Annotated in this window: 50 protein-coding genes and 1 pseudogene (2 of these 51 cut by a window edge); 38 read left to right on the top strand and 13 right to left on the bottom strand. The window is 65.1% G+C overall.

All coding sequences use genetic code 11. The features are described from left to right. From NNX37_RS08205 to NNX37_RS08250, 10 genes are all read left to right on the top strand, one after another. Positions 1-98 carry the 3' portion of a PH-like domain-containing protein gene (locus NNX37_RS08205; protein ID WP_255791907.1) on the top strand. It extends 418 nt beyond the left edge of the window, so the window shows 98 of its 516 coding nt (coding positions 419-516); the start codon falls outside the window, past its left edge; it ends in the stop codon at positions 96-98. 38 nt (positions 99-136) lie between these two features. Further along, the gene (carA, locus tag NNX37_RS08210) at positions 137-1273 is read left to right on the top strand and encodes a glutamine-hydrolyzing carbamoyl-phosphate synthase small subunit (protein WP_255792811.1); all 1137 of its coding nucleotides are present in this window, start codon (positions 137-139) and stop codon (positions 1271-1273) included. Continuing rightward, entirely contained in the window at positions 1273-4569 is a 3297-nt protein-coding gene (gene carB, locus NNX37_RS08215) for a carbamoyl-phosphate synthase large subunit (RefSeq protein ID WP_255791909.1), read from the top strand. Before carA ends, carB begins: the two co-directional genes overlap by 1 nt. Further along, a complete protein-coding gene (gene pyrF / locus NNX37_RS08220; protein ID WP_255791911.1) occupies positions 4562-5428 on the top strand; it encodes an orotidine-5'-phosphate decarboxylase in 867 nt (288 codons plus the stop codon). Before carB ends, pyrF begins: the two co-directional genes overlap by 8 nt. A gap of 127 nt (positions 5429-5555) precedes the next feature. Then, positions 5556-5873 carry an integration host factor, actinobacterial type gene (gene mihF, locus NNX37_RS08225; RefSeq protein ID WP_255791913.1) on the top strand — a complete coding sequence of 106 codons (318 nt, stop codon included), beginning with the start codon at positions 5556-5558 and terminating at the stop codon, positions 5871-5873. Positions 5874-5884: 11 nt separating this feature from the next. Next, positions 5885-6469 carry a guanylate kinase gene (gene gmk, locus NNX37_RS08230; RefSeq protein WP_255791915.1) on the top strand — a complete coding sequence of 195 codons (585 nt, stop codon included), beginning with the start codon at positions 5885-5887 and terminating at the stop codon, positions 6467-6469. Between the two features lie 26 nt (positions 6470-6495). Continuing rightward, the gene (gene rpoZ / locus NNX37_RS08235; protein WP_227921386.1) at positions 6496-6759 is read left to right on the top strand and encodes a DNA-directed RNA polymerase subunit omega; all 264 of its coding nucleotides are present in this window, start codon (positions 6496-6498) and stop codon (positions 6757-6759) included. 26 nt (positions 6760-6785) lie between these two features. Beyond that, positions 6786-8033: a bifunctional phosphopantothenoylcysteine decarboxylase/phosphopantothenate--cysteine ligase CoaBC gene (gene coaBC, locus NNX37_RS08240; RefSeq protein WP_255791917.1), complete on the top strand. Its 1248-nt coding sequence runs from the start codon at positions 6786-6788 to the stop codon at positions 8031-8033. Positions 8034-8088: 55 nt separating this feature from the next. Beyond that, complete coding sequence (gene metK, locus NNX37_RS08245) at positions 8089-9312, top strand: methionine adenosyltransferase (protein ID WP_255791919.1); 1224 nt, start codon at positions 8089-8091, stop codon at positions 9310-9312. A gap of 9 nt (positions 9313-9321) precedes the next feature. Beyond that, the gene (locus tag NNX37_RS08250) at positions 9322-11625 is read left to right on the top strand and encodes a primosomal protein N' (RefSeq protein WP_255791921.1); all 2304 of its coding nucleotides are present in this window, start codon (positions 9322-9324) and stop codon (positions 11623-11625) included. A gap of 29 nt (positions 11626-11654) precedes the next feature. Here the strand turns inward: NNX37_RS08250 and NNX37_RS08255 are convergent, their stop codons facing one another. The 4 genes from NNX37_RS08255 to NNX37_RS08270 all read right to left on the bottom strand — a co-directional run bounded on the left by NNX37_RS08255 (position 11655) and on the right by NNX37_RS08270 (position 14932). Beyond that, the gene (locus NNX37_RS08255; protein ID WP_255791922.1) at positions 11655-11804 is read right to left on the bottom strand and encodes a hypothetical protein; all 150 of its coding nucleotides are present in this window, start codon (positions 11802-11804) and stop codon (positions 11655-11657) included. Positions 11805-12073: 269 nt separating this feature from the next. Next, the gene (locus tag NNX37_RS08260; RefSeq protein ID WP_255791923.1) at positions 12074-12541 is read right to left on the bottom strand and encodes an Hsp20/alpha crystallin family protein; all 468 of its coding nucleotides are present in this window, start codon (positions 12539-12541) and stop codon (positions 12074-12076) included. 97 nt (positions 12542-12638) lie between these two features. Then, positions 12639-13373: an MBL fold metallo-hydrolase gene (locus tag NNX37_RS08265; protein ID WP_255791924.1), complete on the bottom strand. Its 735-nt coding sequence runs from the start codon at positions 13371-13373 to the stop codon at positions 12639-12641. 110 nt (positions 13374-13483) lie between these two features. Continuing rightward, positions 13484-14932 carry an HNH endonuclease gene (locus NNX37_RS08270; protein WP_255791925.1) on the bottom strand — a complete coding sequence of 483 codons (1449 nt, stop codon included), beginning with the start codon at positions 14930-14932 and terminating at the stop codon, positions 13484-13486. Positions 14933-15391: 459 nt separating this feature from the next. Between NNX37_RS08270 and NNX37_RS08275 the strand changes: the two genes are divergently transcribed. Then, the gene (locus NNX37_RS08275; RefSeq protein WP_255791927.1) at positions 15392-15826 is read left to right on the top strand and encodes a MarR family winged helix-turn-helix transcriptional regulator; all 435 of its coding nucleotides are present in this window, start codon (positions 15392-15394) and stop codon (positions 15824-15826) included. A gap of 103 nt (positions 15827-15929) precedes the next feature. Further along, the gene (locus tag NNX37_RS08280) at positions 15930-16937 is read left to right on the top strand and encodes an NADP-dependent oxidoreductase (protein WP_255791928.1); all 1008 of its coding nucleotides are present in this window, start codon (positions 15930-15932) and stop codon (positions 16935-16937) included. Positions 16938-16957: 20 nt separating this feature from the next. On the opposite strand, the gene NNX37_RS08285 is transcribed toward NNX37_RS08280, so the two are convergent. The 3 genes from NNX37_RS08285 to NNX37_RS08295 are packed head-to-tail and all read right to left on the bottom strand — an operon-like array spanning position 16958 to position 19815. After that, a complete protein-coding gene (locus NNX37_RS08285) occupies positions 16958-18046 on the bottom strand; it encodes a glycosyltransferase family 4 protein (protein ID WP_255792812.1) in 1089 nt (362 codons plus the stop codon). Positions 18047-18048: 2 nt separating this feature from the next. Continuing rightward, positions 18049-18978 (bottom strand): alpha/beta fold hydrolase, encoded by a 930-nt coding sequence (locus tag NNX37_RS08290; protein ID WP_255791929.1) that lies wholly within the window; start codon positions 18976-18978, stop codon positions 18049-18051. Continuing rightward, the gene (locus NNX37_RS08295) at positions 18979-19815 is read right to left on the bottom strand and encodes an aldo/keto reductase (RefSeq protein WP_255791931.1); all 837 of its coding nucleotides are present in this window, start codon (positions 19813-19815) and stop codon (positions 18979-18981) included. Between the two features lie 197 nt (positions 19816-20012). Between NNX37_RS08295 and NNX37_RS08300 the strand changes: the two genes are divergently transcribed. The 5 genes from NNX37_RS08300 (at position 20013) to NNX37_RS08320 (ending at position 25782) form a co-directional block, all read left to right on the top strand. Continuing rightward, positions 20013-20756, top strand: coding sequence for an MIP/aquaporin family protein (locus NNX37_RS08300; RefSeq protein ID WP_255791933.1), 744 nt, complete (start codon positions 20013-20015; stop codon positions 20754-20756). Positions 20757-20817: 61 nt separating this feature from the next. Then, entirely contained in the window at positions 20818-22341 is a 1524-nt protein-coding gene (glpK, locus tag NNX37_RS08305) for a glycerol kinase GlpK (protein WP_255791935.1), read from the top strand. Positions 22342-22496: 155 nt separating this feature from the next. Next, positions 22497-23849, top strand: coding sequence for a flavin-containing monooxygenase (locus NNX37_RS08310; RefSeq protein WP_255791937.1), 1353 nt, complete (start codon positions 22497-22499; stop codon positions 23847-23849). Beyond that, on the top strand, positions 23849-24814 hold the full coding sequence (locus tag NNX37_RS08315) for a bile acid:sodium symporter family protein (RefSeq protein ID WP_255791938.1): 966 nt from the start codon (positions 23849-23851) through the stop codon (positions 24812-24814). The genes NNX37_RS08310 and NNX37_RS08315 overlap by 1 nt, the downstream gene beginning before the upstream one ends. Then, positions 24811-25782, top strand: a complete 972-nt coding sequence (locus NNX37_RS08320) for an SDR family oxidoreductase (protein WP_255791939.1) — start codon at positions 24811-24813, stop codon at positions 25780-25782. The genes NNX37_RS08315 and NNX37_RS08320 overlap by 4 nt, the downstream gene beginning before the upstream one ends. On the opposite strand, the gene NNX37_RS08325 is transcribed toward NNX37_RS08320, so the two are convergent. Beyond that, a complete protein-coding gene (locus NNX37_RS08325) occupies positions 25773-26795 on the bottom strand; it encodes a sigma-70 family RNA polymerase sigma factor (RefSeq protein WP_255791940.1) in 1023 nt (340 codons plus the stop codon). The two genes, NNX37_RS08320 and NNX37_RS08325, sit on opposite strands and share 10 nt — an antisense overlap. 347 nt (positions 26796-27142) lie before the next feature. Here NNX37_RS08325 and leuS point away from each other — a divergent pair, with 347 nt between their 5' ends. The 4 genes from leuS (at position 27143) to NNX37_RS08345 (ending at position 33567) form a co-directional block, all read left to right on the top strand. After that, the gene (gene leuS / locus NNX37_RS08330) at positions 27143-29644 is read left to right on the top strand and encodes a leucine--tRNA ligase (RefSeq protein ID WP_407079948.1); all 2502 of its coding nucleotides are present in this window, start codon (positions 27143-27145) and stop codon (positions 29642-29644) included. An 11-nt stretch (positions 29645-29655) separates the two neighbouring features. Further along, positions 29656-30762, top strand: a complete 1107-nt coding sequence (locus tag NNX37_RS08335; RefSeq protein ID WP_255791942.1) for a DegV family protein — start codon at positions 29656-29658, stop codon at positions 30760-30762. Positions 30763-31864: 1102 nt separating this feature from the next. Then, a complete protein-coding gene (locus tag NNX37_RS08340; protein ID WP_255791943.1) occupies positions 31865-32506 on the top strand; it encodes an HAD family hydrolase in 642 nt (213 codons plus the stop codon). A 32-nt stretch (positions 32507-32538) separates the two neighbouring features. Continuing rightward, on the top strand, positions 32539-33567 hold the full coding sequence (locus tag NNX37_RS08345; RefSeq protein ID WP_255791945.1) for an NAD(P)-dependent oxidoreductase: 1029 nt from the start codon (positions 32539-32541) through the stop codon (positions 33565-33567). 18 nt (positions 33568-33585) lie between these two features. On the opposite strand, the gene NNX37_RS08350 is transcribed toward NNX37_RS08345, so the two are convergent. Continuing rightward, positions 33586-34578 carry a sugar-binding transcriptional regulator gene (locus NNX37_RS08350; RefSeq protein ID WP_255791946.1) on the bottom strand — a complete coding sequence of 331 codons (993 nt, stop codon included), beginning with the start codon at positions 34576-34578 and terminating at the stop codon, positions 33586-33588. 460 nt (positions 34579-35038) lie between these two features. Here NNX37_RS08350 and NNX37_RS08355 point away from each other — a divergent pair, with 460 nt between their 5' ends. From NNX37_RS08355 to holA, 12 genes and pseudogenes are all read left to right on the top strand, one after another. Continuing rightward, entirely contained in the window at positions 35039-35983 is a 945-nt protein-coding gene (locus tag NNX37_RS08355) for a sugar ABC transporter substrate-binding protein (protein ID WP_255791947.1), read from the top strand. Between the two features lie 44 nt (positions 35984-36027). Then, positions 36028-37047, top strand: a complete 1020-nt coding sequence (locus tag NNX37_RS08360) for an ABC transporter permease (RefSeq protein ID WP_255791948.1) — start codon at positions 36028-36030, stop codon at positions 37045-37047. Further along, a complete protein-coding gene (locus tag NNX37_RS08365; protein WP_255791949.1) occupies positions 37047-38033 on the top strand; it encodes a sugar phosphate isomerase/epimerase family protein in 987 nt (328 codons plus the stop codon). Before NNX37_RS08360 ends, NNX37_RS08365 begins: the two co-directional genes overlap by 1 nt. Next, positions 38009-38974, top strand: coding sequence for a PfkB family carbohydrate kinase (locus tag NNX37_RS08370; protein ID WP_255791950.1), 966 nt, complete (start codon positions 38009-38011; stop codon positions 38972-38974). Before NNX37_RS08365 ends, NNX37_RS08370 begins: the two co-directional genes overlap by 25 nt. Continuing rightward, positions 38967-39719, top strand: coding sequence for an ATP-binding cassette domain-containing protein (locus NNX37_RS08375; RefSeq protein ID WP_255791951.1), 753 nt, complete (start codon positions 38967-38969; stop codon positions 39717-39719). The genes NNX37_RS08370 and NNX37_RS08375 overlap by 8 nt, the downstream gene beginning before the upstream one ends. Positions 39720-40159: 440 nt before the next feature. Beyond that, positions 40160-40984: a helix-hairpin-helix domain-containing protein gene (locus NNX37_RS08380; RefSeq protein WP_255791952.1), complete on the top strand. Its 825-nt coding sequence runs from the start codon at positions 40160-40162 to the stop codon at positions 40982-40984. A 936-nt stretch (positions 40985-41920) separates the two neighbouring features. Next, positions 41921-43216: a GmrSD restriction endonuclease domain-containing protein gene (locus NNX37_RS08385; RefSeq protein ID WP_255791954.1), complete on the top strand. Its 1296-nt coding sequence runs from the start codon at positions 41921-41923 to the stop codon at positions 43214-43216. Between the two features lie 232 nt (positions 43217-43448). Next, positions 43449-43715 (top strand): annotated as a pseudogene (locus NNX37_RS08390) (hypothetical protein); the annotation flags it as partial. 26 nt (positions 43716-43741) lie between these two features. After that, the gene (locus NNX37_RS16515) at positions 43742-43882 is read left to right on the top strand and encodes a hypothetical protein (protein WP_255792851.1); all 141 of its coding nucleotides are present in this window, start codon (positions 43742-43744) and stop codon (positions 43880-43882) included. Between the two features lie 10 nt (positions 43883-43892). Then, a complete protein-coding gene (locus tag NNX37_RS08400) occupies positions 43893-46685 on the top strand; it encodes a ComEC/Rec2 family competence protein (protein WP_255791955.1) in 2793 nt (930 codons plus the stop codon). A gap of 861 nt (positions 46686-47546) precedes the next feature. After that, a complete protein-coding gene (locus NNX37_RS08405; RefSeq protein WP_255791956.1) occupies positions 47547-47966 on the top strand; it encodes a hypothetical protein in 420 nt (139 codons plus the stop codon). 179 nt (positions 47967-48145) lie between these two features. Then, positions 48146-49171, top strand: coding sequence for a DNA polymerase III subunit delta (holA, locus tag NNX37_RS08410; RefSeq protein ID WP_255791957.1), 1026 nt, complete (start codon positions 48146-48148; stop codon positions 49169-49171). Positions 49172-49328: 157 nt separating this feature from the next. On the opposite strand, the gene rpsT is transcribed toward holA, so the two are convergent. Together rpsT and NNX37_RS08420 are read right to left on the bottom strand one after the other, a co-directional pair. Further along, entirely contained in the window at positions 49329-49589 is a 261-nt protein-coding gene (gene rpsT, locus NNX37_RS08415) for a 30S ribosomal protein S20 (protein WP_146361896.1), read from the bottom strand. 174 nt (positions 49590-49763) lie between these two features. Next, a complete protein-coding gene (locus tag NNX37_RS08420) occupies positions 49764-50435 on the bottom strand; it encodes a type II toxin-antitoxin system PemK/MazF family toxin (RefSeq protein ID WP_255791959.1) in 672 nt (223 codons plus the stop codon). A gap of 176 nt (positions 50436-50611) precedes the next feature. On the opposite strand from NNX37_RS08420, the gene lepA reads away from it, so the two are divergent. Then, on the top strand, positions 50612-52465 hold the full coding sequence (lepA, locus tag NNX37_RS08425; protein WP_255791960.1) for a translation elongation factor 4: 1854 nt from the start codon (positions 50612-50614) through the stop codon (positions 52463-52465). Beyond that, the gene (gene hemW, locus NNX37_RS08430) at positions 52462-53694 is read left to right on the top strand and encodes a radical SAM family heme chaperone HemW (protein ID WP_255791961.1); all 1233 of its coding nucleotides are present in this window, start codon (positions 52462-52464) and stop codon (positions 53692-53694) included. The genes lepA and hemW overlap by 4 nt, the downstream gene beginning before the upstream one ends. A gap of 61 nt (positions 53695-53755) precedes the next feature. Here the strand turns inward: hemW and NNX37_RS08435 are convergent, their stop codons facing one another. Together NNX37_RS08435 and NNX37_RS08440 are read right to left on the bottom strand one after the other, a co-directional pair. After that, a complete protein-coding gene (locus NNX37_RS08435; RefSeq protein WP_255791963.1) occupies positions 53756-54184 on the bottom strand; it encodes a DUF4870 domain-containing protein in 429 nt (142 codons plus the stop codon). Positions 54185-54301: 117 nt separating this feature from the next. After that, positions 54302-55150, bottom strand: a complete 849-nt coding sequence (locus NNX37_RS08440; protein ID WP_255791965.1) for a DUF3097 domain-containing protein — start codon at positions 55148-55150, stop codon at positions 54302-54304. A 160-nt stretch (positions 55151-55310) separates the two neighbouring features. Here NNX37_RS08440 and hrcA point away from each other — a divergent pair, with 160 nt between their 5' ends. From hrcA to NNX37_RS08455, 3 genes are all read left to right on the top strand, one after another. After that, complete coding sequence (gene hrcA, locus NNX37_RS08445; RefSeq protein ID WP_255791967.1) at positions 55311-56324, top strand: heat-inducible transcriptional repressor HrcA; 1014 nt, start codon at positions 55311-55313, stop codon at positions 56322-56324. 105 nt (positions 56325-56429) lie between these two features. Next, positions 56430-57569, top strand: a complete 1140-nt coding sequence (gene dnaJ / locus NNX37_RS08450; protein ID WP_255791970.1) for a molecular chaperone DnaJ — start codon at positions 56430-56432, stop codon at positions 57567-57569. A gap of 1 nt (position 57570) precedes the next feature. Next, positions 57571-57671: the 5' end (the start) of a 16S rRNA (uracil(1498)-N(3))-methyltransferase gene (locus NNX37_RS08455; protein WP_255791972.1), read on the top strand. It continues 667 nt past the right edge of the window; only the first 101 of its 768 coding nucleotides appear in the window; its start codon is at positions 57571-57573; the stop codon falls past the right edge of the window.

Below are 57671 nucleotides of genomic sequence, written 5' to 3' on the forward strand. Positions count from 1 at the left end.
GTTTCCGCACCCGCTCCGCGGACGAGAAGACACCCCTTGTCCGCGCCATTACCGAACTTCTGCCGGAATCGGCCACCCCTAGCGAGGAACAACTGTGACAGTGCACGAGACCATCAACCCCACGCCCGCCGTCCTCATGCTGGAGGACGGGCGCACCTTCCGCGGACGTGCGTACGGGGCGCAGGGCACCGCGCTGGGCGAAGCGGTGTTTGCCACCGGCATGACCGGCTACCAGGAGACCATCACCGACCCCTCCTATGCCCGCCAGCTCGTGGTCCAGACGGCCCCGCACATCGGCAACACCGGGGTCAACGGCGACGACGCCGAGTCCCGCCGCATCTGGGTGGCCGGGTACATTGTGCGCGACGCCGCCCGCCGCCCCTCCAGCTGGCGCTCCGAGCGGACCCTGGACGAGCAGCTGGCCGAGCAGGGCGTCGTCGGCATCTCCGGCGTCGACACCCGCGCCGTGACCCGGCACCTGCGGGAACGCGGCGCCATGAAGGCCGGGATCTTCTCCGGTTCCGACGCCGAACGCCCCGACGCGGAGCTCCTCGCCGAGGTCCGTGCCCAGCAGGGGATGGAGGGCGCCCGGCTGGCTGAAGAGGTCAGCGTGGACGAAATGTACCTGATCGATCCGGCGGACCACGGCTGGGCCGGCGACCCGCTGTTCACCGTTGCCGCCATCGACCTGGGCATCAAATCGATGACGCCGGTGCGCCTGGCCGAGCGCGGTATCCGCACCTACGTGCTGCCCGCCGCCGCCACCTTCGAGGACGTCAAGGCCCTGAACGCCGACGGCGTGTTTATGTCCAACGGCCCCGGCGACCCGGCCACCGCCGACGTCCAGGTGGACCTGCTGCGCGAGGTACTGGATGCCCGCCTGCCGTTCTTCGGGATCTGCTTCGGCAACCAGATCCTCGGCCGCGCGCTGGGGTTCGGCACCTACAAGCTGCGCTACGGCCACCGCGGCATCAACCAGCCCGTTATGGACCGGCGCACCGGGAAGGTGGAAATCACCAGCCAGAACCACGGGTTCGCCGTCGACGCCCCGCTGGACGGGCCCGTCACCGCCCCGGAGGACCGCTACGGGCGGGTGGAAGTCAGCCACGTGTCCCTGAACGACGACGTCGTGGAGGGCCTCGCCTGCCTCGACCTCCCCGCCTTCTCCGTCCAGTACCACCCCGAGGCTGCCGCGGGACCGCACGACTCCGCCTACCTCTTCGACCGCTTCGTGGACCTGATGGCCGCCAGCAAGAGCAAGGAAAGCATCTAATGCCCCGCAGAACCGACCTCAAGTCCGTCCTGGTCATCGGCTCCGGCCCGATCGTCATCGGCCAGGCCGCGGAATTCGACTATTCCGGCACGCAGGCCCTGCGGGTGCTCAAGGAGGAGGGCCTGCGCGTCATCCTCGTGAACTCCAACCCGGCCACCATCATGACCGACCCGGAATTCGCCGACGCCACGTACGTCGAGCCGATCACCCCCGAGGTGGTCGAAAAGATCATTGCCAAGGAACGCCCCGACGCCATCCTGCCCACCCTGGGCGGACAGACCGCTTTGAACACCGCCATCGCGCTGGATAAGAGCGGTGCGCTGGAAAAGTACAACGTGGAACTGATCGGCGCGAACATCGCCGCGATCGAACTCGGCGAGGACCGCGAAAAGTTCAAGGGCGTCGTCGAACGCTGCGGTGCCGAATCCGCGAAGTCGATCATTGTGCACAGCATGGACGAGGCCTTCGCCGCCGCCGACGTGCTGGGCTACCCGATGGTGGTCCGCCCGTCGTTCACCATGGGCGGCCTCGGCTCCGGCCTGGCCTACAACGCCGAGGACCTGCGCCGCATCGCCGGCGCCGGCATCCAGTACAGCCCCACCTCCGAGGTGCTGCTGGAGGAGAGCATCCTGGGCTGGAAGGAATACGAACTGGAGATGATGCGGGATAAGAACGACAACGTGGTTGTCGTCTGCTCCATCGAGAACTTCGACCCGGTAGGCGTACACACCGGGGACTCCATCACCGTGGCCCCGGCCATGACGCTCACCGACCGCGAATACCAGAAGCTGCGCAACATCGCGATCGCCGTTATCCGCGAGGTGGGGGTGGACACCGGCGGCTGCAACATCCAGTTCGCCATCGAACCGGACACCGGCCGCGTGGTGGTCATTGAAATGAACCCGCGCGTCTCCCGGTCCTCGGCGCTGGCGTCCAAGGCCACCGGCTTCGCCATCGCCAAGATCGCCACGAAGCTTTCCCTCGGCTACACCCTGGACGAGATTCCGAACGACATCACCAAGAAGACCCCGGCGTCGTTCGAGCCCACCCTCGACTACGTGGTGGTGAAGGTTCCGCGGTTCGCCTTCGAGAAGTTCCCGGCCGCTGATCCCACGCTGACCACCACCATGAAGTCCGTGGGCGAGGCGATGGCGATCGGCCGCAACTTCACCGAGGCCCTGCAGAAGGCGCTGCGATCCCTGGAGCAGAGGGGCGCCTCGCTGTCCTTCGATCCGGTGGATGCCGCCGACGTGCCCGGACTCATCGAGGCCTCCCGGCGTCCCACCACCGCCCGGCTGCAGCAGGTGCAGCAGGCACTGCTGGGCGGAGCCTCCATCGAGGAACTGTTCGAAGCCACGGGCATTGACCCCTGGTACCTGGACCAGCTGGTGCTGATCAACGAAACCGCCGAGCAGATCCGCCGGGCGCCGTCGGTCAACGAGGACATCCTGCGCTTGGCCAAGCGGCACGGTTTCTCCGACGAGCAGATCGGGGCACTGACCAACACGCCCGAAGCCGTGGTCCGCGGTGTCCGGCACGCCCTGAACGTACGCCCGGTCTTCAAGACCGTGGACACCTGCGCCGCCGAATTCGCCGCCTACACCCCGTACCACTACTCCTCCTACGACGAGGAGGACGAGGTGGCCGAGCACGCCAAGCCGTCCATCATCATCCTCGGCTCCGGGCCGAACCGGATCGGCCAGGGCATCGAGTTCGACTACTCCTGCGTCCACGCGACCATGGCCCTGCGCGAAGCCGGGCACGAGACCGTGATGATCAACTGCAACCCGGAAACCGTGTCCACCGACTACGACATCTCCGACCGGCTCTACTTCGAACCGTTGACCCTGGAGGATGTCCTGGAGGTCATCGCCGCGGAGCAGCGCACCGGCGGTGTCCTGGGCGTCTTCGTCCAGCTCGGCGGGCAGACGCCGCTGAAGCTGGCGCAGGCCCTGGCCGACGCCGGCGTGCCGATCCTGGGCACCTCGCCTGCTGCGATCGACCTGGCCGAACACCGCGGGGCGTTCCAGCAGGTGCTGGACGAGGGCGGCCTGACCGCTCCGAAGAACGGCACCGCCGTCTCCTTCGAGGACGCCAAGCGGGTCGCGGATGAGATCGGCTACCCCGTCCTGGTCCGCCCGTCCTATGTCCTGGGCGGCCGCGGCATGGAAATCGTCTACGACGAAGCCAACCTCTCCCGCTATATCACCAACGCCACCGAGATCACCCCGGACCATCCCGTCCTGGTGGACCGGTTCCTGGAAGATGCCATCGAGATCGACGTCGACGCGCTCTTTGACGGCACCGACCTGTACGTGGGCGGAATCATGGAGCACATCGAGGAAGCCGGCATCCATTCCGGCGACTCGGCCTGCGTGCTGCCGCCCATCACCTTCGGTACCGACGTGATCGACCGGGTCCGCGAAGCCACCCGGGTGATCGCCGCCGGCGTGGGCGTCCGCGGCCTGATCAACATCCAGTTCGCGCTGGCCTCGGACATCCTCTACGTCATTGAAGCCAACCCGCGTGCCTCCCGCACGGTGCCGTTTGTCTCCAAGGCCACCGGCGTCCAGCTGGCCAAGGCCGCGGCACTGATCGGCACCGGCAGCAGCATCGCCGAGCTGCGGGCCGCCGGGAAGCTGACTGCCGTCGGCGACGGCTCCACCCTGCCGCTGGACGCCTCCGTGGCCGTGAAGGAGGCAGTGCTGCCGTTCAGCCGGTTCCGCACGCCTGAGGGCACCGTCGTGGATTCGCTCCTCGGTCCGGAAATGCGTTCCACCGGCGAGGTCATGGGCATCGACAAGTACTTCGACACCGCGTTCGCCAAGTCCCAGGCCGCCGCGAACAGCGCCCTGCCGACCGCCGGCAAGGTGTTTGTCTCCGTGGCGAACCGGGACAAGCGCTCCATCATCATGCCGGTGAAGCGGATGACCGACCTCGGGTTCGAGATCCTCTCCACCGGCGGCACCGCCGAGGTGCTGCGCCGCAACGGCATTGCCGCCACCGTGGTGCGCAAGGTCGGCGAGGGTGCGGGACCGAACGGGGAAGGGACCGTCGTCGACCTCATCACCGCAGGTGAGATCAACCTCGTGGTCAACACGCCGTCCGGCGGCCAGGCCCGGGGCGACGGATACGAGATCCGTGCCGCGGCCACCTCCATCGGCTGCCCCGTGGTCACCACCGTCTCCGAGTTCGGCGCTGCCGTCCAGGCCATCGAAGCAATGCGGTCCTACGAATGGGACGTGACCTCCCTGCAGGAACACGCGGCCCGGCTCAAGGCCGCCACCGGTGTCTGAGCCCCGCAGAACCTTCGGTGCACGGCTGCGCGCGGCGATGGACCGCCGCGGGCAGCTGTGCGTCGGCATCGACCCGCACCCGGGCCTGCTCGCTGAGTGGGGGCTGAACGACGACGCCGCCGGGCTGGAACGGTTCTCCCGCACCGTTGTGGAAGCGGTGGGGGAGCAGGTCGCCGCCCTAAAACCGCAGGTGGCGTTGTATGAACGTCACGGATCGGCCGGCATCGCGGTCCTGGAACGCCTGCTGGCGGAGTGTGCCGACGCGGGGGTGCTCAGCATTGCCGACGCGAAGCGCGGAGACATCGGCTCCACGATGGCCGCCTACGCTGACGCCTGGCTCCGGGACGGTTCGCCGCTGGCGGCCGACGCCGTGACACTCAGTCCGTACCTCGGGTTCGGGTCCCTGCGGCCCGCCCTGGACCTTGCCGCGGAAACGGGCCGCGGCGTCTTTGTGCTCGCGCTGACCTCGAATCCGGAAGGGGCATCCGTCCAGCACACAGGCGACCCCGACAGCCGGTCCGTGGCCGCGCGCATAGTTGATGCCGCAGCAGCGGAAAACGTCCGGCCGGAGGCGGGACCGGAGCCTGACCTGGGCTCCGTGGGACTGGTGGTCGGCGCAACCGTGGGCACTGCCCTGGCGGACCTGGAGATCGACCTCGCCGCCTCGCGGGCGCCGCTCTTGGCTCCGGGACTGGGGGCACAAGGCGCAACGGCGGCGGACCTGCGCCGAACCTTCGCCGCTGCCTACCCCAACGTCCTGGCCACCTCGAGCCGCGGCATCCTGCGGGCCGGTCCCGACCTCCGGAGCCTGCGGGAAGCGGCGCTGCGGACCGGGTCGGAACTGGCATCCGCACGCTAGCCGACGAGTCTTCCGCTGCGACGCGGGTCCATTGCAATTGGGCTTCGTTTGCGGATAGGTTCGGAACTTGTTCGGAACTTACCAGCAGAGCCGCTGACAGCGGTTTGTCTTCGTCCGGGAGCGCCTCTTGAACCTCAAGCCACTGACAGAAGCCGAGCGTACCCGGGCCCGTGAAAAGGCCACTGCGGCCCGGGCGGTCCGTGCCGAGGTCAAGTCACGAATCAAGTCCGGTGACCTCAGCATCGAAGAGGTCATCCTGTCCCGTTCAGGGGAGGAAGCGGTAGGCCGGCTCAAGGTCGTGGACCTGCTGCGTGCCCTGCCTGGTGTAGGGGAGCGCCGCGCAGCTGGAATAATGGCTACGGTAGGTATTGCGCCCACCCGCCGGGTCCGGGGGCTGGGAGTGCATCAGCGCAAGGCGCTGATCGACCTGCTGGACAACCATTGAAGTAATAACGAGTGAATGAGGTCTACGTGTCGCAACCGCGGCTGACAGTTCTTGCAGGTCCAACCGCAGTTGGCAAAGGCACTGTATCCACCTATATCCGGGACAACTATCCCGAGGTCTGGCTTTCCGTCTCGGCCACCACGCGTGCGCCCCGGCCCGGTGAAGAAGACGGAGTGCATTACTTCTTCGTCAGCGCCGAGGAATTCGACGCCATGATCGAACAGGACCAGATGCTCGAGTGGGCAGTAGTCCACGGGCGCAACCGGTACGGCACCCTGCGCCGCACCGTCGAAGCAGCCATGGCCGAGGGGCGCAGCGTCCTGCTGGAGATTGATCTGCAGGGTGCCCGGCAGGTCAAGAAGTCCATGCCGGAGGCAAATTTCGTGTTCCTGGCCCCTCCTTCGTGGGACGAAATGGTCCGCCGGCTGGTCGGACGCGGAACTGAAACATCCGAAGAGCAGCAGCAACGGCTGGAAACAGCTAAACTGGAACTTGCTGCCGAGTCCGAGTTCGATCACACCGTCATTAATGATGACGTCCAGCGGGCTGCAGCTGAGCTTGTATCACTCATGGGAATCAGTCCGCGCACGCGCTGACAAACCGCGAATCCCGTTCAAGAATTTTGGAGAACCCTGTGTCTGAAGGCATCATCAACCCGCCGATCGACGACCTGCTCGAAGCAGCAGATTCCAAGTACGCGCTGGTCATCTACGGTGCCAAGCGCGCCCGCCAGATCAACGCCTACTACTCCCAGCTGCACGAGGGCCTGTTCGAGTACGTCGGCCCGCTGGTGGAAACCAAGCTGAACGAAAAGCCGCTGTCCATCGCCCTGCGCGAGATCAACGACGGCATGCTCGTAGTGCGCCCGAACGAGAACGCCGAATAAAGCCCACACGGGGGGAAGGCAGCAGCGTGCGCATAGTCCTGGGCGTCGGCGGCGGTATTGCCGCCTACAAGGCCGCGCTGCTGCTGCGGCTCTTCACGGAGGCCGGGCACAACGTCACCGTTGTCCCCACCGAATCCTCCAAGCAGTTCGTCGGGGTTGCCACCTGGGAGGCGCTCTCGGGCAACTCCGTCTCCTCCTCCGTCTTTGACGAGGTGGAGAAGGTCAACCATGTGCGGCTCGGCCACGAAGCGGATCTGATCGTGGTGGCCCCTGCCACGGCGGACCTGCTCGCCCGGGCGGCTGCCGGGTCCGCGAACGACCTGCTGACCAACACTCTGCTCATGGCCCGCGGGCCGGTGGTTTTCGCCCCCGCCATGCACACCGAGATGTGGGCGCATCCCGCCACCACCGCCAACGTTGCCACCTTGCGCAGCAGGGGCGCGGTGGTGCTGGAACCCGCGACCGGGCGGCTCACCGGCACGGACACCGGCCCCGGCCGCCTGCCGGAACCGGAGGATATCTTCACTGCTGCGCTGGCCGCCGTCGAAGCAACCCGGCCGGCAGCCGCCCCCGGCGCGCTGGCCGGCACCACGGTCACCATTACTGCCGGCGGCACCCGCGAGCCGCTGGACCCGGTACGGTTCCTCGGCAACCGCTCCTCCGGAAAGCAGGGCACGGCTCTGGCCCAGGCAGCCCTGGCGGCCGGGGCCCGGGTGCGGCTCATTGCCGCACACATGGACGTCCCCGCACCGGACGGCGTCGAACTGATCCGCGTCGAAACCGCCCTCGAACTGCGTACCGCCGTCCATCAGTCCGCAGCGGACTCCGACGTCGTTATCATGGCCGCCGCCGTGGCGGATTTCCGCCCCGCACAGGTGGTGGAGACCAAGATCAAGAAGCGCGACGACGAAGCGGACCCCGTGATCACGCTCGTCCGGAATCCGGACATCCTGCAGGAACTCGTCCACGCGCGGGACGAATCCGGAACCGGTACCCCCGCGCTCATCGTCGGCTTCGCGGCCGAAACCGGAGACGCCACCTCCGATGTGCTCGAGTACGGACGAAAGAAACTCGCCCGCAAAGGCTGCGACCTGCTGGTCCTTAACCGGGTCGGTAAATCCCTGGTCTTCGGTCAGGACGAAACCGAGGTGAGGATTCTCTCACCGGCGGATTCCGCGGAGGACGCCGTTGAAAGCGCCGCCGGCACCAAAGCCGAGGTTTCGGCACGCATTCTCGCGCGCATTACCGCCGAACTCGCTGCCCGCCGCTCCTGACGCCGCACGCGGGCCGCGTACGTTGACGGTGGGTGCGGCCCGGTAGAGTAAACCCGTGACTTCTACTTCTTCCCCCTCTAAGCCGCAGTCGAACCTGCGCCTTTTCACCTCGGAATCCGTCACTGAGGGACACCCGGACAAAATCTGCGACCAGATCAGTGACGCCATCCTCGACGGCCTGCTGAAGGTTGACCCGGAGTCCCGGGTAGCTGTCGAAACCCTGGTGACCACCGGCCTGGTGCACGTCGCCGGGGAAGTGACCACCGAGGGGTACGTTGAAATCCCGCAGCTGGTCCGTGACACCATCCTCGACATCGGCTACGACTCGTCGGCCAACGGATTCGACGGCGCCCGCTGCGGAGTGTCCGTCTCCATCGGCCAGCAGTCCCCGGAAATCGCTTCGGGCGTCTTCAACTCCCTGGAGAACCGGACCGGGAAGGTTGTGGATCCCTACGACGCCCAGGGTGCGGGGGATCAGGGCATCATGTTCGGCTACGCCAGCGACGAGACCTCGGTGCTGATGCCTACGCCTATCTGGCTGGCGCACCGTCTCTCTGAACGTCTCACCACCGTCCGCAAGGACGGCACCCTGCCGTACCTGCGCCCGGACGGCAAGACCCAGGTCACTGTCGGCTACGACGGCGACCGGCCGGTTTCCGTGGACTCCGTGGTCGTCTCCACGCAGCACGCCGCCGAGCTGGACCTTGAGCAGCTGCGCGCCGACATGGTTCAGTACGTGGTCAACCCGGTCCTGGCCGGAACCGACCTGGACATCTCCAACGTCGAGCACATCATCAACCCGGGCGGACCGTTCGTCATCGGCGGCCCCGTGGGTGATGCCGGCCTCACCGGCCGCAAGATCATCGTCGACACCTACGGCGGATTCGCCCGCCACGGCGGCGGCGCCTTCAGCGGCAAGGATCCGAGCAAGGTGGACCGTTCCGCGGCCTACGCCATGCGCTGGGTAGCCAAGAACGTCGTGGCCGCCGGCCTGGCCCGGCGCGCGGAAATCCAGATCGCCTATGCCATCGGCATGGCCCGCCCCGTGGGAATCTATGTCGAGACCTTCGGCACGGAGACGGTGGATCCGGCACGCATTGCCGATGCCATCCAGGAAGTCTTCGACCTGCGCCCGCTGGGCATCATCAACGGCCTGGACCTCAAGCGTCCCATCTACCAGCGGACTGCCGCCCACGGCCACTTCGGCCGCGAGGACGAAGGCTTCACCTGGGAGCGCAAGGACAAGGTCGAGGACCTCCGCAGCTACTTCAACCTGTAGCCGCCGGCCATGGGCGGGGACTCTTCCGGGGAGGCCGTGCAGCTGTCACTGCTGCACGGCTTCACGCCGTCGGCCAAACCGGCGGGCAAGGCCCAGCCGGCTTCCGCCCTGCCGATTGCCCGTGTGCTCCTGGACTCCCCGCTGCCGCATCTGGACCGCCCCTTCGACTACCTGGTCCCTGCCGATCTCGAGGCCGACGCCGTTGCGGGCGCCCGGGTGAAGGTCCGGTTCGGCGGGCAGGAACTTCCCGGCTTCATCACTGCGCGTGTGGCCGAAGCGGACACCGCCGCACGCCTGATGCCCCTGGGCAAGGTGATTTCCCCGCAGCCCGTCCTTTCGCCGCAGATTCTGCGCCTGGCGGAAGCGGTCGCGGCCCGTTACGCCGGCACCGTGCACGACGTCCTGCGGGTAGCGATTCCACCGCGTGCGGCCCGCGTGGACAAGGAGTTCACTCCGGAGGCGCGGTCGACGGCGGCGGCCGGGGGCGCGGCTGCCGGGGTGGACGGGGCCAGGTCCACAGACGCCGGGGCCGGCGGGGCCGGGGTGGACGGGACCGGGGCAGACCGGTCCGGGGCCGCACCCGGGGAGAGAGCCGGGGCACAATCCGGGACGACTCCCGCAGGATCGACGCCGGCTTCCGCAGGTCCGACACCGGGACCTGAAGGACCGACACCGGGGCCCGAAGGCGCCGGGGTCAATCCGCTGGCCCGATACCCGCACGGACCCCGCTTCCTGACGCATCTTGCTGCCGGGCACAGCCCGCGCGCGGTGCTGTCCTCGCTCGGCGGATACGGTCCGCAGGACTGGCCGGCCGAAATTGCCGAAGCGGTCCGGTCCACTTTGCTCTCCGGCCGCGGCGCCGTCGTCGTCGTTCCCGACAACAAGGACTTGGCCAGGCTGCAGTCGGCGCTGACCGCCCGGATCGGGGCGAAGGCCTTTGTCCGGCTGACCGCAGAAGACGGCCCTACCCCGCGTTACCGCAGCTTCCTGCAGCTGTTACACGGTGACGTCCGCGTTGCTATCGGGACGCGCTCGGCGGCGTATGCACCCGTGCAGGAACTGGGCCTGGCGGTCATCTGGGACGATGCCGATGATCTGCACGCCGAGCAGCGGGCGCCTTACCAGCATGCCCGGGACGTCTTGCTGCTGCGTGCCGAACTGGAGGACGCCGCCCTGCTTCTCGCGTCGCATTCACGAAGCACGGAGGCACAGCGGCTGGTCGCCAGCGGCTGGGCGGCCGGGATTGCCGCGGAACGTTCCACTGTCCGTGCTCATGCCCCGCGTGTGGTCAGCACCACCGACTCCTTCACGATGGAACGGGACCCGCTGGCTGCGCGTGCCCGGATTCCGCATGCAGCATGGAAAGCAGCCCAGGACGGGCTGACCCGCGGCCCGGTCCTGGTCCAGGTGGCGCGTACCGGTTTTTCGCCGGCGCTGTCCTGCCAGGACTGCCGCGAACCTGCCCGCTGCCGGAACTGCTCCGGTCCGCTCGGGCTGGCCAGCAGGAACGGGATTCCTGCCTGCCGCTGGTGCGGACGGCCGGAGCCGATGTGGCACTGCAGCAACTGTGGTGGCACGCATCTGCGCGGGTCCACTGCAGGTGCCGGCCGTACCGCCGAGGAGCTGGGACGTGCTTTCCCCTCCACCACTGTGATCTCCTCCGCCGGCGACCATGTCCGGACCGAGATCTCGGACGCACCTGCGCTGGTGGTTGCCACCCCCGGCGCTGAACCCGTAGCACCGGGCGGCTACGCCGCCGCCATCCTGCTGGACGGCAACGCGATGCTGTCACGGGAATCGCTGCGGGCAGGGGAGGACACCCTGCGCCGCTGGTTCACCGCTGCAGCGCTCGTACGGCCTGCCGCGGAAAAGGGGCTGGTGGTGGTCACGGCCGACGACTCGTCAACGGTCGGGCACCTGCTTCGGTGGGATCCGGCGTCGGCGGCGGAACGGGAACTGGAGCTGCGGCGCGAGCTGGGGCTGCCTCCTGCCGTACGGTATGCCGAACTCACCGGTTCGCGCGAGGGACTTGATGCCTTCGTGACCAGGCTTGGGCTTCCTGAGGGCGTGCGGGCTGTGGGACCGGCGCCGCTTGCGCCTCCGGTTGTCCCGCCGTCGGGAAACAGCACCCGCCGCGACGGCCCGGACGGCCAGCTGGGCGGAACGGGCGGACGCTACCGGACACTGCTGTTTTTCCCCTACGCGGCAGCTCCGGCGATTACTGCGGCGCTGCGTTCCACCAAAGCTGCTGCCTCGGCCCGCCGCACCGGTGATCCCGTCTACATCCGGGTGGACGGAACAGACGTTCTCTAGGGCAGAAGGCCTACAACAGTGCAGTAGACCTACAGCAGTTCGAGCAGGACGGCGCCGGCGCCGAGCAGGGAAAGCAGCGCCAGCTGGGCCGCCCCGCCCAGCCGGGACAGCTGCCCGAGGAGTCCACGGGGTACTCCATGGATCATCCAGTTCCGATGGTTGACTATCGGCAGCCTCATCGCTGCGTCCCCTTTCGTGGCGGCCGGGATCTGTCGGCTGCAGTTTAAAGTGCCTTGCATTCCGCCCCGGGCCGACTCGGTTTGATGGCGTACATTTCCCAGTATCCTGCGCCGCTGACAGGCAACCTGACCGGAATAGGGGTGAAGTTGGCCACGGGGAGTGGCCACCGGCGGCCGGTGCGGACTGCCGATGCGGACTGCCGGTACGAATTGCCCACACGACGAAGGGCTCCGGATCTCCGGAGCCCTTCGACGGTGGATCTGTTTATCTATGCCTGAACGGCTTCACGGGCGTCGTCTTTGCCCTCGGCTGCGGTTTCGCCCTTGATCGCCGTGCTTTCGGACGACGTCTGGACCGCGATCTTGCGGGGCTTGGCCCGCTCAATCACAGGGATGATGACACTGAGGACACCGTTCTCATACTGTGCGGAGATCTTTTCGGTGTCGATGCCCTGGCCCAGGTTCAGCTGGCGCAGGAAGGAACCGCTTTCACGTTCACGGGTCAGCCATTTGACGCCGTCCGTGTTCTGCAGCGTGCGCTGGGCGCGGATGGTGAGCAGCTGGCCATCAACGTCAATGTCGATGGAACCGGGATCGATCCCCGGGAGGTCGGCTGCGAGGATGTACTGGTCGCCCTGCCGGTAAAGGTCCATGGGCATGCCGCGCAGAGTTCCTTCGCCGCGCAGTGCCTGAGTCATACGGTCCAGTTCCTGGAACGGATCAAACTTCATAGCCATGGTGGTACCAACTCCTTTTCAAGATTCAGTTCCAAAGTTGAGTCGGTGTCACTCAACTTGCAGGAAGAGATTAGCACTCACGTGTGGCGAGTGCCAACTACTTTTTCTGGTGTGGATGTTGTTCTTTCGCCCGGCGGGCGAGCTTCTGCAAATCTCCGGGATTTCCGCGCCATGGAGCGCCGTGCCCGGGAAGCACCCAGCTGGCCTCCACCCCTGCGAGCCGGCCGAGGGAATCGAGCGCAGCAACCGGATCGTCGGTGAATGGTGCGGGTTGGATGCCCGATACCCCGGTCAGCACGTGGCGTGTGGTCAGCGCATCGCCGACGAAAACGGCGTCGGCGACGGGCACATGAACGGCGATGCTTCCCGGGGAATGGCCCGGCAGGGCGATCACCCGCGGGGAGCCCGGAAGCGCGAGGATGTCTCCATCTGCCACTTCAGCCACCTGGCTGAGGTATTTTGGGCGCCAGCCGCGTTTACGCAGCCCGTAGAGGGCGAACTGGAGCAGAGGGAAGACCCGCACGGAACCCATGGCGGTTTTAGGCTTGCTTCCGCCTCGCGCACGTTCGGCATCGAGCGAGTGCACAAAGACCGGTACGCCGACCTCCCGCCGCAGCTTTTCGGCAAAGCCGATATGGTCGCTGTCTCCGTGGGTGAGGACTGCTCCGCGCACATCGTCGAGGGAGCGGCCCATGGCCCGCAGCTCGGCGATAAATTCATCCCAGTGTCCGGGCAGTCCGGTGTCTATGACAGTTACGCCACCCTCCGTGTCCACCAGATAGGCAGCCACTATGTCATTGCCGATGCGGTGCAGATGGGGTCCGAGTCTCATCGGGGCTCCTTGCAGTTCGGGTGTCGCTGACTCCAGCGAGCCGCTTCAGTGTTCTGCGTACCGCCGTTCCTTCAGCGGCACTACGTGGACTCTTCGTCGGGGCGCAGGGATCAAGCCGCCCAGAGTAGATCCGCAAAGAGGGCTTCGGCGGGGGAGCCTTCCCTCTGTTTCGGCAGACTAGCCGCCTGAGGTTTGCCGGGTAAGGGAGGTGGGGCGGATCGATAGGTATGCCCGGTAGGCGTGGTCGTCACGACTGTCGGGGAGACAGCGGTGCCGGCTTCCCCTTCCATCCTCACTGCTGCCGCGTTCCAGCCCGGTGCTTCTTTTGCGTGATTGCAGGCTTCACACAGTCCCTGCCCGTTGGCTGCACTTGTTGGTCCGCCGCGGCTGTGCGGATGGACATGGTCCACGTGTCGTATCGGAGCTCCGCACCAGGCCATCCTGCAGGTCTGGTCCCGGACTGCGATGAAACGCGCAAGGGAACCTGGAAATAACCGCGCACGGGAATCCATTGCAATCAGCTCACCGCTGTCGGATGCGGTGTAAAGCCTCCGGATCCAGAGTTCCCCGTACCTGTCGGATCCGTCTTTGATCCGCCGTTTTGGTATGCCCCGGCTCCCGTGCCGAACCAGGTTCCGGGCCCACTGTGCCGGGACCGGTCCGTAGCCGGGGACCAAAGCCGGTTCGGAATCGCCGGCCAGCAAGGTGCGGTCAGTCATTACCAGTTGGATTTCGACTTTCATGGAACCCGGTTCGGCCTGACCGGTGACGCGTTGCACCAGGGTGTCCGCCATGATCTGACCGCGGCCGCGGGGATCGCCGGCGGCACGCAGGCGGTCCGCCTCGCGGGAAAGCGCCGCATAAACACCTACCCCGTCGGCTACGGGCAGCAGTCCACTCAGATACGTCATGGTGTCCGGCGCCGGGCGGCAGGAGACAAAGCGTTCGGAGGCGGCCTTTGCGGCGCGGTTGACCGCAGCCCGCGGGTCCAGCCGGTACGCGGCAGTCTTGGTGCGGGCAATAATCTGCCGGTCGCCGAGGGTTTCCAGAAGCGGGAGATCGCCGGTCACCTCCTCGTCCACGCGGCGCCGGTCTTCGACGGACAGGCAGGCAGTCTCGCGGACCAGCAGCATTGCCCGCCACTCACTAATTCTTCCGGCGGTCAGTGCCCGGAGCGTATACGGCATCTCCGACGTCAATGCTTTTGCGAAACCCAGCAACCGTCCGCCTTTGTTGGGGGATTCCCTCCGAGCCAATGCAACCTGCGATGCCACCCCGCGCCCCAGGTTTTCGGTCCGCTCACCGGCCCGCGCCTGCAGGCGGCGCTGCGAGGCATCGAATGCTGCAGCAATACGTGCCTGGGCAGCAGAAGCGGCAGCCTTGAGGTCTTCCAATGCCCTGAGCTGGTTGATCAGTTCCGCATCCGGATGCTCGCCTTTTGCGTCCTCCCGGCTTCCGGGAACGTCGCCGAGATACTCCACCCAGGCGTCGAATACCGCGGAGTGGACCTCCATGGGTCCTTCCCGGCGATGGTCGGCCGACGCCAAATATTCGAACATGTGTTCGATTTTATCGGCTGGAACAACCGCCCGGAAGGCCAAAACTACGCAACCTACTACCTGTTTTTACGTTCCTGCTTGTAGGGGATTGATTCAAAGGGGTGACGGAGCGTCAGGGAGTCGGAGGGAGAAGGGGAGCAAAGTGCCGCTGAAGATTGGTCGGCAGCTATTTCGGTCTGGTTGCCGCCTTCATTTTTGCCACCATCGTTCCGTCGCGAAACATCCCGCGACTCCTCGCCAGCGATCCACTAACCGCCTGGCTGGCTGCAGCCGTCGTTCTGGGCAGTGTCATCAGTCTTTACTGGGTGCTCAAGCCGCGGAAGCGCCGCCGCCGTCGCGTGGTTCACAAAACCGCCAGTGCCTAAGCCGGAAGTTCTGCATGGTCTCCTCGAATCCGCGATGGGGAGGCGAGCCGGCAAACAGGTTGTGCACAACTGAATTGTGCCCTACGGTGTATTCATGAACGAATCACTGCAGCGTCAGGTGTGCTTCTCGCTGTACTCCGCCTCGAGAGCGGCCACGGCCCTGTACCGGCCGATGCTCGATGATCTCGGCCTGACCTACCCGCAGTACCTGGTGATGTCGCTGCTCTGGGAACAGGACGGACAAACCGTCCGGGACCTGGGGGAGGCGCTGGACCTGGACTCCGGGACGCTCTCTCCGCTGCTCAAGCGGCTCGAAGTGGCGGATCTGGTGCAGCGCCGTCGTGCCGTCGAGGACGAGCGGCGTGTTCGTATTGACCTCACAGATGCCGGCCGTGCGCTCGAGCAGCAGGCGAGGAACCTTCCGGAACGGCTGGCGGAATCTGCAGGACTGGAGCCTGCCGAACTGAGACGCCTGCAGGAGACCCTCGCGAAGGTCACCGCCGCACTGCGGCAGGCCGCCGCGAAATGAACGTCAGCGAAATGAACGTCAGCGAAATGAACCGCCACATAATGAACGCCGCGAAATGAACCGCTGCGATTCGTCCCGTCACCCCAACAGTAAGGACCATTCCATGAGCAGTTACACCGGCCGCGAAATCCAGCTCGCTTCCCGCCCAGAAGGCTGGCCGACGGAGGAGAACTTCCGCCTGGTCGAGGCGGCGGTGCCCGAACTGCAGGAGGGCCAGGTCCTGGTCCGCAACCTGTACATGTCCGTGGACCCCTACATGCGCGGCAGGATGAACGACGTCAAGTCCTACGTTCCCCCGTTCAAGCTCGATGCACCGCTCGAAGGCGGCGCCGTCGGCGAAGTCGTGGAGTCCCGTTCCGAAAGCCATAAGCCCGGTGACAAGATCCTCCACGGCCTCGGCTGGCGGGACTACGCCGTTCTCGACGGAGGCCGCGCCCGGGTCATCGACACCGAACAGGCACCCGCCAGTGCCTACCTCGGCGTCCTGGGCATGACCGGCCTGACCGCATATGTGGGCCTGACCAAGGTCGCCGAATTCCGGGAAGGCGACGTCGCCTTCGTCTCCGGTGCCGCCGGTGCGGTGGGCTCGCTGGTCGGCCAGATCGCCAAGGCGCTGGGAGCCAAAAAGGTTATCGGCAGCGCCGGTTCGGCCGAAAAGGTCCAGCACCTGCTGGAGCTTGGCTTCGATGAGGCGTTCAACTACCACGACGGTCCGGTCAAGGATTCACTGAAGAAGGCTGCCGGAGCTGACGGCATCGACGTCTACTTCGACAACGTGGGCGGCGAGCACCTCGAAGCCGCCCTGTCCGTGATGAACAAGTTCGGCCGGATCGCCATGTGCGGTGCCATCTCGCAGTACAACGATGCACCGGTCGGCCCGCGGAACCTGGCCATTGCCATCGGCAAGGAAATCACGCTGCGCGGGTTCATAGTCGGCAGCTACAACCAGTACGCCGACGAGTTTGCCTCCCTGATGACCGGCTGGCTCCAGGAAAACAAGGTCCGCTACGACGAGACCTTCGTTGATGGCCTGGAGAACGCCCCGCAGGCCTTTATCGACCTGATGAAGGGCGCCAACAAGGGCAAGATGATCGTGACCCTGGGTAAGTAAGGATCAACGGCTAGTAAGGATTAACGACGGCGGCGGCCGGGGAACAGGCGGACAGCCTCCCCGGCCGCTTCCATGAGCTGGGCGGCGGAGGCACCCCAGCTGTAGTCGGCCGCGCGCTGCACGCCGGCGTCGGACGCCTTCTGCCAGCGCCCCGGCTCGCCCAGCTGCCGCACGGCGCCGGCAAACGCCGCCGGGTCATCCGGATCCACCAGCAGCGCCGCGCCGCCCGAAACCTCACGGAAGATCGGAATATCGCTGGCGACAACGGGGGTTCCTGCAGCCATCGCTTCGATCACCGGCAGCCCGTACCCTTCGGCTTTGGACAGGGTCACCAGCGCCGTGGTGCGGCGCAGGAGGGCGTCATACTCCTCATCGGTCACGCCGTTGTGGAACCGGACGTGCGCGCCGGCGGGGATCAGCGCTTCAAGCTCGGCCCGCCGCGCCTCGGAAATCCGGCTGAGCAGGTGCAGGGTGAAGTCCGGCAGATGTTCCATGCCGCGGATGATCGTTTCCACGTTCTTGTAGGGCATGAAGGAGCCCATATACAGCAGCGTCGCATCCGCGCCGGTCTCCGGATCCCGCGGTGCGGCACCGTCCTGCGGTGCATTCGCGACCATCCGGACCGGACGTTTCGTCAGCCGGTGCCGGCGCATCAGCCCGCTGGTCGTGTCGCTGATGGTGGCGACGACGTCGGCCCGGTTCAGCAGCAGCCGCTGCGGCCGGTAGGACAGGTGGTACAGCCGCCACAGTGCACGCACCGGCAACGGCAGGAACGACGGCGGCGTCGGGTTCGAGTAATAGATCAGGTCATGCAGGGTCAGGATGAGCGGATACTTCCGCCCCCAGCTGCCCATCGTCTGCATGGGGCAGAAGACGGCGTCCGCGCGCAGCCGGTTGATCCGGAACGCCACAAACAGCTCCGCCGGGGAGAGCGGACTGTTGATCTTTACCCAGGGCAGATCGGGGAGCAGGGCCAGCTGGCGCTCGTCCGAAATCAGCATAACGACGTCGGCATGCCTGCTCACGGCTTCGATCAGGCTGGCGCCGTACCGGCTGATGCCGTCATGGTGGTCGGTGCGGGTGAAGCGTGCGTCCACTGCAAGGCGCATCCTCATGGATGCCTCCGGGCCAGGAAATCCTCGATCTCCGAAGCTGCTTCGGCCGGTTTTTCGTAGTGCACCAGATGCCCGACGCCGGGCAGGATGTGCAGTTCCGCATCGGGAATCAGTTCCGCCAGCAGACGCTGCCCCCGGACCGACCCGATGTCGTCCTGTTCCGCCGCGATCAGCAGCACCGGCATGGTCAGCTGCGCGGCGACGTCGCGCACCGTGGCTGAAATGGAGGCCCGGAAGGCGTCCAGGACCACCCGGCGGTCGGCGAACGCGCTGAAGTACGCATCGTGCTGGGCATGGATCCAGCGACGCAGGCCGGGATCCTTCGTCTTGGCCATCAGCATGCTCATGCCGCGGACAATCACCGGGCTGCGCAGCAGCGCCATGCCGGGTTTCTCCGGCAGGCCGGCCGCCAGCCGGTAGTAGAGCTCGGCGGCCTTGCTGGTGATTCCCTTGGGTCCTTCAAGCGCAGGCTCGCAGATCGGGTTGACCAGCACCAGTTCACTGATCAGCTCCGGGGACTGAGCCGCCAGGTGGGAGGCAATGATGGAACCAAAGGAATGGCCGAGCAGGACGGTGTCCGGCCCCAGGCCCAGTGCGGCCAACGCCTCGCGGACAAATCCGGTGTAGGCGGGGACGTCGTGCCGGCCCGGAAGCGCGCCACCGGACCCGAAGCCGGGAAGATCCGGCACCAGGATCCGGTGGCGGGGGAGCGCTTCGACAATCCGCAGCAGTCCGTGGTGGTCGCCGCGGAAACCGTGGACCATAAAGATCGGTGGGAGGCCGGCGTCGCCGTCGGTCACCGGCGGGAAATCGCGGCAGACCTGCACGGCACCGTCCACCGTAAAGGACCGCACCGCGGCCTTGCGCGAGAACGGCTCCGGGGTGCCCGACGGCGTCAGCGGCCGGTGCGCCGCAGTCCCGGACATTCAGTTCACCTCGTCGGGATGCGAACCGGAGCGGTGCCCTCGGTCCAGCCGGTTCAAAGCGGTCCGGTGCTCGTCGGTCAACTCAAAGGAGTAGAGGTCCAGGTTGTCGGCAATCCGTTCGGGGCTGCTGGCCTTGGGGATGACGATGTTGCCCAGGTCCAGGTGCCAGCGCAGGATCACCTGCGCCGGAGTGCGGCCCAGCTCGGCGGCGATCCGCTCGACGGCCGGGTCCGCCAGTACCGCCCCGCGGCCCAGGGGGCTCCACGCGGCCGTGCGGATCCCCAGCTGCTGGTGCAGCTGCCGCAGTTCCTCCTGCGCCAGCCACGGGTGCAGCTCAATCTGGTTGACCGCCGGAACAATCCCGGTCGCGTCCAGCAGCTGCTCCAGATGGGAAGGCTGGAAGTTGGAGACGCCGATGGCGCGGACCCGGCCCTCGGCGTAGAGCTGTTCCAGCGCCCGGTAAGTGTCGATGAACTGTCCCCGCTGCGGGCAGGGCCAGTGGATCAGGTACAGATCCAGATACTCCAGGCCCAGTCGGGACAGGGACGCATCGAAGGCCCGCAGGGTTGGGTCGTAGCCCTGGTCGGTGTTCCAGACCTTGGAGGTGACGAAGATGTCGCTCCGCGCGGCGTCGTTCCTGCCGGTGAAGGACCGTACGGCCTCGCCCACACCGGCTTCGTTGCCGTACAGGGCGGCCGTGTCGATGTGCCGGTAACCCGCCTCGAGCGCGTCCAGGCACAGCCGGGCGGCGTTGTCGGCGGGAATCTTGTACGTGCCGAAGCCGACCTGGTCCATCAGGACGCCGTTATTGAGCGGAATTCGGGGTGCAGGCTGCATAGGACGACTTTACCGAGGCGCGGGCGCGGTGCCGAATCGTGCCCTGACTACCTGTTTCTCCATATGAAGATTGGCGTGGCGCCAAACAGGTCAGCTAAGGTAATGGCGCTTCTTGCAAAAGATTGATTGCATAGAAACCAACAGTCCGCCCTCCCAATCGGGTCGCGGATGGATACGAATGATCGGAGGAGTCGATGGTGACTCTGGGAGAAGTTTTCATTAGTGAGCTGGCCGGAACGGCCATCCTCATTATTCTTGGCTGCGGTGTCGTGGCCAACGTCGCCCTGGCAAAGACGAAGGGGGCCGGCGGCGGCTTCCTGATGGTCAACTGGGGGTGGGCCATCGGTGTGTTTGCCGGCGTATACGCAGCCGCTCTCTCCGGTGCGCACATCAACCCCGCCGTGACCGTGGGCCTGTGGGCCAGCGGCGCGGACGAATTCGCGCCCGGCGTTGAAGTGTCCTTCAGCGCCGCCATGGTCTACTTCGCCGGACAGATGGTCGGTGCCATCATAGGTGCGTTCGTGGCATGGCTCGCCTACAAGAAGCAGTTCGATGACGAGCCTGACGCAGCCAACATCCTGGGCGTCTTCTCCACCGGTCCTGCCATCCGGTCCTACGGCTGGAACGTTGTCACCGAGGTTGTGGGCACCTTCGTCCTGGTCTTCATCATCATCGCCTTCGCCGGTACCCCGGACGAGCTTGGCCCCCTGGCCGTGGCGCTGCTGGTGCTCGGCATCGGCGCATCCCTCGGCGGACCCACCGGCTACGCCATCAACCCTGCCCGTGACCTCGGCCCGCGCATCGTGCACGCCCTGCTGCCCATCCCGGGCAAGGGAAGCAGCGACTGGGCCTACGCCTGGGTGCCGGTTGTCGGCCCGCTGATCGGCGGTGCCCTGGGCGGACTCCTGGGCGCCCAGCTTCCCCTCCCGATTCTGGAATAAGCGCACGGCCGCCATCCGGTGCGCCACCCCCTAAAGACCCCCACCGCAAGGAGCAGAAATAATGCCTGACAATCCCAGGTACATCATCGCCATCGACCAGGGCACCACCAGCAGCCGTGCAATCGTCTTCGGCCACGACGGACACATCGTTTCCACCGGGCAGAAGGAACACGAGCAGATCTTCCCGCACGCCGGGTGGGTGGAGCACGACCCGATGGAGATCTGGACGAACGTCCGCGAGGTTGTGGGCAGCGCACTGTCCAAGGCCAACCTGACCCGGCACGACATTGCCGCGGTCGGAATTACGAACCAGCGTGAAACCGCAGTGGTCTGGGACCGCAGGACCGGCGAACCTGTCTACAACGCCATTGTCTGGCAGGACACCCGCACGCAGCCCATCGTCAACGAGCTGGCCGCAAACGGCGGTCTGGACCGCTTCAAGGACACCGTTGGCCTGCCGCTGGCGACGTACTTCTCCGGAACGAAGATCAAGTGGATCCTGGACAACGTAGAGGGGGCACGTGAACGGGCAGAGGCGGGGGACCTCATGTTCGGCAACACGGACTCCTGGATTGTCTGGAACCTGACCGGCGGGACGGACGGCGGCGTGCACATCACTGATGTCACCAACGCTTCGCGCACCCTGTTCATGAACCTTGAGACACTCACCTGGGATGAGGAGATCCTCAAGGAATTCGGCATTCCGAAGTCCATGCTTCCGGAAATCAAGTCCTCCTCCGAGGTGTACGGCATGGTTGCCGGTTCGCAGCTGCTGCGCGAAACCCCGGTGGCAGGCATCCTCGGTGACCAGCAGGCTGCCACGTTCGGCCAGGCGGCCTTCGAAAAGGGCAATGCCAAGAACACCTACGGCACCGGCTGCTTCCTGATCTTCAACACGGGCGAGGAGATTGTCCGTTCCGAGAACGGCCTCATCACCACGGTGGCCTACCAGCTGGGCGACGCCAAGCCGGTCTACGCGCTTGAAGGCTCCATCGCCGTCACCGGATCCCTGGTCCAGTGGCTCCGCGACAACCTGGGCATCATCAACAGCGCCCCGGAGATCGAAGAGCTCGCCCGCAAGGTGGACGACAACGGCGGCGTGTACATCGTGCCCGCATTCTCCGGACTCTTCGCACCGTACTGGCGTGCAGATGCGCGCGGTGCGATGGTCGGCCTGACCCGCTACGTGAACAAGAACCACATTGCCCGGGCCGCACTGGAAGCCACCGCCTTCCAGACCCGGGAAGTGCTCGATGCCGTGAACGCCGACTCCGGTGTCCCGCTGACGGAACTGCGCGTGGACGGCGGCATGGTCGCCAATGACGCCCTCATGCAGTTCCAGGCAGACATCCTCGGCGTCGACGTCGTCCGCCCCAAGGTCATCGAGACCACGGCACTGGGCGCCGCATACGCCGCAGGCCTGGCCGTCGGATTCTGGAACGACACCGACGAGCTCGAGCAGAACTGGGCTGAAGGCAAGCGCTGGGTCCCGCAGATGGAAGAAACCGAACGTGCGCGCCAGATGCGCCTCTGGAAGAAGGCCGTCACCAAGACCTTCGACTGGGTTGACGACGACGTTCAGTAATTCGATCCAAGAGCAGTAGTGGAAGGCCCCGGCAGTAAGACTGCCGGGGCCTTTCGCATCTCTTCGCGCGGAATGGCCGGTTTGACGGGCACCTCCACCCTTCGGTAGCGTTCGGGCAGCATCGACGGTGATGCAGGTCACAGAAGCAGGTGGAAGTGTCTCCCGCAGCAAACTTTGTACGATCGGAACTGCCGGTCGCCGTCATCGGCGCCGGACCCAGCGGCCTTGCCGCCATGCGGGCGTTGTCCAGGCAGGGGCTGGACTTTGTCGGCTTTGAACAGCACACGGAGGTCGGGGGACTCTGGAACATCGGGAATCCGGCCAGCACGGTCTACCAGTCGGCCCATCTCATTTCCTCGAAATCCACCACGGAATTCACCGAATTCCCCATGCCGGAGGACACCCCGGACTATCCCGGGCACCGCCATCTGCAGGCCTATTTCCGCTCCTACGCCGACCACTTCGGCCTCCGGACCTCCATCCGGTTCGGTGCGGCGGTTACCGCCGCGGTGCGGTCCGACGACGGCGTGTGGACGGTGTCCTGGGAGGATGTCGACGGAGCGCACAGCGGCAGGTTCAGTGCCGTCATCGTGGCATCCGGCACGTTGCATACCCCCGCCATTCCCACGCTGCCCGGAGAGTTCAGCGGCGAGATCCGCCATTCCGCCTCCTACAAGGACCCCCGGGAGCTGGCGGGGAAGCGGGTCCTGATCGTGGGCGCCGGCAACAGCGGCTGCGATATTGCGGTGGACGCCGTGCACCACGCCGCCGCCGTCGACATCAGCGTCCGGCGGGGCTACTACTTCATTCCCAAGTACATTTTCGGCCGGCCCACCGACACCCTGAACCAGGGCAAGCCAATGCCGCGGCCGCTGAAGCAGTTCTTCGACACCCGCCTGCTGCGGATGTTCACCGGAGATCCGCATCGCTTCGGTTTCCCGAAGCCTAACTACCGCATCTATGAGTCCCATCCGGTGGTGAACTCGCTGATCCTGCACCATCTGGGGCACGGGGACCTGCGGGTCAAGGGCGACATCGCCCGGCTGGACGGGCAGACCGTGCACTTCCGGGACGGGACCTCGGGGGACTATGACCTGATCCTGCTCGCCACGGGCTACGTGCTGGACTATCCCTTCCTGGACCCGTCGCTGCTTGGCTGGGACGGCCCGTCGCCGTCGTTGTACCTGAACATCTTCAGCCGCCAGGCGGAAAACCTGCTGGTCATCGGCATGGTGGAAGCCTCCGGCCTCGGCTGGGAAGGCCGGTTCCGGCAGGCGGAGCTGGCAGCGGCCTACCTGGCGGCCCAGCAGCAGGCACCGGCCGCAGCAGGGGAGTTCCGGCAGCTGCTGGCCGGGGAGTCCCCGGATGTGACAGGCGGCTACCGTTATCTGGGCCTGGACCGGATGAGCTACTACGTGAACAAGGACGCGTACCGTGCCGAACTGGAAGCACACCTGGACCGGCTGGCTACCGCCGGGACCGCAGCGCGTAGCGAGGTGCGTCCCTGATGCCCATTGACGACGTTGTCCTGAGCTTCACTCCCGCCTCGCTGATGCTCCTGAATGCGGTGCTGGCGTTCATCATTCTGGGTATCGCCCTCGAGGTGCGTCCGGCGGACTTCCGTGCGGTGGCGCGCAGCCCGAAGGCGGTGCTGCTGGGGATCTGCGCCCAGTACCTGGTGCTGCCCGCCGTGACGGTCGGCCTGGCACTGGTGCTTCGGGTGCCGGCATCCATTGCCCTGGGCATGATCCTCGTGGCCTGCTGTCCGCCCGGCGGCATCTCCAACGTGCTGACCCACCGGGCGCACGGCAATGTTGCCCTGTCTGCTTCCATGACCGCCGTCTCCAATCTGGTGGCGATTGCCGTGATGCCGCTGAACGTGGCCCTGTGGGCGCGGCTGAATCCCGCGACGGCAGGGTTGATGCGGAACTTCTCCCTGGACCGGTGGGACATGCTGGTCCAAGTCCTGCTGATCATCGGCGTGCCCTTCGCCGTTGGCATGCCGCTGGCCCGGCGCTTCCCTGCGGTGATCGACATTGTTCGCCCCTGGGTGCAGCGGATCGGCCTGGTGGCGTTGCTGGTGTTCATCGTGGCCGGCACCGCCAGCAACCTCGGCCCCCTGCGGGAGCATCTGGGCACGATTTTCCTGGTGGTGCTGCTGCATGACGCGGTGGCGCTGGCCGTGGGGTACTGGACCGCAGCGGCGGTGCGGCTGGACGAGCCGAGCCGGCGGGCCTTTACCTTCGAAGTAGGCGCCCGCAACACCGGACTCGGCCTGGGTCTGACGCTGACCTTCTTCGCCGGGCTGGGCGGCATGGCCATGGTTGCCGCCTGGTGGGGCATCTGGGACATCCTGGCCGGACTGCTGCTGGCTGCCTGGTGGCGGCGGCGGGATGCGCGGCGCGGTACGGCGGCCGCGGCAGGGTCGACAGGATCAGCAGGACCGGCGGGGAATCGGGGGACAGGACGATGACACGGGTCTGCGTGACCGGAGGCAACGGCTTCCTGGGCAGTGCGGTGGTCGCGGGATTAGCCGACCATCCGGAGATTTCGCATGTCCTCAGCCTCGACATCCGGGAACCCGCAGAGGAACGCCGGCTGGCGGGGGTCGAGTACGCCCTCGCGGATGTATGTTCCCCGGACGTCGCACGGCTGCTGCAGGCCCACCGGATCGACACCGTGGTCCATCTCGCCGCCATTGTGAATCCGGGGAAGAACACCACGCGGGAGCAGGAGTTCTCGGTGGACGTGGTGGGCTCGCGCAACGTACTCGCGGCCTGCATTTCCTCGGGCGTGAAGCACGTGGTCATTTCCTCCTCGGGGGCCGCCTACGGCTATCACCGGGACAACCCGGAGTGGCTCACTGAATCCGATGCGCTGCGGGGCAATGACGAGTTTGCCTACTCCCTGCACAAACGGCTGGTCGAAGAGGAGCTGGCCCGGGTCCGTGCCGAACATCCCGAACTGCAGCAGACCATCTTCCGGATCGGGACCATCCTGGGCGAGCGGGTCCGCAACCAGATCACCGCGCTTTTCGACGCGCCGCGGCTGCTGCGCGTCGCCGGCAGCGAATCCCCGTTTGTGTTCATCTGGGACGAGGATGTCGCCGGGATCATGGTGCAGGCCGTCGTCACGGGACGCAGCGGCATTTTCAACGTCGCCGGAGACGGCGCCCTGACTGTCCGGGAGATAGCGGGATTGATGGGCAAGAGGACCGTGACGGTTCCCGCGCCGGTCCTGGCAGCCGCGCTCCGGCTGGGACACCGGCTGCGGCTGACCGTCCACGGGCCGGAGCAGGTGAGGTTCCTGCGCTACCGGCCCGTGCTGGACAACACCGCGCTCAAGCAGGAGTTCGGTTTTACCCCCACGCGCACGAGCCGGGAAGCGTTCCTCGCGTTCCGTGCCGCGAGGAACGCTGCCCGGGACATACGTCAGAAGTAGGAAACGCCGTTCGTCTTGAAGGGAAGTCCCAGCCCGCCGGCTACCTCGGCGAGGACTTCCGGGCAGAAGAAGTACAGCCGGAGTTCGGCAATCAGCGGCTCTCCGTGGGCGCAGCTGAGGCGTACCACGTCCGCCACAACCTCGGGCGTGTCCGGTGAATCCTTGGGTCGCTCCCACAGGAGGATCACGTCCTCACCGTCATAGCTGTGCACGCTGGCCCGGTACAGCTCCGCTGCGTCGGGTCCGAAGGTGTGCGTCATGGATCCGGTGCGGATCTCCTCGTGCCCGGTTTCGCTGACGTTGCCGATCACCTCCGTGCGTCCGCCGGTCAGGAACAGGCTGACCATGGCGTCAATATCGTAGGAGTTGAAGGCGTCGGCCAGGCGGCGGAGCAGTTCGGGGTGCCCGGCCGGCGGCGTCGCATTGGTTCCGGAGCCCGCCGCCGAGTCGTCGTCGTCGGAAACAGATAGGCCCGCCTGTGCCGCTGCCAGCGTGCCCCGGCCGCGGTGAAGCGCGGACTTCACCGCTCCGGTGGTGGTGTCCAGCATTTCCGCGATCTCGGCCAGAGAGTAGGAGAACACATCCTTAAGGACCACGCAGACCCGCTCCCGCGGGGGCAGGACCAGCAGTACGTGCCCCAGCGCGGACTCCACCGCCAGCGATGTCAGGGGATCCGCGGCGTCGCCGTCGGGCAGGTCCGCGCCCGGTTCGCTGAAGTCCTGTACCGAAATCCGGCCGCTGCGGCGCAGGGAGTCCAACCAGGTGTTCGTGGCGATGCGGATCAGCCAGGCCTGGACATTCCGGATCGGTTCGTGCCGCTGCGAGGCCTCGGCCAGGCCCTTGACCAGGGTTTCCTGCAGCAGATCCTCGGCATCCCAGACGGTCCCGGTCAGCCGGCGGCAATAACGGTAAACGGCCGGACGTACAGGCTCGAGGGCGACGAGGAAGTTCCGCCGGGCCTGTCGAAGTTCACCGGCATGTACGTTTACCGGTTCCGGTTTCTCTGTTGTCACTGACACTCCTGGCTCCATCCCGTGAGGCCGCGCGGCGGCATTTGCGTCAACAATGGCATTTCCACCGTTGCGTTACCGGGTAGACGCACGGGAGGGGCCAAAAGATACGTCCGGCTCCAAACCGCCCGCGGCTCACCCGGACGCACTGGCCACGGCGGCGGTGTGCTGTTGTAAAGTGGAGAAATGATCGCAGTACTCCTCCTTAGCTAGCCGCGCACCGTCCGTGCGCGGCCGCCCCTTGCTTGTCGAGGGGCTTTTGTGTGTCTGGGGAGGACCCAAAATCTTAGGGCCGGATTTACCGCCGGCCCGCAGCGCGGATCGATTTTCTTTGAGGACAGAGGCGAAGCATAGTGAGCACGCAGTCACAGACTGATCAGCAGGAAGAGGCCGTCTACAGTTTCGCGGCCATCGAGCAGAAATGGCCGAAGGTCTGGGATGACCTCGGCGTTTTCACCCCTGCCGACGACGGCTCGCGCGAACGACGCTACGTACTGGACATGTTCCCGTACCCCTCCGGCGACCTGCACATGGGCCACGCCGAAGCGTTCGCGATGGGCGACGTCGTCGCCCGTTACTGGCGCCAGCGCGGGTATGACGTGCTGCACCCGATCGGCTGGGACTCGTTCGGCCTGCCCGCGGAGAACGCGGCCATCAAGAACAACGCGCACCCCAGCGACTGGACCTACCGCAACATCGAGACGCAGGCGGAGTCCTTCAAGCGCTACGCCATCAGCGTTGACTGGTCCCGCCGGATCCACACCTCGGACCCCGAGTACTACCGCTGGACCCAGTGGCTGTTCACCCGGTTCTACGAGCGCGGCCTGGCCTACCGGAAGAACTCCCCGGTCAACTGGTGCCCCAAGGACCAGACCGTGCTGGCCAACGAACAGGTAGTCAACGGTGCCTGCGAACGCTGCGGCACCCAGGTCACCAAGAAATCGCTGAACCAGTGGTACTTCAAGATCACCGAGTACGCCGACCGCCTGCTCGATGACATGGAACAGCTCAAGGGCCACTGGCCCGAGCGTGTCCTGGCCATGCAGAAGAACTGGATCGGCCGCTCCGAGGGCGCGCACGTCCGGTTCAATATCGAGGCCGACGGCGGCAAGCCCGCCGAGCAGGTCACCGTCTTCACCACCCGCCCGGACACCCTGGCCGGCGCCACCTTCTTCGTTGTCGCCGCGGACGCCCCGCTGGCACTGGACCTGGTGACGGACGAGAACCGGAACGCCCTGCTGGACTACCGCGAATCGGTGAAGGCACTCTCGGACATCGAGCGGCAGTCCACCGAACGCGTCAAGACCGGCGTCTTCACCGGCCGCTACGCCGTGAACCCGCTGAACGGTGAGAAGCTGCCCGTCTGGGCCGCCGACTACGTGCTGGCGGACTACGGCACCGGCGCCATAATGGCCGTGCCGGCGCACGACCAGCGTGACCTGGACTTCGCCAAGACCTTTGACCTGCCCGTCAAGGCGGTGCTGGACACCGGTGAAGAGGATCCCGCCGTCAGCGGCGTGGCCACCACCGGCGAAGGCACCCTGATCAACTCGGGCGCCCTGGACGGCCTGCCCAAGGCCGAAGCCATTCCCGCCGCCGTCCGGATGCTCGAGGAGCAGGGCACCGGCGAGAAGTTCGTGAACTTCCGCCTGCGTGACTGGCTGCTGTCCCGGCAGCGTTTCTGGGGCACGCCCATCCCCATCATCCACTGCGAAAACTGCGGCGAGGTTCCGGTCCCCGATGACCAGCTGCCCGTCACGCTGCCCACCGGGCTGCGCGGCGAAGCACTGGCTCCGAAGGGCACCTCCCCGCTGGCCTCCGCCGAGGAATGGGTCAATGTGGCCTGCCCGAAGTGTGACGGTCCCGCTCGGCGCGATACCGACACCATGGACACCTTCGTGGATTCGTCCTGGTACTTCATGCGCTTCGTATCCCCGCACTTCACCGACGGTCCGTTCGATCCGGAAGCGGCAAAGAACTGGATGCCGGTCGGGCAGTACGTGGGCGGCGTCGAACACGCCATCCTGCACCTGCTCTATGCACGGTTCTTCACCAAGGTGGTCCATGACATGGGCCTGCTGGAAGCCAGCGAGCCGTTCGGTTCGCTGCTGAACCAGGGCCAGGTCCTCAACGGGGGCAAGGCCATGTCCAAGTCCCTGGGCAACGGCGTCGACCTGGGCCAGCAGCTGGACAAGTACGGCGTGGACGCTGTCCGCCTGACCATGATCTTCGCGTCCCCGCCGGAAGACGACGTCGACTGGGCGGACGTCTCGCCGTCGGGCTCCGCGAAGTTCCTGGCCCGCGCCTGGCGCCTGGGACAGGACATCACCAGCGAACCGGGCGTGGATTACTCGACGGGGGACCGGAAGCTGCGTGCCCTCACGCACCGGACCGTCGCCGATGCCACTGAACTGCTGGAGAACAACAAGTTCAACGTGGTGGTCGCCAAGCTGATGGAGCTGGTCAACGCGACCCGCAAGGCCATCGACTCCGGTGCGGGTGCTGCCGATCCGGCAGTGCGCGAGGCCGCGGAAGCCGTCGCCGTCATGCTGAGCCTCTTCGCGCCCTACACGGCCGAGGACCTCTGGAACCTGCTGGGCCGCGACGCCTCGGTAGTGAACGCCGGCTGGCCCGCAGTGGACAAGACGCTGCTGGTGCAGGACACCGTCACCGCCGTTGTCCAGGTGCAGGGCAAGGTCCGTGACCGCCTGGAAGTTGCCGCCGACATCAGCGAAGAGGACCTGCGCGAAGCCGCGCTGGCGTCCGACGCCGTGCAGCGGTTCCTCGATGGACGCGGCATCCGGACGGTCATTGTCCGGGCGCCGAAGCTCGTCAACATCGTCCCGGCCTAGGCCGCGGGGACATGGACTGGCTGGAACGGCTCGCTTCGCGGGCCAAGGGACGGCAGCGGTTTCCCGCTGCCGTCCCCGGCCCGTCCGTGGGAGTGGTGACCGATTCGGCCTCCGCCCTGCCCGACGGATGGACGGAAGCGGCCCACGCGGGCGATTTCGTCCGGGTGGTTCCGATGCCCGTGATGATCGGGGACCAGATCTACGGCGAAGGATCCGCGGATCTGATTCCGGCCCTTGCCCTGGCCATGGCACAGGGCCACGAAGTGCGGACCTCCCGGCCTGCCCCGGGACAGTTCGAAGCGGCCTACCGCGAGCTTGCCGCGGCGGGCTGCACCGCCGTGGTGTCGATCCATCTCTCCGGGCAGCTGTCCGGGACCGTGGATTCGGCACGGCTGGCCGCCCGTTCGGCCGACATCCCCGTGGAGGTCATCGACAGCGCGACGGCGGCCATGGGCCTAGGATTCGCCGTGGCGGCCGCGACGGAGAGCGCCCGGGCCGGTGCCTCCGCCGCCGGGGTGGCGGCCTGCGCCCGGGTGGCAGCGGCCGAGTCCACCATCCTCTTCTATGTCCCCAGCCTGGACCAGCTGCGCCGGGGCGGGCGGATCGGTGCAGCGTCGGGCTGGCTGGGCACCCTGCTGGCCGTAAAGCCGATCCTGGTAGTACGCGACGGTAAAGTGCTTCCGCTGGAACGCGTCCGGACCGCGCCCAAGGCGCTGGCCCGGCTGGCCGAGCTCGTCCAGCAGGACATTGCTGGACGGACCGGCAAGGTCCGCGCCGCGGTGCACCATTTCGGCAACGCCACGGAAGCCGAACGGCTGGCCGGCGTCATCGGTGCTGCGGCGCCGGAGGTGGAAATTCTCATCTGCCCGCTGCCTGCCGTCCTGGCCGCACACGCGGGGCTGGGGGTGCTGGCAGTCGCCGTTGCGGGAGACGAACCGGCTCCGGACGATACCGCGGCGTCGGCCGACAGGGCTCCCGCCGCCACCGACGCAGGCGGCGCAGCGGGCGGCGGCCCAGTAGGCGGCGGCGCAGCGGGCGGCAAGGCGCCGGAAAAGCCGGTACCCGGGGACCCGGCGTTACGGGTGAAGTTCGCCGGAAGCAAAACGAAACGCGGATAACCCTCGTGCCGCGCATGGCCCCGGTGCCCGCTTTTTGCGGCGGTCCTGTCCTCAACAGTGCCGTTTCGGGCTGCGGCACGCTCCTGCCGGTCCACCGGCTCTAGGATTCTTCAGAAGCGTTCGAGAAGCGTTCGAGAAGCGTTCGAGAAGCGTTCGAGAAGCGAAAGCCTGTTTCCATACGGATCAAACAATCGTTGATGACTCGGGTACCGATGAGAATACTCGCTGGTTCGGCTATCGAATGGGTCATATTTTCCTACCCGATAAGAGGAACTGCGGGGTATCTCGGAAGGAACCATCTTATAAAGCAGGTAAACCAACGACGTGCGGCGGCACGGTTGAATTTGGGCAATGCAAAAAGGGTTTCCGTCTCTGCTCATATGGGTCTGAGCCGCGGAATTGAGTCATCCGGTGGCTTACGCAAGCTAGTTATCCTGCGTCCTAGCCTGGGAGTGGGGTAGTAGGAATGACCCTTTACTTCGGCAATAAACTAACGGGGGACATTAGGGCTCGAAAGTCGTGACGGTTCCTGTCGTCGCCGCTAACACACCATGTACTCCTTGAGTACATGGTGTGTTAGCCGGTTCTACAACAGTCGAGGGGTCACCGGTCCGTCAAACTGACTCTAGGCACGAGCCAGGGGGTAAAGCTTTCATGGAATCCACTGCCCGATCCCCGCAATTTCTGTGCTCGTACCTTTTATACGTTGCCTTTCGAGCGGATGGCAATGAAATCTGCTTGACTTGCTTTCCCGGGCAACCCCGAGAGGCAGCGTCGACTAACAGCGAGGTTCGATCTTGAGAATGGGCCCCGGAGTGAGAGGATAAACGATGACTCTGGCATGTGTCAGCGCTGTTCTTTCACCTCGGCTTTCACCATGGCGGCCGCTGGCGAGTCGGGCTCGGCGCAAGTCAGTAGTACCTGACAGGTCCGGCGATCTGCAGTCAGTGATATTCCTCGGCCCTTCCAGTCGTTCCGCTCGAGCCTCCGGAAACAGAATCGCCCAATTGAATTTCTTATTCTATGCTTGCGCTACTGGTCACTCGAGACATTCCAACAGGGACCTTGGTGAACTTGTGATCCTCAAATCCGGAAGGTGAGCATGCCCGACGACGAGACTAATCCGCTGTTCCTAACGCGGCGGCTAGTGCAGGAGGCAACGGGAGCACGGGTCATCTGGGACTTCGATGGCGTGGTAGGCCATACTGAGCCGTTGCACGAGGTCAGCTACAGAGAGCTGGCCTATAGGCGGGGATACTCCTACGAGCCAAACTTTTTCGATGCCTTGGTCGGGCATACAGAGCAGTGGATCTGGGAGAAACTTATTGCTGACGGTTTCCCGGCGTCATTGGATGAAATATCTGGGCTGCATCGGGAGCGGGGGAAGGTTGTCGCACATCTCGCTCTGGATGGCCTTCAACCATCCTGGCTGGCTGCGACCCTGATGCCGGCGCTGGCGTCCGTTGCTTCGCATCAGGTGGTCGTTTCCAATGGGGACCCCGATCTGATATCAGCTCTGCTCGATGCCTGGAACCTTGGATGCTTCGTGCAGGTGGCACGAAGGACTCCGGGTAGCGACAAGGAAGCTCTCTTCCGGGGGTTCTGCGCGCCTCCGTGCGTCGTTCTGGAAGACAGCGATTCCTACTTGGCGCTGGGCAAGGAACTGGGAGCTTTCACTGTGGGCGTGCGGCATTCACATAACCTGCGGGCTGCACTAGAGGCGGATCTCAAAACTTACCTGTAAACCACGTCAACCCGCACAGATCGAGGACCACGATGACCACCCCTCCCACAAAGCCCGTGGTGCTGCTTCGGCCAGCACCCCAAAAGCGCGACAGGATCTTCACTCCTGCAGCTTTGAACGCGCTCAACAACATGTTTACCGTCATCGATTTGGAAGATGCCGCCGATGAAAGAGCCTTCGATGAGCATCTACCGGAGGCTTTCGCGATCATTGGACAACCCGACCTCGGCGCAGAGCGGCTGTCCAGGGCGAGCCAATTGAAGGCCCTCATCAATGTGGAAGGAAACTTTTTCCCCAACGTGGACTACGCCGCCGCTTTCTCCCGAGGCATCCGAGTGCTCGGATGCGGATCTGCATACTCCCAGGCAGTGGCCGAGTACTCCCTAGGACTCGCCATCGACCTTGCCCGGGGAATCAGTCAACAGGACGGCGCGATGCGCGCGGGTTGCGAGAAGTACGTAAGTGAGTCGAACACCGGCGCGGTTCTCCTGCACCGAGCGACCGTGGGGATCCTCGGGTACGGGAACCTAGGACGAAGCCTGCACCGCCTGCTGCAGCCCTTCCACAACACCGTTCGCATTTACGATCCCTGGCTACCGAGCGCGGTTATCGAAGACACGGGTGGGATCGCTTCCACTTTGGAGGAAACCCTGTCCTCTAGCCAGTTCGTCTATGTCTTCGCGACCGCGACCGAGGACAGTACTCACCTCCTCGATGGTCCTGCCCTTGACCTGCTACCCCAGGGTGCGCGGCTGATCCTAGTAAGCCGGGCCGCGGTGGTAGATTACGATGCGCTTCTCGAGCGGCTCGCCGCGGGCCGGTTACTTGCGGCTATCGACGTATGGCCTGTGGAACCAGTGCCCGAAGACACCCCATTCAGGAGTCTCAAAAACACGATCCTTTCCCCACATCGTGCAGGCGGAATCACCCAGGCCTTTGAATCGATCGGGCAGATGGTGGTCGATGACCTCACCCTCATGGCACGAGGTCTCGCTCCGGTACGCCTGCAGGCAGCAGCACCGGAGCTGGTGGGTCGTTACCGCAACAAGCCCGTTACCTGACCCAACGAAAATGCCCGTTCAGGTGAGGCGCGGGGGCTCGAGGAGTTGGCGGGCTACCTCGGAATCCGTGATGAGGACGTTGACCCAGCCGCCACTGATCGCTCCTCGGATGGCATCAAGCTTCCGCATCCCGCCGGCTACTCCAATCCGGCGGGGTATGCGAAGCATTGCCTCGGAGTTGATGGAAACCATTCGTTCTTCGATTGCTGAGTTCATCGGTGCTCCGTCGATATCGAAGTAACGCAGACAGATCTCTCCGACCGCACCGGAATCCAAGAGCGCTTTCTCCTCGTGGGGGGTCAAGGCGTTACCGCTTGCCTGCCACAGGGGTGAAGCGGGGAACGTGCCGATCCCGACCAGCGATGTGTTGACTCGGTTCCAGGCTTCCGCGGTGCTCGCGACAGCGGGATCAGCAAGGAACGCCTGACGGATCTCGTGGTTTGCGACCAGACCAGGCGCGGCCATATAGAACGGTTTTGCGGAAGTCAGTTCCGCAAGATGTGACACCAATCGGGTTGCCTGAATCTGCGCCTGTGGGCTACCCACCCCTCCGATCATCTGAATCACTTGGCTGAGGACCTTGCGGGGCCGGGACCGCATCGCCTCCACCGTTTGCAGCAGCGTCGTGCTCCAGCTGGAGATGCCGACGACGTCGTCGACTTCGATGGTCGTTTCCAAGTAGGTCGCCGCGCAGGACCCCAAACGCATCCCCAGGGAGGCGTCGTTCACCATGTCCGCGACGACGACTTCCCGCAACCCGTATTTTTCCTCCAGAGCCTTCTCCAAGCCGACGTAGATGCCTGGCGGTTGCACCACCGAGGTGCGAACGATTCCAAGATCCGCAGCGAGCTTTAGACAGCGCGACACCCTGGCTTGGGATAGGTTCAACCGACTCGAGATGTCCGCCTGAGCCAGCCTCTCCTCGTGGTACAGAACGGCGATCTTCGTGAGTAACCGTAGCTGATCCGGGCTTGCCATCGAGAGCGATACTGGGTCGATTGGGGGTGTCATGCATGGATTCCTTCCGGAGGGCCTGCTTGTTCACTGAATATATATCCAAGCTTGATTATGCTCGGTCAGTTGGCCCTATAACGACGTTTGACGCGGTGGCCGAGTGGTGGCGAGACCACCCTATCCATCACTCCCGAGAACCTCCTTTGAATGCATATTCAGGCGTGACTAATCGTTACAGGAGATTGCCGTTCAGCCCTTTTTTCGTCCCCGCAGACTCATAGACTCCGAGCACCACATTAACTTCAGCATGGAGGTTCCGGAAGGAATTTTTCGGCTGACCAACCCGTCCCAGGGAGAGAAAATGAAGTCAACGAAGACAGCATCACCTGGACCGAAGATCGCCGGGGCCTTGTCGATCCTTGCATTCTCATTTGTCCTGTCCGGTTGCGGGGAGGCCGCTCCCACTTCATCTGGAGGGGGCTCCAGTGCAGGAGCAGCCGAAGGAACATCCTGCTCTGTGGATGGTGAGCCTTTCAGCACCGATGATGCCGAGGACAGCATCGAATACACCGAGCTGGAGAGCACCCTCGGAGCTGTGCCTGAAGCGCCCGATGGAACCCAGATCGGTTCCATCATGAAATTCCTCGGCAACCAGTACTGGGTTGCCCTGTCCGAGGGGCAAACGGCCGCCGCGGAGCAGTACGGGGTCGACGTAGAGGTTCAGGCTGCAGCGACGGAGTCGGACCAAGTCGGACAGTTGAACTCCGCGGAGACCATGCTGCAGAAGAAGTACACGATGCTCGTTTCCCCCCAGACGGACACCAACCTCTGCCCAGCCGTAGAAAAAGCAGAGCAACAGGATCTCCTCGTCGTGAACGTCAACGACGCTGTGCTGCCCGGGGCTAAGCAGTGGGTGGGGCCTAACCAGCGACAGAACGGCGTCAATGCTGCAGAATTCGTCCTCGAATCCGCGGACGAGGGCGCGCAGGTCGCAGTTATCGAAGGCCAAGCCGGCGTCTACGCCGCCAAACAGCGCACCGAAGGTTTCACTACGACTGCCGAGGAGGGTGGTCTCGAAGTGGTCGCCAGCATCCCCGGGGACTGGGACATCGCAAAGGCACGCGACGCCGCCACCACCATCATCAGTCAGTACCCAGACATTACAGCCATCTACGCCAACAACGACGGCATGGCCCTTGGAGTAGCCGAGGCCGTCAACGCTGCCGGCAAGAAGGGCGAGATCATGGTCATCGGCACAGACGGCGTCGAGGCCGCCTATGACGCCATTCGCGCCGGCGACCTCACCGCGACGGTCGATTCCTACCCTTACCTTACCGGTCAGGTGTCCGTGAATGTCGCCCTGCGCATTCTCGGCGGACAGGACGTCCCCCGCGCTGTATACACGCCTCAAGCGCTCATCACCTCCGAGAACGTCGACGATGCTCCCCCCGCGCTCGACTGACCTGCCCTCCGCAGGCCCTGCCAACCAGGAGAAAGTTCCTTAGCATGACACTCCCCATCAAAGAACCGGCGCCAGCAGTGCAGGCCAGCCGCGGCGCATCGGCCCTCACAAAGCGTGCCTCCCGGATCCCCGACTTTGCTAACAACCGCATCCTCGGCGTCATCTTCGCCCTGATCGTCACCTTCGCCGTCTTCACGGCGCTCGTGCCGTCCTTCCTGAGCATTTCCAACCTTCTAGAGATGGGCGTCCAGTCAGCCATCATTGCGATTATCGCGCTCGGCATGACTCTCGTGATCGTCACCGGCGGCATTGATCTCTCGGTCGGTTCCATCGTGGGCTTGGTCAGCGTCATCTGTGCCGCGAACCTCGACATGTGGGGCGCCTTCCCGACGATCATCGCCGGCATCATCCTCGGTGCCGTGCTCGGCTTCATCAACGGCAGCCTCTCGGCCGTGTTCTCCCTCGAGTCCTTCGTGGTTACCCTGGCAACCCTCAACGTGTATCGCGGACTGGCGTTCCTCTATACGGATGGGTTGCCAATCTTTGGCCTTGACCAAGGGTTTCGGAACATCCTCAGCGGAACGACTGGGAGCATCCCCAACCCAATCATCCTGCTCGTGGCCGTGACGGTAATCTGCTATCTAATCCTCAACCGTTCCAAGCTCGGTGTTCACCTTAAGGCCGTTGGCACCAATGCCGACGCCTCATTGAAAAGCGGCATCGCGGTTAAACGCACGAAAGTCTCCGCTTTCGTCATAGCCGGCGGACTCGCAGGCCTTGCATCGGTCCTTTTGATTAGCCGTATCGGCGCCGCCGAGCCCATCTCCGGCACCGGCTACGAGCTCACGGTCATAGCCGCCGTTGTCGTCGGTGGCACCAGTCTCATGGGCGGGCGTGCCTCAATCGTCGGAACGGTCCTCGGGGCGCTGCTCCTCGGGTCCATCCGGACCGGACTCACGCTGCTAAATGTCAACCCGTTCTTCCAGCTCCTCATCACCGGCCTTATCATCCTCCTCGCGGTCCTCGTCGACCGCGCTGCATCACGAACGAAAGCGAAGCGCTAATGTCCTCCGTCAAGTACTCCACCCGCGTGAACTCCTTCGCTCTGGGCAAAGGCAAGAAGCTGCCCACAGGCAACGAACCGATCCTGGAGCTCATCGCTCTGGCCGGTACCGTTCCAGGCCTGACCTCCCTCGAGCTGAACTACCCCGAGCATTTCAAGCACGACTCCTTGGAGGACATCAAAGAAGCAATTGAAAAGGCCGGACTGGATGTACCCGCACTCCAGCTCCGCTGGCCTTCACCGCGCTTCTCGAACGGCGCTTTCACGAACGCGGACGCCGAGATCCGCGCAGAAGCCGTCCAGATGGTCACCGAGGCCATCGATCTCTGCGCATCCTTCGGAGCCGACCACGTTTTGCTCTGGCCTGCACATGACGGCTATGAATACCCCCTACAAATGGACTATACAAAGTCCTGGGTCTGGATGGTTCAAGGCCTCCAGGCTGTTGCTGACCACAATCCGGCGATCCGAGTTTCCATAGAGTACAAACCGGCCGACCCGCGAGGGCGGACCATCCTCAACACAACCGGCGCCGTCATGAACCTAATCAGCGACACCAACCGGGCGAACGTTGGCGTGACCCTGGACTTCGGACACCTACTGATGGCACGGGAAAACCCGGCGCAGTCGGCGGCGATGTGCCTGCAGGCAGGGAAGCTCTTCGGGCTGCAGCTCAACGATTCCCATGGAGTTGCCGACGACGGGCTCATGGTGGGAAGTATCCACCTCGCCGAGACGATCGAGCTGGCGTACTACCTGATCCGCGAGGGTTACGCCGGCACATACTACTTCGATACCGACCCCGTTCGTGAGAACCCCGTAGAGGAGTGCGGCATGAATATCGTGCGCATGGGTGCCATTATCGAGATGGCACGCCTCCTCGTCAGGAACCATCCGAACCTGCCGACAGGTCGCGCCTTGGATTCCGCTCCCATTCTCTGGGAGACAGTCATGGGGGGCAAATGGAACACAACCGTATCTGTGTAGCCGGATCCATCAACGTGGATCTAGTCGCGTACCTGGGCGATGCCCAGGACACGACCAGGTACGCCGACGGGAGGGGCTTCCAAATGTCCGCGGGAGGCAAAAGCCTCAACACGGCCATGACTATCGCCGCCCTTACCCCCGTGCAGCTTCTTGGCAGAGTGGGGGAGGATGACTTCGGGGCTTTCATCGCCCGAACCGTCGCTACTGCCGGAATCGGCGTCAACTCCCTGATTTTCGATCCGGAGGCTGGGACCGGCATCGGACACGTAAGGGTAAGTGCGGCTGGGGAGTACGACACTGTCGTCATCCCGGGAGCAAATCATAACTTCGCCGCCGGGGACGTCGATCGTTTCCTCGAGAAGAACACTGCTCCGGACTATGCCGTGCTCAACCTCGAAGTTCCCCTCCCGACGGTGCGTCACGCCGCCCTGCGGTTCCGGGCTCTCGGCGCCACGGTGGTGTTGAACCTCTCACCCGTTCAGGATGGGGCGATGGAACTTCTGCCACTCGCGGATGTCGTTGTCCTGAACCGCGAGGAAGCCCAGCTCGTCCTCGGCCAAACGGGTGAGAACGATTCAGACCAACTTCTGCAAGCGCTGCGGGACGCCGGGTCCCTCGCAGCCGTGCTCACTCTGGGATCGGAAGGGGCGGCTTACATAGACGGCGTAGGCGGCACCGGACGAATCCACGGAACGCCCGCGAAAGTAGTTAATACCATCGGGGCCGGAGATACCTTTTTAGGCGCTTTTGTTGCCGGCCTCGCCTCCGGCCGTACCTTCGCTGAAGCTCTGATATACGCAGACACGGCAGGGCGGCTCGTTTGCGTTAAATCATCCTCCTACCTGGTCGGTACAGACCGCCCGGAGCTGGAGTACCTCACACGAACCTCGGGGCGTCTAACCGCTCCCGACTTGAAAGCATCGGAATCAACTCATGGCTGAGAACATGATCGAACTCATTGACGTTCAGAAGTACTTCGGCGGAGTCCACGCCCTTCGCGGAGTCTCCATACAGGTACCTACAGGACAGGTCTCCGCCATCATCGGAGACAATGGTGCAGGCAAGAGCACACTCATCAAATGCCTCTCGGGCATCCACCAACCCACCACCGGCCAAATCCTCGTCGACGGTGTCGCAGTTGACATTTCGTCTCCGCAGGCATCACGCGATCTCGGTATCGAAACGGTCTACCAGGACCTCGCGGTCATTGACACCCTCAATGTCATGCAGAACCTCTACCTCTCGCGCGAGATCCGCACCGGAATTTGGCCTTTCCGACTCCTCAGCCATAAAAAGATGAAGACCGGGGCGAAGGAAATGCTGGCCCGTATCGGCAACACAACCCTCTCCCTCACGCAGGAGCTAGGAGGCATGTCCGGCGGACAGCGCCAAGCCGTAGCTATCTGCCGGGCTGTCGCATGGGGAGCGAAGACCGTGATCTTCGACGAACCGACCGCGGCTCTCGGCCCAAACGAAAGCGCAGAGGTTCACCGACTCATCAGGCAACTCCGTGAGCAAGGCATCACAGTCATCCTCATTAGTCACAACTTCGAGGAGGTCATGGGCCTCGCGGACGTCATCTGGGTCATGCGCCAGGGACGCGCCATCGCCAGCAGAAGAGCCAGCGAGACTACAGGACGTGAACTCGTCACACTCCTCACCGGCGCAGATATCTCTGCCGCATAACCTTCAAGCGTCATGTGAGAACCCGTCTCGATCGCGGACATGGTCGAGGCGGGTTCTCCCTGTTCACTCGGAACTGAACAGGTCTACTGGCCTAATTGCTCGCGGCCCCTTACCTGCTAGGCCTTTGGCTGCTTCGGTGTGGAGTCCCGTATCGATCTTCCCAGCCAGTCGAGTTGACCGAACAGGACGCCGTCGTCGGAATTCAAGGTGGGCGGAAAGGCACCGGAAATGCCGGCACCGGGGACCCGGCGTTACGGGTGAAGTTCGCCGGCGGCAAAACAAAACGCGGATAACCCTCGTGCCGGGCATTGCCCCGGTGCCCGCTTTTTGCGGCGGTCCTGTCCTCAACAGTGCCGTTTCGGGCTGCGGCACGCTCCTGCCGGTCCACCGGCGGGTTCACCGGAAACTCTCCGCCGGGCTGGTGATCCTAAGTTCTTCCCATGGCACAGCATCGTTGGGAGACCGCCGATATTCACGACATGGACGGTCCCGGTCCCGCTGACGAGGATCCTCCCGGACTGCGGCGCCGGTGGGCGTTTTCCCTGCCCGCAGCGGTGCTGGCGGTCTGTCTCCTGCTGGGGTGCGGGGCGGCGGTCGTGCTGCTCCGGGATCGAAGTCCCGTGCCGGTGGCCAGCATCGAGTTGTCCCCTCCTGCCAGCAGTGCCCCGGCGCCCGCCGACGGCGGCGGTAGTCCGGCGGCCACCGCGGCGCCCGGCCTGCCCTCTCCGGCACCGGTTCCGTCGCCCTCCCGGTCAGCGGGCCCGGGAGGAGAGGGCCAGACAGCACTGGTGGTGCATATAGCAGGAGCCGTGCAGCGCCCAGGGATCGTCCGGCTGCTGCCGGGCAGCCGAATTATCGATGCCGTTGATGCAGCCGGTGGAACGGTGGCTGACGCGGACCTCACCGCTGTGAACCTGGCGGCCCTGGCTGAGGACGGTGCAATGGTGATCGTTCCGCGGATCGGCGAAGCGCCGCCGACAGGCGGTGCGGACGGAGCAGACCCGGGCAGCACCTCCGCTGCGAAGGGTTCCGGTGTGCAGGGTCCCGGGCCGCCGGCCGACGGCGGGGCCACGGACAGCATCAACCTGAATACCGCCGATTCCACTGAGCTGCAAACTCTGCCGAGGGTTGGGCCGGTTCTGGCCGAGCGGATCATTGCGTGGCGTACCGAGCACGGAAGCTTCAGCCGGCCGGAGGATCTGGACGCCGTCCCCGGGATCGGCGAGGCCATGATGGCGGCGTTGCTCCCGTTGGTCACGGTCTAGCGGACAGCGCGTGTCCAGCGGGTCTGAAAGCAGATGGTCACGGTATGTCACCTCTGCGGCCCCCAGCCTCATGGGGGCAAAGTCCTCCCCGCCGAATCACCAGGAGGGTCGCCGACGTCCCGAACCGCTGCCCGGCTGCCGTCCCGGATTCAGCGACGGCATCGAGGAGATACCGCGGACGGGCCGGTGAACCGGCCCGGTGCCCCCGGGCGGGCATCTGATGCTGCATGCCTTCACCCAGGAGCAATTGGATACCGTGGACGCTGATTTCTAGTCCGGTTCTAGTTGTTCAGGTACCTATTCGCCAGCACACGCCGCCAGAGTGCAGAGCCGCCAAGTTATGAGACGGACGCTCTCCTGCCAAACGACGGACGGAGCTGGCTTATTGCCTCGAGGCGGTTTAGCGTCTCTGGAATTTCAGAAGCATGAAGGGGGACTAGGCCGGCGAGCAGGAACAGGGCTGCTGTCGTCAGTCCGGCAGCCGGCTAAGCCCAACTAGGTGCGTCGATCAAAAAAACACGGAGCGAGTCCATCGCGACCGCCCAAGATCGGGTCAGAATGTTGTCCCGCCGCTTCCACACCATAACCGACATTATGTTGTGGACTAATGGCGTGGATGATCCCCAAAATATCGACCCTTTTCCATACTTCACACTGCTAGGTGCTGGGCTGGGCCTCGCGGGCCTCCTTCACGCAGCGCTGACATAATCGAGGGCAGGGCAGGGCAGGGCAGGGCAGGGCAGGGCAGGGCAGGGCAGGGCAGGGCGAGGGTCGGGCCGGGCGCACAGCCTCTCAGCAAGAAGGACTTCCTTTGAGGGCGCTATCGCATCCAGCTTGGACGAACTCCTGAGCGTGCTGTTCATGCCTGCCTCAACCGGCGATTGCCGCACTCGGCTTAACCTTTTTATGGGGAAGTAACCCATGGAAAGGAGACCTATGACCGACATCAAACCCACCCAAAAGCGGAAGCTCGGGTCGGTGACCATAGTTACCGGCTCCATTCTGGGACTCCTGGTTATAGCTGCAATGTTCCCCAGCGTCACCGCCGGTCTGGGACTGCTGGCCTTCTGCGGTTTGCTCACCGGTCTATACGTCCTCATTACCGGCCGGCGGTCCTGGGCCCGGCTCCCTGCTGGCCGGCGCGGTGGAGCCATAGCGGTGGCCGCATCGGTCGTCACGCTAATCGTGGCCAGCGCGCTGGCTCCCGCTTCTGAGCTTGACGCCCCTTCGCTGGCTTCTGATCCGGCACCGACATCCTCGCCGTCGGCCTCGACATCTCCGACGGCGGCCCCTTCGTCCGAACCCGAGCCGACTCCTGTCAATGCGTCCGAACCGGAGCTTCAGCCTGAAGCGGATGCACCGGCACCTGAACCTGAGCCGACTCCTGTTACAGCGTCCGAACCGGAGCCTCAGCCTGAAGCGGCTGCACCGGCACCTGCAGCGGTCGGCACCGCCTTGGCCCAGCTGGACACCATCCCTATCAAGGGCAGGGCACCGAAGACCGGCTACGACCGGGACCAGTTCGGGCCCGCATGGAAGGACGTTGACCGCAATGGCTGCGACCAGCGCAATGACTTGCTCCTGCGCGACCTGGAATCCATCAGCTTCAAGCCCGGTACGAATAACTGTGTTGTCACCTCCGGCACCCTGCTGGACCCGTTCACGGGATCGGTGATCAACTTCGTGCGCGGGGAAGGTACTTCCAACGCTGTCCAAATCGATCATGTGGTGGCGCTCTCCGACGCCTGGCAGAAGGGTGCCCAGCAGATGGGACAGGACCAGCGTGAAGCGTTCGCCAACGATCCGCTGAATCTACTGGCTGTGGACGGCTCCTCGAACGGAGCCAAGGGTGACGGTGACGCTGCGACGTGGTTGCCGCCGAACAAGGGTTTCCGTTGTGAGTATGTGGCCCTGCAGACTGCGGTGAAAGCCAAGTATGGGCTGTGGATGACGCAGGCTGAGTCCGATGCGATCCGGAACATCCTCACGTCCACGTGCCCTGACCAGCCGGTTCCTACCGACGGCGGTGTTATGGTCGCACCGGAACCTGCTCCGGCGGCTGAACCGCTCACCGTTGAAGCCCCTGCCCCCGCCCCGGCACCACTGGTCGATGTCTACTATCCGAACTGCGATGCAGTGAAGGCTGCTGGTGCGGCCCCAATCCGGGCCGGCGACCCGGGGTGGCAATCCAAATTCGACCGTGACGGGGACGGGGTCGGCTGCGAGAACTAATTGTGGGAACAGCGAAGACCTGGCCTACGATTCCGGCCTCCTACGGCATGCGGTCTGCTCGCCCAGGTAGGTGCGCAGGCTACAGCGCAAACAGGACGTGCGGCGGTGCTGCTTCGTTCCACCGTTTGTCTTGTCCTCAACAGCGCCGGGGCGGGCTACGGCTCGCTGTGGGTACAACCAGCTACGCGAACAACGGCGGAAACATGGCTGGCCGGGATCGTAGGTTTGCCCGATGGCACAACATCGTTTGGACAGCCCGGACGTCGACGTCCCGGATGAGTCGGAGCCGGTAGGCAGCCCTTCATCCGGGCTGAAGCGGAGGTGGGCCTTTCCCCTGCCCGCAGCGGTACTGGCGGTTTGCCTGTTCCCGGGCTGCGGGGCGGCGGTTGCTGTGCTTCGGGACCCAGATCCGGGGGCGCAGGCTAGCAGCGGTGCTTCGGACAGCGCCAACCTGAACACCACCGATTCCACCGAGCTTCAGACACTGCCGACGGTCGGGCCGGTTCTGGCCGAGCGGATGATTGCGTGGCGTACCGAGCATGGGGGTTCAGCCGGCCGGAGGATCTGGACGCCGTCCCCGGGATCGGCGAGGCCATGATGGTGGCGTTGCTCCCGTTGCTCCCGTTGCTCCCGTTGCTCCCGTTGCTCCCGTTGGTCACGGTCTAGCGGACAGCGCATGTCCAGCGGGTCCGAAAGCGCATGGTCACGGTATGTGACCTCGGCACTGAATCCGGAAACCCGGCCAGGTGGTCCGCAGGGTGCCGGTTCGGAGGGTGTCGGTCCGACGGAATCGGAAAGGGGTGCGGAAGCGGAATCCGGCACGGCCGTCGGCAGACAGCGGGCAAAGCGTCTAGGAGTCAAGCTGCGGGAGGCCTGGAACAACCGCGAAACCGCTGCAGCTGACGCGCCGCTGCCGCTCCGTGAACTGCGGCTATTGCCGGCGGCAGCAACCGTATGGGTTGCCGCCTACGCCGTGGTCCGGCTCCCGCCTCCGGCTGGCTGGGCTTTGGCCGGCACGGCAGCTGTTCTGGCGGTCCTGTTGCTGCTGACGGCCTCGCGCGGGCGGATTCGGAAGGGGTCGGTAGTCGTCGCCAGCCCGGAAACGTCCCCGGGACCGCGCGCTAGCTGGGGAAAGCGCCCCATACAGCGGGGGACCGCAGCGGCCCTTCGAGGTGCCGCCGTCCCGATGGCGGCGGCGGCATTGGTCTGCGCCGGCGCAGCGGCCAGCCTGTCTGTGCGCACGGCGGGCCCTCTCTCCGGTCTCATCGCCGAAGAGGCCGCTGTGACCGTGGAACTGCGTGCAGCATCAGATGCCCGCCCGGGGGCACCGGACCGGTTCACCGGCCGTCCGCGGTATCTCATCGATGCCGTCGCTGAATCCGGAACGGCAGCCGGGCAGCGGTTCGGGACGTCGGCGACCCTCCTGGTGATCGGCGGGGAGGACTACGCGCCCGTCAGGCTGGGGGACCGGTTTACCAGCGCCGGATCCCTGCAGCCGCTTCCTGCAGGGGACCGTAACCTGGGCCTGCTCCGGGCAGCTGCTCCACCGGAGGTCACACCTGCCGGTGGATGGTACGCCGCAACGGCAGCGCTCCGGAGCACCTTTGTCCGGGTGGCCGAAGAACACGGTGCAGCCGTAGACGGTCTGCTTCCCGGCATGGTGCTGGGCGACAGGGGAGGCCTGGACCCCGGGTTGGAGCAGGCCATGAAGGATACGGGGCTGACCCACCTGACGGCTGTTTCCGGTGCTAACTGCAGCTACCTGCTGGCCTTCATCTTCCTTTCTGCGCGGGCACTTCGGATGCCTCGGGCGCCTGCGGTGCTGCTGGCACTGGCCGGACTTGCCGCGTTTGTGCTCCTCGTCCGGCCGGATCCCAGTGTGCTGCGCGCAGCCGTCATGGGCGGGCTGGGAACCCTCGCCGTGCTCTCCGGGCGGGGACGCCTTTCCGCCGCACTGCTCTTCCTCGCGATCACGGTCCTGTTGTGTGTGGATCCGTGGCTGTGTGGAAGTTACGCGTTCATTCTGTCGGTCTGCGCGACCCTTGGCCTGGTCGTGTTGGGGCCGCATCTGGTCCGGGTGCTGTCCTATCGCCTGCCCCGCTGGCTCGCGGCAGCCCTGGCCATTCCCGTGGCTGCACAGCTGTTCTGCGGCCCGGTGCTGGTGCTCCTGCAGCCGCAGTTGCCGGTGTATTCCGTTCCGGCGAATCTGGCGGCCGCCCCCGTAGTTCCGGCAGTGACCGTGGCCGGAATGCTTGCCGTCGCGCTGATCGGGCTCGCTCCGGTACTGGCAGTGCCGCCGCTCCTTACCGCGGCTGCGGGAGCCTGGTGGGTGGCAGGGACGGCTCGATTCTTTGAATCCGTTCCGGGAGCACTGGCAGCGTGGCCGGAGGGCACCCCGGGTGTGTTGCTGATGGCAGCAGGAGCGGCGGCAGCAACTGCCGGAATCCTCTATCTCTCGCTGCGCGGCACCGGCGGCATGCCCGGTCCCGGTGGCCGGCGAAGGCAGATGAACCAGCAGTATCCGGAGTCCCCGCGGAACCCGCCGTTTCTTCCGCAGGCCTGGTTCCGGGGTTCCCGCCGCACCCGTACGGCGGCCGCTGGAGCCGCTTTGCTGGCCTTTCCGGGGGCTGCCGTCCTCACTACGCGTGCTCTGCAGGAAGATCCCGGGCAGGTTCAGGAGTGGGTGCTGGCAGCCTGCGACGTCGGGCAGGGCGACGGGTTTGCCATCCGTGCCGGCCCGGACAGCGCCGTCGTAATAGACGCCGGCGGGGAGCCGGAGCCCATGGATGCCTGCCTGGATCGGTTGGGTGTGCGGACCGTGGAACTCCTCGTGTTCACGCATGCCCATCTGGACCATTACGGCGGTGCGGCGGGAGTTCTTTCGGGCCGTTCCGTGCTGCAGATCGGCTACTCGACGGCCGGACCCGGGCTGCCGCACGAGCTGACCGCAGTGCTGGACGGTTCCGCGGCGCCCCGCACAAGACTGGCGAACGGGATGACAGGAACCTCCGGCAGCGTGCAGTGGGAAGTCCTCTGGCCGGCGGCGTCGGATGGTTCGCTGCCCGCGGCCGGGGACGAGGAGGAGAACAACGCCAGTGCCGTCCTGCTGGTGACCGTCGCCATATCGGAACCGGCGGAGGAACCGCTGCGGATACTGTTGACCGGCGATGCCGAGGAGGACACCGCGGCCCGGATCCTCGCATCCCATCCGGAGCTGCGGGCAGGCGTGGATGTACTGAAGGTTCCCCACCACGGCGCACGCAACGGCGGTGACAGTTGGATCCGGACCCTGCGGCCTTCCCTGGCCCTGATCTCGGTCGGCGCAGCTAATGACTACGGCCATCCGGCGCCGCAGATCCTGAGCAGCCTTGAGGCTGCGGGATCGGCTGTTGCCCGGACGGACCTGTACGGAACGGTGCTGCTATTCCACCAAGGCAACACCCTTGCCGTCCGGAGCCTGCCGCCCTGATCGGTTGTGCAGCCGGGCCTTGGCCTTCCACCCATGTCGCCGGACCGAAATCCCTGCTTACCCTCGCCTTTCAGGGGGGGGGGGGGCAGCGGTTTTGTCGAAGAGGTGGTTCACCCTGCCGCACTACCATCCGGAGGAAACATGCACCTGGACGTCCTGCGGGAGCGGAGAAACGCGGGAGCGAACGACGTCATGCTCAAACGGCAAAATACTGACCATTATCTCTTCTTGCTCAGATTCGGAGAAAAAGGGTTTTCCTGATGAGCCGTTGGCTCTGGCAATGCGCTCTATGTGTCGCTGATAGTTAACAAACCCGACAAAACAGGCGTATCAGTCCTCTCGCGGACCTGAGCGGTGGGCGTCTATGTAAATTGTCGGTATTTTGTCACCGTATGGATGCGATACCAGCACTGGCTAAGGCAAACGTAGAACCTGTTGAGATTTGTTCCAATTGCGGACAATCTCGCTAGGATATTTTCACTACGGGTTGCTTCACGTGGTGACACCGCTGTAGGCCACAAACAACCGGGCGTTGTTAAACATTGAGGTTGTCGAATTTCCGTAGGCGGGTGGTCAATAGACGCGGGGCACTTTGGGTAACCAAGATTCGTTTACGCAAAACAAGGACGGTAGACCTAATCATGGATCCTGGCTGCCTGATATATCACCAATCGAGGACCACTCTCTCATCGCCAGTGACAGCACAGACAACAGCAGAGCGGTTGAGGACAGCCTCCGAGAGGTAAGGGAATGATTCGAGTACGAAGCTCTGCCGCAGTTGTTGTTTTGCTGTTTAGCCTCGCCGGCTGCGCAGGCGAGGAAGTGCAGACATCTACGAGTTCAACGGAAGGGGAAACATCCGTGGCGACAGAGTTGACGTGGCAGGAGGCAAAGGCCCGGACGCAGGCTATGGAACTGGAAATCGCCCATTCCATTCCCGGAGGTAAAGTGGCCAAGGTCGATCAGCTGCCGACCGGTGTCTTGATCGATTGCAGCGATACTTTAGTGAATTGGCACGGGGCGACCACTGTGACTTTATCTGAGGGGACAGAGCCTGAGCCTCTAGTCAGGGCGTTCGAAGCGAAGTACCGGGACACGCGATTCAACATCGAAACGCGTACCGCTCCGGCGGGACATTACGAAGTCGGGTTGGCATCACCGGACACTGCAGAAATCTACCTCATCGCACCGGGATTCGAGCCTTACACGATCCGTATTGCGTCTAGTTCCGACTGCTTCACCTGGGTCGATGACGGCAAGTATAAGCGTGGGAAATTCTAAGCTCCCCTTCCGGGAGCGAGCTGGTTGGAGGTCAACACGTCCAGCGGGAAAATTGGCCGGACCGGGCGGGCGTGGCAATCTTGGAGGGGACCTGTCAGCGGTAGGGGCGGGTTCCATTCCGCCCAACCCGTCAGGCCCGTCCGCACCGGGCCGCCCGCACCACTCCAGGAGAACCAGCTGTGAATCCGGCCGTTCCATCCAAGCGCAGCTCCGGCAGCAAAACCTCCTCCCGCACTGTGTCCTGGCGCGACGTCGAGCCGGCACCGTTCATCCTGCTGGCCGGGCCCGAAGACTACCTGGCCTCCCGGGCACGGGACCGGCTGCGCAGCCTGCTGCGGGAAAAGCAGCCGGACACCGAACTCGTGCAGTTCGACGCCGCGACCTATGCTTCCGGGGAACTTATGCTGCAGTCGAGCCCCTCGTTGTTCGGTGAAGCCAAACTCATTGAAGCAGTGAACCTGGCGTCGATGAATGAGGACTTCCTCACCGAAACCCTCAGCTACCTGAAGGACCCCTCACCGGACGCCGTCCTGGTGCTGCATCACTCCGGCGGCAACCGGGGCAAGAAGCTGCTGGACACGGTGAAGGCCGCAGGCGCTCCGGTGGTGGAATGCCAGCCCTTTAAGAAGGACGCCGAGAAGCTGGACTTCGTTACCTCGGAGTTCCGCTCCGCCCGCCGCCGGATTGACCCGGCGGCGGCCCGGGCGCTGGTGAACGCCGTCGGCTCCAACCTCTCCGAACTGGCCGCCTCCTGCCAGCAGCTGATCAGCGACTCCACCGGTGAAGTCACCGAGGAGCTGGTGGAGCGGTACTACGGCGGACGCGTAGAGGCCACCGCCTTCAAGGTGGCTGATGCGGCACTGGCAGGCCGTGCCGCGCAGGCACTTTCCATGCTCCGGCACGCGCTGGACACCGGAGTGGATCCGGTCCCGCTGGTCGCCGCCCTGGCCATGAAGGTCCGGTCCGTGGCCCGGGTGGCCAATCTGCGGGGATCCTCCGCGTCCATGGCCAGGGACCTGTCCATGGCGCCGTGGCAGGTGGACCAGGCGCGGAGGGATGCCCAGCGGTTCTCTTCCGAATCCCTGATTGAAGCCGTCCAGGCCCTCGCCGAAGCGGATGCCCAGGTCAAGGGCGGCGGCCGGGACCCCGTCTATGCCGTGGAGCGTGCCGTGACAGTCATTGCCCTGGCCGCGTCGGGACGCTAGCAGCACCCGGCCTGCCCGTGCGGGCCGGGTACAGCCGCCCGCAGCTTGCCCGCGGTTCCGGCCCCGCCGCCGGAACCACCTGCGGGCTGCAGGTAAAAACAAAGCACGGCCGGTCCCGAAGGACCGGCCGTGCCTGGTAAGTCTGTAGTGCTGCTGCTTAGAGCGCGCTGACCTTCTTGGAGATGGCCGACTTGCGGTTGGCAGCGTTGTTCTTGTGGATAACGCCCTTGCTGACGGCCTTGTCCAGCTTGCGGCTGGCGGTCTTCAGCGCTTCGGCTGCTGCGTCCTTATCGCTGGCCTTGACTGCGGCATCAACCTTGCTGATGACGGTCTTCAGCTCGGACTTCACCGAGTTGTTACGCTGACGCGCCTTCTCGTTGGTGAGGATGCGCTTCTTCTGGGACTTAATATTGGCCACTTATAAACTCTCTTTGTATTGCGGACTTGGTCGGTGAGGGTATTTCAGCCCAGACATTGACTGAGCGGCGTGGGGATACCGTAATGGCGCCTGAACCAAAGTGCCCGTCGACCTGCGCGGACACACAGCAATAAATGTTAGCAGAGTTTGGGCTCCGGTAACGAAAGCGCCGGTTCAGCGCGCCGAACGCATCACGGCCAGCCGCCGGGCAACTGTCTGGAAAACGTTCTTATCCATGATCGCACCTTCCCGGCGCACGCTGCCCGGTTCCAGCTGGAGCACGCGGTCCAGCTTCACCTCGCTGGGACGCCCCTTGCTGTCCCACGGGCCGGTGCCGACGTCGAGGTACCGCGGGTCGGAACCGCTGCGGTTGTTCCGGTCCCGGCTGGTCATCATCAGCCCCAGCAGCAGGCCGCCGCTGCGCCCGATCAGCAGGACGGGACGGTCCTTGCCCTGGCCGGCGTCATCCTCGTACGGCACCCAGGCCCACACCACCTCGCCGGGGTCCGGGTCGCCGTCGGGCTGCGGAGCGTAAACCGGGGTGACGGGACCGAAGTAGTCGCCGGCGTAACCCGTCCCCGCCGGGGACGATGACGACGGCGCGGTCCGGGCGGTCGACGTCGGCGACGGCCGGGCGGCTGGAGTCCGCGGGGGAGCAGTCGGTGTGCGCGGGGGAGCGGCCGGGGTCCGGGGCGAGGGAGACGGCGTGCGGCCCGGAGCCTGCGTGCGGGGCCGGTTTCGGCGTTCGCGGCTGTCTTCGGCAGGCCCGGCAGAGGAGGACACCTGGCGCAGCAGGCTGAGAGCCGATCGGGCAAGGGAGGCAAAGGCACGGGCGTTAAAAGGCATGGCACTACGTTATGCTCCCGGCGCCCGGAACCTAAGGCGGGTCCGGTTCCTGTTGAGGCAGGCAAACGTGGGAGACTGTTAATTCGACAGAACTCCCACTAGAACCGCCAGGACTAAGGACACCCGCGCACCGCGCCGCGTCCGGCTCGTCCCGGAACAGTAAAGGAACCGCCACAGTGTCACCCATGGCCCGCTTCTCGCCGGTGCCTGCCGCGACGGATCCGGCGATCATCAGAAACTTCTGCATCATCGCCCACATCGACCACGGCAAGTCCACCCTGGCCGACCGCATGCTCCAGTCCACCGGAGTGGTTGAGCACCGGAACATGAAGGCCCAGTACCTGGACCGGATGGATATCGAGCGCGAACGCGGCATCACCATCAAGTCCCAGGCCGTGCGCATGCCGTGGGAGCTGGACGGGCAGTCCTACGCCCTGAACATGATCGACACCCCGGGCCACGTGGACTTCACTTATGAAGTCTCCCGGTCCCTGGCTGCGTGTGAAGGTGCCGTACTGCTGGTGGACGCTGCCCAGGGCATCGAGGCGCAAACCCTGGCGAACCTGTACCTGGCGATGGAAAACGATCTGACGATCATTCCGGTCCTGAACAAGATCGACCTCCCGGCAGCGCAGCCGGAGAAGTACGCCGAGGAACTAGCGAAGCTGATCGGCGGCGATCCTGCGGACGTACTGCGGGTCTCCGGCAAGACCGGTGTTGGCGTCGAAGCCCTGCTGGACCAGATTGTCCGTGAAATCCCGGCACCGCAGGGCGACCCCAACGCCCCCGCCCGGGCCATGATCTTCGACTCGGTGTATGACACCTACCGCGGCGTCGTCACCTATGTCCGCGTGATCGACGGTTCGCTGTCCCCGCGCGAACGCATCCAGATGATGTCCACCCGGGCCAGCCACGAACTCCTGGAAATCGGTGTCAGCTCCCCGGAACCCACCCCGTCCAAGGGGCTGGGCGTCGGCGAGGTGGGTTATCTCATCACCGGCGTGAAGGACGTGCGCCTGTCCAAGGTGGGCGACACCGTCACCAACCTGGCCAAGCCGGCCGAGAAGTCCCTTGAGGGCTACGCCGATCCCAAACCCATGGTGTTCTCCGGGCTGTACCCCATCGACGGCGCCGACTACCCGGTGCTGCGCGAAGCGCTGGAAAAACTGATGCTCAACGATGCCGCGCTGGTGTACGAACCCGAGACGTCCGCGGCGCTGGGCTTCGGCTTCCGAGTGGGCTTCCTGGGCCTGCTGCACCTGGAAATCACCCGTGAGCGGCTCGAGCGCGAGTACAACCTGGACCTGATCTCCACCGCACCCAACGTGGAGTACGAGGTGACGCTGGAGGACAAGAAGGTGGTCACGGTGACCAACCCCAGCGAGTACCCCGAAGGCAAGATCAAAGAGGTCCGGGAGCCGATGGTCTCGGCCACGATCCTGGCACCGAACGAATTTGTCGGCGCCATCATGGAGCTGTGCCAGTCCCGCCGCGGCGTCCTGGGCGGCATGGACTATCTCTCAGAGGACCGGGTGGAAATCCGGTACCGCCTGCCGCTGGCCGAGATCGTTTTCGACTTCTTCGACATCCTCAAGTCCAAGACCCGCGGCTACGCCTCGCTGGACTGGAAGGCCGACGGCGAACAGGTCGCCGACCTGGTCAAGGTGGACATCCTGCTCCAGGGTGAGCAGGTGGACGCCTTCAGCTCCATTACGCACAAGGACAAGGCCTACGCCTACGGCGTTATGATGACCGGCAAGCTGCGTGAGCTGATCCCGCGGCAGCAGTTCGAGGTGCCCATCCAGGCAGCCATCGGCTCCCGCATCATTGCCCGCGAATCTATCCGTGCTATCCGCAAGGACGTGCTGGCCAAGTGCTACGGCGGCGACATCAGCCGTAAGCGCAAGCTGCTGGAAAAGCAGAAGGAAGGCAAGAAGCGCATGAAGATGGTGGGCCGCGTGGAAGTTCCGCAGGAAGCCTTCGTAGCCGCGCTTTCCTCTGACGAATCCAAGGACAAATCCAAGAAGTGACACCCAGTGCACTGCCCCTCGGAGACCCGGCACCCGCCGACGGACTCCTGCCGGCACAGGCCGCAGACGGCGCAGCCGAACGGAATTTCGGGCTTTACGTCCATATCCCGTTCTGCGCGGTCCGCTGCGGCTACTGCGATTTCAACACCTACACCGCCACCGAACTCGGCGGCGGCGCCTCGCAGGACGCCTACGGCGGCACGGCTGCCCGTGAAGTCGTCTTCGCAGCCGACGCGCTGCGGCGCTCGGGCCTGCCGGAACGCCGCATGGGTACCGTCTTCTTCGGCGGCGGCACCCCCACGCTGCTCCCGGCGGAGGACCTGGCGCTGATCCTGCGCACCGCCGTCGACCAGTGGGGCCTGGCGCCCGGCGCGGAGGTCACCACCGAAGCGAATCCGGACTCGGTCACGCCGCAGTCCCTGCAGCTGCTGGCCGACGCAGGCTTCACCCGCGTTTCCTTCGGCATGCAGTCGGCAGTTCCGCACGTGCTGGCGGTGCTGGACCGCACGCACACGCCGTCGCGCGTTCCGCAGGCCGTGCAGTGGGCGCGCGACGCCGGCCTGCACGTCAGCGTGGACCTCATCTACGGGACACCCGGCGAGTCCATGGCCGACTGGAAACGCTCGCTTGAAGAAGCCCTGAGCTACGAACCGGACCACATCTCCGCGTACGCGCTCATCATCGAGGAAGGCACCAAGCTTGCCGCCCGGATGCGGCGCGGGGAGGTGCCGCCCATCGACGACGACGACCATGCCGACAAGTACGTGCTGGCCGACGAGATGATGAGCGCAGCCGGGCTGAACTGGTACGAGGTCAGCAACTGGGCGCGCACCCCGGAGGACCAGTGCCGGCACAACCTTGCCTACTGGCGCAGCGATGACTGGTGGGGCATCGGCCCCGGAGCCCATTCGCATGCGGGCGGTGTGCGCTGGTGGAACGCCAAGCATCCGACTGCCTATGCCCAGCGGATCGCGGCCGGGGAGTCGCCCGCCGTCGGACGGGAAACCCTCGACGCGGATACCCGGTACGTGGAAGACGTTATGCTGCGGACCCGGCTGGCCGAGGGCCTGGCCCTGGACCGGCTGCGCGAACCCGGACGGCTCGCTGTGGCCGGGCTGATGGCGGACGGGCTCGTTGATCCGCGGGCGGCCCTGACCGGCAAGGTTATCCTCACGCCCACCGGCCGGCTGCTGGCCGACGCCGTGGTCCGCCGGCTGCTGCCGGACTAGGTTCTGCGAAGGCGCCTCGGGGGCCGGGCCGGGAGGCCGCCGGGGTGCCTGCCCTGCGGCGCTACTGGATGCGGCGCAGGTTCAGCGGGTAGCGGTACGGCCGTCCGCGGTTGCATTCGATGCCCGCGATCACGGAGGACACGGCAACGTAGACCCAGATCATGGCATTGAGCACGGCAAAGAAGCCGCCGATCTCGGGAATGAAGGACAGTGCCCAGACCGTCAGGGCCGCAATACTGGGCGGAAGCGTGAAGTTCAGGGCTTCCTTGGATTCCTGGGCAGTGAACGGACCGCGGTCGCGGAACACCAGGTAAATGATCAGTGACGGAACAAAAGCAAGGATGCCACCGAAGTGCGCCAGCGTTGCCCACTGCCGGTCTTCTGATGCCGTCAGCGGCAGCGCGTTGGCGGGAGCCCCCTGATAGACCGGACGCTGCGCACCGCCCCGCTCTTCAGGCCGGGGCTGATGGTTCTGGCGTGTGTTGGACACGGCGTTTATTCCTTTTGGTTCATGCTGACACAGGGTCGGTCCGCTACTACGTTTCCCTCAAGCGTACTGGTTCGGACACTTCATCACGGAAAGGCCACAGGCGGTGCGGCGTATGTCTCACCCGGGAACGGTCAGGAAATCGATGACTTCCTCCACCCGTCCCAGCAGCGACGGTTCCAGATCCGCATAGCTGTTCACCTGCCCCAGGAGCTTCTTCCAACCCATGGCGACGTCGGTGTGGTCGCGGTGCGGCCAGCCCAGTCCCTGCAGGATTCCGGTTTTCCAGTCGAGGTGCCGGGGAACCACGGGCCAGGCGCTGCGTCCGATCACGGACGGCTTGATCGCCTGCCAGACATCGACGTACGGGTGCCCGACAATCAGCACGTTGCCCGGCGCGCCCGGAGAGGTCATGGCCTCGGCGGCTATCCGGGATTCCTTGGACCCCGGGACCAGATGGTCCACCAGGATCCCCAGCCGGCGGCCCGGCCCCGGCGCGAAATCCCGGACCGCTGAGTACAGATCGTCGACGCCGTGGAGGGGCTCGACGACGATTCCCTCCACCCGCAGGTCATCGCCCCACACCTTTTCCACCAGCTCGGCGTCGTGCTTGCCTTCCACCCAGATGCGGCTGGCGCGGGCGGTGCGGGCACGCTGGTTGGCTACGCGGACGGAGCCCGACGCCGTGCGGGCCGGACCCGTCTTCGGCGCGGCCGCCGCTGCGGGAACCACTTCCACCGGCTCGCCCTCGAGCAGGAAGCCGAAGCCGAGTTCGAAGGATTTCTTTTTTCCGCGCCGGTCCTCCAGCACCATCAGGTGCAGCCCGCCGGATTTCTCCACACGGACCACAGCACCCACCCAGCCCGTGGCAACGTCCTCCAGGACCAGGCCGGTTTCGGCGCCGACTTTGCGCAGGGCGGTCCGGGCCGGTGCGGTGATGTCCTGCGGACCCCAGGAAAAGCTGGACACGAAGTTGCCTCACTTACGGTTCTGATCGGGCGGAAACCGCAGCAGGCCACGGGTTCCTCAATGCTAGCAACGCTGCTGATCCGTACTAGACTTAGCACTTGAACATTGCGAGTGCTAAACGTCCGGCGCTCCGCCCGCCGATCAACAGGGAGGGAAAACCATGAGTGAGCCACGCCGACTCGAGGTCCTCCGCGCCATTGTTGAGGACTACGTCCATTCGCGCGAGCCCGTGGGGTCCAAGGCGCTCGTGGAACGCCACCATCTGGGCGTTTCCTCCGCAACCATCCGCAATGACATGGCCGCTCTGGAGGAAGAAGGGCTGATTACCGCCCCGCATACCTCCGCCGGGCGGATCCCCACGGACAAGGGCTACCGCCTGTTCGTTGACCGGATCTCCGACGTCAAGCCCCTCTCGGCCCCGGAGCGCCGTGCCATCTCCTCCCTGCTGGAGGAAGCGGATGACCTTGATGACGTGATGGACCGGACTGTCCGGCTGCTGTCCCAGCTGACCAACCAGGTAGCCGTTGTGCAGTATCCGCACCTGGGCAATGCCAAGGTCCGGCACATTGAATTTGTCCTCCTGGCGCCGGCGCAGGTGCTGGTGGTCCTGATCTCGACCACGGGCCGGGTGGAGCAGCGGGTGATGACCGTCCCGCAGCCCGTCACCGAGCCGGATCTGATGGATCTGCGCCAGCACTTCCTGTCCGTGCTGTCGGGCACGCCGCTGAGCAGCATCACCAGCCAGCTGGCCAATGCCCTGACCACTGTCCCGGTAGAGCGGCGCCGCGTGGGCAACGCCCTGGGCCACTGCCTGGAGCAGCTGGCGGGTATCAACCGCGAGGACCGCCTGGTGATGGCCGGCACAGCCAATCTGGCCCGCTCCACGGTAGACTTCCCGCTGACCATCGGTCCGGTACTTGAAGCACTCGAAGAGCAGGTGGTGATGCTGCGGCTGCTGTCCGAAATGGAACAGGATGCCCGCGGGGTTGCCGTCCGGATCGGACGGGAGAATCCGCACGGGGGATTGTCCGAAGCGTCGGTGGTGGCCACGGGGTACGGTCCCGATGCCACGGCGAAGGTCGGCATCCTCGGTCCCACCCGGATGGACTATCCCACCACCATGGCAGCAGTGCGTGCCGTGGCCAGGTACCTGTCCCGAATACTGAACAACTAGTCCGGTCCGCGCAGTTACGGGCCGCCCCTGCCGGGCAACCGGCGGGAATCCAAACTCCGCCTTCAAACGCTGAAGGCACGCAATACAGGAAAGCGATGTGCACGAGTGAGCGATCACTACCAGGTTCTGGGTGTCGGACGAGACGCCACCGGTGAAGAAATCAAGAAGGCGTACCGGAAGCTTGCCCGCAAGCTGCACCCCGACGTTAACAACGCTCCAGGTGCCTCCGATGAGTTCAAAGCCGTAACGCATGCCTACGAGGTGCTTTCCGATCCGGAAAAGCGGCGGATCTACGACACCACGGGCAACGAGAACGGCAACGACAACGGCTTCGGCGGCGGCGGTTTCGGCGCCCAGGGCTTCGGCTTCCAGGACATCTTCGACACGTTCTTCGGCGGAGCTCCGCAGGGCGGCGGACGCGGCCCGGCTTCCCGCAGCCGCCGGGGCCAGGACGCGCTGATCAACGTCCGGATCGACCTCAAGGACGCCGTCTTCGGCACCAACAAGAAGATCGACGTCGACACCGCCGTCGTCTGCCCCACCTGTGACGGTTCCTGCTGCCAGCCCGGCACCTCGCCACGCACCTGCGACATCTGCCACGGCACGGGCCAGGTCCAGCGGGCCGTCCGCTCCATCCTGGGCCAGGTCATGACTTCGGCACCCTGCGGAACCTGCAACGGCTTCGGCACCGTGATCCCCGATCCTTGCCACGAGTGCTCCGGCGAAGGCCGTGTCCGCAACCGCCGCACCCTGACCATCAAGGTTCCGGCCGGCGTCGCGACCGGTACCCGGATCCAGCTCGGCGGGCAGGGCGAAGCCGGCCTGGCAGGCGGACCCGCCGGTGACCTGTACGTGGAGATCCGCGTCAACAGCGACCCGACGTTCCTGCGCGACGGCGACGATCTGCACGCCACGCTCACGGTTCCCATGACTGCCGCCGCGCTGGGTACGACCGTCACCCTGGAGACCTTCGACGGTGAACGCGAGATCACCGTCAAGCCGGGCACACAGTCCGGCGAGGTGTCCGTCCTCAATGACTTGGGCGTCACCCACCTGCGCGGCCACGGCCGCGGCGACCTGCGCGTGCACCTGCATGTGGAGACCCCGCAGAAGCTGGACTCCGAGCAGGAAGAACTGCTCCGCAGGCTGGCCAAGCTGCGCGGCGAGGAATACAGCGAGGGACGGCTCAACAGCTCCGGAACCGGCGTGTTTGCCAAGCTGCGGGACCGTCTGGGCAACCTCTGAGATGACCAACCCGATTTTCTTCGGTGACCCGGCGCAGGTTGCTGCCGCCGGGCCCGGAGAGCTTTTCCGCCTCGAGGGCCCGGAAGCCCGGCACGCCGTGTC

The organism is Arthrobacter zhaoxinii, assembly GCF_024385505.1.
Classification (GTDB): domain Bacteria; phylum Actinomycetota; class Actinomycetes; order Actinomycetales; family Micrococcaceae; genus Arthrobacter_B; species Arthrobacter_B zhaoxinii.

Bases quoted from the DNA above. Each gene is read 5' to 3' on its own strand.
- NNX37_RS08255 (WP_255791922.1), bottom strand. From the start codon at position 11,804: ATGAGGCTGCCGATAGTCAACCATCGGAACTGGATGATCCATGGAGTA.
- NNX37_RS08275 (WP_255791927.1), top strand. From the start codon at position 15,392: ATGAACGAATCACTGCAGCGTCAGGTGTGCTTCTCGCTGTACTCCGCC.
- NNX37_RS08365 (WP_255791949.1), top strand. From the start codon at position 37,047: ATGTCCTCCGTCAAGTACTCCACCCGCGTGAACTCCTTCGCTCTGGGC.
- NNX37_RS08375 (WP_255791951.1), top strand. From the start codon at position 38,967: ATGGCTGAGAACATGATCGAACTCATTGACGTTCAGAAGTACTTCGGC.
- NNX37_RS08380 (WP_255791952.1), top strand. From the start codon at position 40,160: ATGGCACAGCATCGTTGGGAGACCGCCGATATTCACGACATGGACGGT.
- NNX37_RS08260 (WP_255791923.1), bottom strand. From the start codon at position 12,541: ATGGCTATGAAGTTTGATCCGTTCCAGGAACTGGACCGTATGACTCAG.
- hrcA (WP_255791967.1), top strand. From the start codon at position 55,311: ATGAGTGAGCCACGCCGACTCGAGGTCCTCCGCGCCATTGTTGAGGAC.
- glpK (WP_255791935.1), top strand. From the start codon at position 20,818: ATGCCTGACAATCCCAGGTACATCATCGCCATCGACCAGGGCACCACC.
- NNX37_RS08370 (WP_255791950.1), top strand. From the start codon at position 38,009: ATGGAACACAACCGTATCTGTGTAGCCGGATCCATCAACGTGGATCTA.
- NNX37_RS08250 (WP_255791921.1), top strand. From the start codon at position 9,322: ATGGGCGGGGACTCTTCCGGGGAGGCCGTGCAGCTGTCACTGCTGCAC.
- NNX37_RS08335 (WP_255791942.1), top strand. From the start codon at position 29,656: ATGGACTGGCTGGAACGGCTCGCTTCGCGGGCCAAGGGACGGCAGCGG.
- carA (WP_255792811.1), top strand. From the start codon at position 137: ATGCTGGAGGACGGGCGCACCTTCCGCGGACGTGCGTACGGGGCGCAG.
- NNX37_RS08280 (WP_255791928.1), top strand. From the start codon at position 15,930: ATGAGCAGTTACACCGGCCGCGAAATCCAGCTCGCTTCCCGCCCAGAA.
- NNX37_RS08360 (WP_255791948.1), top strand. From the start codon at position 36,028: ATGACACTCCCCATCAAAGAACCGGCGCCAGCAGTGCAGGCCAGCCGC.
- carB (WP_255791909.1), top strand. From the start codon at position 1,273: ATGCCCCGCAGAACCGACCTCAAGTCCGTCCTGGTCATCGGCTCCGGC.
- NNX37_RS08400 (WP_255791955.1), top strand. From the start codon at position 43,893: ATGTCCAGCGGGTCCGAAAGCGCATGGTCACGGTATGTGACCTCGGCA.
- NNX37_RS08340 (WP_255791943.1), top strand. From the start codon at position 31,865: ATGCCCGACGACGAGACTAATCCGCTGTTCCTAACGCGGCGGCTAGTG.
- NNX37_RS08285 (WP_255792812.1), bottom strand. From the start codon at position 18,046: ATGCGCCTTGCAGTGGACGCACGCTTCACCCGCACCGACCACCATGAC.
- NNX37_RS08270 (WP_255791925.1), bottom strand. From the start codon at position 14,932: ATGTTCGAATATTTGGCGTCGGCCGACCATCGCCGGGAAGGACCCATG.
- NNX37_RS08295 (WP_255791931.1), bottom strand. From the start codon at position 19,815: ATGCAGCCTGCACCCCGAATTCCGCTCAATAACGGCGTCCTGATGGAC.
- NNX37_RS08350 (WP_255791946.1), bottom strand. From the start codon at position 34,578: ATGACACCCCCAATCGACCCAGTATCGCTCTCGATGGCAAGCCCGGAT.
- NNX37_RS08345 (WP_255791945.1), top strand. From the start codon at position 32,539: ATGACCACCCCTCCCACAAAGCCCGTGGTGCTGCTTCGGCCAGCACCC.
- NNX37_RS08265 (WP_255791924.1), bottom strand. From the start codon at position 13,373: ATGAGACTCGGACCCCATCTGCACCGCATCGGCAATGACATAGTGGCT.
- NNX37_RS08320 (WP_255791939.1), top strand. From the start codon at position 24,811: ATGACACGGGTCTGCGTGACCGGAGGCAACGGCTTCCTGGGCAGTGCG.
- NNX37_RS08290 (WP_255791929.1), bottom strand. From the start codon at position 18,978: ATGTCCGGGACTGCGGCGCACCGGCCGCTGACGCCGTCGGGCACCCCG.
- NNX37_RS08315 (WP_255791938.1), top strand. From the start codon at position 23,849: ATGCCCATTGACGACGTTGTCCTGAGCTTCACTCCCGCCTCGCTGATG.
- NNX37_RS08385 (WP_255791954.1), top strand. From the start codon at position 41,921: ATGACCGACATCAAACCCACCCAAAAGCGGAAGCTCGGGTCGGTGACC.
- NNX37_RS08420 (WP_255791959.1), bottom strand. From the start codon at position 50,435: ATGCCTTTTAACGCCCGTGCCTTTGCCTCCCTTGCCCGATCGGCTCTC.